57 protein-coding genes and 1 other annotated feature are annotated in these 48,178 nt (G+C 35.0%); of the genes, 47 read left to right on the top strand and 10 right to left on the bottom strand.

Annotation, left to right across the window (positions count from 1 at the left end; genetic code table 11):
- Positions 1 to 147: 147 nt before the first annotated feature.
- Positions 148 to 1,104 (bottom strand): RNA polymerase recycling motor HelD, encoded by a 957-nt coding sequence (gene helD / locus G5W_RS0117460; protein ID WP_010098659.1) that lies wholly within the window; start codon positions 1,102 to 1,104, stop codon positions 148 to 150.
- Between the two features lie 302 nt (positions 1,105 to 1,406).
- Positions 1,407 to 1,646 (bottom strand): SLAP domain-containing protein, encoded by a 240-nt coding sequence (locus G5W_RS0117455; protein ID WP_010098658.1) that lies wholly within the window; start codon positions 1,644 to 1,646, stop codon positions 1,407 to 1,409.
- 173 nt (positions 1,647 to 1,819) lie between these two features.
- Between G5W_RS0117455 and G5W_RS0117450 the strand changes: the two genes are divergently transcribed.
- The 4 genes from G5W_RS0117450 to G5W_RS0117435 are packed head-to-tail and all read left to right on the top strand — an operon-like array spanning position 1,820 to position 5,822.
- Entirely contained in the window at positions 1,820 to 3,025 is a 1,206-nt protein-coding gene (locus tag G5W_RS0117450; RefSeq protein ID WP_010098657.1) for an ABC transporter permease subunit, read from the top strand.
- A gap of 22 nt (positions 3,026 to 3,047) precedes the next feature.
- Positions 3,048 to 4,202, top strand: a complete 1,155-nt coding sequence (locus G5W_RS0117445; protein ID WP_010098654.1) for a hypothetical protein — start codon at positions 3,048 to 3,050, stop codon at positions 4,200 to 4,202.
- Between the two features lie 12 nt (positions 4,203 to 4,214).
- Positions 4,215 to 5,108 (top strand): ATP-binding cassette domain-containing protein, encoded by an 894-nt coding sequence (locus G5W_RS0117440; protein WP_010098652.1) that lies wholly within the window; start codon positions 4,215 to 4,217, stop codon positions 5,106 to 5,108.
- A gap of 30 nt (positions 5,109 to 5,138) precedes the next feature.
- Entirely contained in the window at positions 5,139 to 5,822 is a 684-nt protein-coding gene (locus tag G5W_RS0117435; RefSeq protein ID WP_010098651.1) for a hypothetical protein, read from the top strand.
- Positions 5,823 to 5,886: 64 nt separating this feature from the next.
- On the opposite strand, the gene G5W_RS0117430 is transcribed toward G5W_RS0117435, so the two are convergent.
- The gene (locus G5W_RS0117430) at positions 5,887 to 6,684 is read right to left on the bottom strand and encodes a nucleotidyltransferase domain-containing protein (protein WP_010098650.1); all 798 of its coding nucleotides are present in this window, start codon (positions 6,682 to 6,684) and stop codon (positions 5,887 to 5,889) included.
- Positions 6,685 to 6,787: 103 nt separating this feature from the next.
- Between G5W_RS0117430 and G5W_RS0117425 the strand changes: the two genes are divergently transcribed.
- On the top strand, positions 6,788 to 7,213 hold the full coding sequence (locus tag G5W_RS0117425; protein ID WP_010098648.1) for an OsmC family protein: 426 nt from the start codon (positions 6,788 to 6,790) through the stop codon (positions 7,211 to 7,213).
- Positions 7,214 to 7,227: 14 nt separating this feature from the next.
- Here the strand turns inward: G5W_RS0117425 and G5W_RS24950 are convergent, their stop codons facing one another.
- Positions 7,228 to 7,659: a CBO0543 family protein gene (locus G5W_RS24950; RefSeq protein ID WP_420178664.1), complete on the bottom strand. Its 432-nt coding sequence runs from the start codon at positions 7,657 to 7,659 to the stop codon at positions 7,228 to 7,230.
- 113 nt (positions 7,660 to 7,772) lie between these two features.
- Positions 7,773 to 8,240, bottom strand: coding sequence for a CBO0543 family protein (locus tag G5W_RS0117415; RefSeq protein ID WP_010098645.1), 468 nt, complete (start codon positions 8,238 to 8,240; stop codon positions 7,773 to 7,775).
- Between the two features lie 159 nt (positions 8,241 to 8,399).
- Between G5W_RS0117415 and G5W_RS0117410 the strand changes: the two genes are divergently transcribed.
- The 4 genes from G5W_RS0117410 to G5W_RS0117395 all read left to right on the top strand — a co-directional run bounded on the left by G5W_RS0117410 (position 8,400) and on the right by G5W_RS0117395 (position 10,978).
- Positions 8,400 to 8,978 (top strand): TetR/AcrR family transcriptional regulator, encoded by a 579-nt coding sequence (locus G5W_RS0117410; RefSeq protein WP_010098643.1) that lies wholly within the window; start codon positions 8,400 to 8,402, stop codon positions 8,976 to 8,978.
- Positions 8,979 to 9,127: 149 nt separating this feature from the next.
- Positions 9,128 to 9,469: a DMT family transporter gene (locus G5W_RS0117405; protein ID WP_010098642.1), complete on the top strand. Its 342-nt coding sequence runs from the start codon at positions 9,128 to 9,130 to the stop codon at positions 9,467 to 9,469.
- Entirely contained in the window at positions 9,469 to 9,780 is a 312-nt protein-coding gene (locus tag G5W_RS0117400; RefSeq protein ID WP_010098641.1) for a DMT family transporter, read from the top strand. The genes G5W_RS0117405 and G5W_RS0117400 overlap by 1 nt, the downstream gene beginning before the upstream one ends.
- Positions 9,781 to 10,027: 247 nt before the next feature.
- Complete coding sequence (locus G5W_RS0117395) at positions 10,028 to 10,978, top strand: RNA polymerase sigma factor (RefSeq protein ID WP_010098640.1); 951 nt, start codon at positions 10,028 to 10,030, stop codon at positions 10,976 to 10,978.
- 194 nt (positions 10,979 to 11,172) lie between these two features.
- On the opposite strand, the gene G5W_RS0117390 is transcribed toward G5W_RS0117395, so the two are convergent.
- The gene (locus tag G5W_RS0117390; RefSeq protein WP_010098639.1) at positions 11,173 to 11,763 is read right to left on the bottom strand and encodes a cell wall hydrolase; all 591 of its coding nucleotides are present in this window, start codon (positions 11,761 to 11,763) and stop codon (positions 11,173 to 11,175) included.
- Positions 11,764 to 12,385: 622 nt separating this feature from the next.
- Between G5W_RS0117390 and G5W_RS0117385 the strand changes: the two genes are divergently transcribed.
- Positions 12,386 to 12,862, top strand: a complete 477-nt coding sequence (locus G5W_RS0117385; protein ID WP_010098638.1) for a hypothetical protein — start codon at positions 12,386 to 12,388, stop codon at positions 12,860 to 12,862.
- Here G5W_RS0117385 and G5W_RS0117380 read toward each other — a convergent pair.
- Positions 12,854 to 13,054 (bottom strand): hypothetical protein, encoded by a 201-nt coding sequence (locus G5W_RS0117380; protein WP_010098636.1) that lies wholly within the window; start codon positions 13,052 to 13,054, stop codon positions 12,854 to 12,856. The two genes, G5W_RS0117385 and G5W_RS0117380, sit on opposite strands and share 9 nt — an antisense overlap.
- A gap of 151 nt (positions 13,055 to 13,205) precedes the next feature.
- Positions 13,206 to 13,429, top strand: a binding site (T-box leader).
- A gap of 48 nt (positions 13,430 to 13,477) precedes the next feature.
- On the opposite strand from G5W_RS0117380, the gene argS reads away from it, so the two are divergent.
- The 10 genes from argS to G5W_RS0117330 all read left to right on the top strand — a co-directional run bounded on the left by argS (position 13,478) and on the right by G5W_RS0117330 (position 22,837).
- Positions 13,478 to 15,160 carry an arginine--tRNA ligase gene (gene argS, locus G5W_RS0117375; protein ID WP_010098634.1) on the top strand — a complete coding sequence of 561 codons (1,683 nt, stop codon included), beginning with the start codon at positions 13,478 to 13,480 and terminating at the stop codon, positions 15,158 to 15,160.
- 96 nt (positions 15,161 to 15,256) lie between these two features.
- Entirely contained in the window at positions 15,257 to 15,895 is a 639-nt protein-coding gene (trhA, locus tag G5W_RS0117370; RefSeq protein WP_010098633.1) for a PAQR family membrane homeostasis protein TrhA, read from the top strand.
- A 165-nt stretch (positions 15,896 to 16,060) separates the two neighbouring features.
- Positions 16,061 to 17,041 (top strand): ZinT family metal-binding protein, encoded by a 981-nt coding sequence (locus tag G5W_RS0117365; RefSeq protein WP_010098632.1) that lies wholly within the window; start codon positions 16,061 to 16,063, stop codon positions 17,039 to 17,041.
- Positions 17,042 to 17,151: 110 nt separating this feature from the next.
- Positions 17,152 to 18,351, top strand: a complete 1,200-nt coding sequence (locus G5W_RS0117360) for a GTP-binding protein (protein WP_010098631.1) — start codon at positions 17,152 to 17,154, stop codon at positions 18,349 to 18,351.
- Between the two features lie 20 nt (positions 18,352 to 18,371).
- A complete protein-coding gene (rpsN, locus tag G5W_RS0117355; protein ID WP_010098630.1) occupies positions 18,372 to 18,641 on the top strand; it encodes a 30S ribosomal protein S14 in 270 nt (89 codons plus the stop codon).
- A gap of 257 nt (positions 18,642 to 18,898) precedes the next feature.
- Positions 18,899 to 19,750: a DUF72 domain-containing protein gene (locus tag G5W_RS0117350; RefSeq protein ID WP_010098629.1), complete on the top strand. Its 852-nt coding sequence runs from the start codon at positions 18,899 to 18,901 to the stop codon at positions 19,748 to 19,750.
- Between the two features lie 194 nt (positions 19,751 to 19,944).
- Positions 19,945 to 20,445: a sigma-70 family RNA polymerase sigma factor gene (locus G5W_RS0117345; RefSeq protein ID WP_010098628.1), complete on the top strand. Its 501-nt coding sequence runs from the start codon at positions 19,945 to 19,947 to the stop codon at positions 20,443 to 20,445.
- Complete coding sequence (locus tag G5W_RS0117340) at positions 20,435 to 21,580, top strand: anti-sigma factor (protein WP_010098627.1); 1,146 nt, start codon at positions 20,435 to 20,437, stop codon at positions 21,578 to 21,580. Before G5W_RS0117345 ends, G5W_RS0117340 begins: the two co-directional genes overlap by 11 nt.
- A 184-nt stretch (positions 21,581 to 21,764) precedes the next feature.
- Positions 21,765 to 22,388 carry a class I SAM-dependent methyltransferase gene (locus tag G5W_RS0117335; RefSeq protein ID WP_010098625.1) on the top strand — a complete coding sequence of 208 codons (624 nt, stop codon included), beginning with the start codon at positions 21,765 to 21,767 and terminating at the stop codon, positions 22,386 to 22,388.
- Between the two features lie 128 nt (positions 22,389 to 22,516).
- Positions 22,517 to 22,837, top strand: a complete 321-nt coding sequence (locus G5W_RS0117330; protein ID WP_010098623.1) for an MGMT family protein — start codon at positions 22,517 to 22,519, stop codon at positions 22,835 to 22,837.
- A 41-nt stretch (positions 22,838 to 22,878) separates the two neighbouring features.
- On the opposite strand, the gene G5W_RS0117325 is transcribed toward G5W_RS0117330, so the two are convergent.
- Positions 22,879 to 24,435 carry an ABC-F family ATP-binding cassette domain-containing protein gene (locus tag G5W_RS0117325; RefSeq protein ID WP_010098620.1) on the bottom strand — a complete coding sequence of 519 codons (1,557 nt, stop codon included), beginning with the start codon at positions 24,433 to 24,435 and terminating at the stop codon, positions 22,879 to 22,881.
- A gap of 183 nt (positions 24,436 to 24,618) precedes the next feature.
- Here G5W_RS0117325 and G5W_RS0117320 point away from each other — a divergent pair, with 183 nt between their 5' ends.
- A complete protein-coding gene (locus G5W_RS0117320) occupies positions 24,619 to 25,467 on the top strand; it encodes a DegV family protein (RefSeq protein ID WP_010098618.1) in 849 nt (282 codons plus the stop codon).
- A 38-nt stretch (positions 25,468 to 25,505) separates the two neighbouring features.
- Here the strand turns inward: G5W_RS0117320 and G5W_RS0117315 are convergent, their stop codons facing one another.
- On the bottom strand, positions 25,506 to 25,820 hold the full coding sequence (locus tag G5W_RS0117315; protein ID WP_010098616.1) for a hypothetical protein: 315 nt from the start codon (positions 25,818 to 25,820) through the stop codon (positions 25,506 to 25,508).
- 106 nt (positions 25,821 to 25,926) lie between these two features.
- Between G5W_RS0117315 and G5W_RS0117310 the strand changes: the two genes are divergently transcribed.
- A complete protein-coding gene (locus G5W_RS0117310; protein ID WP_010098615.1) occupies positions 25,927 to 26,400 on the top strand; it encodes a DinB family protein in 474 nt (157 codons plus the stop codon).
- A gap of 228 nt (positions 26,401 to 26,628) precedes the next feature.
- Here the strand turns inward: G5W_RS0117310 and G5W_RS23430 are convergent, their stop codons facing one another.
- Positions 26,629 to 26,751, bottom strand: a complete 123-nt coding sequence (locus tag G5W_RS23430; protein WP_010098613.1) for a YjzC family protein — start codon at positions 26,749 to 26,751, stop codon at positions 26,629 to 26,631.
- A gap of 369 nt (positions 26,752 to 27,120) precedes the next feature.
- On the opposite strand from G5W_RS23430, the gene G5W_RS0117300 reads away from it, so the two are divergent.
- The 25 genes from G5W_RS0117300 to G5W_RS21510 all read left to right on the top strand — a co-directional run.
- Complete coding sequence (locus G5W_RS0117300) at positions 27,121 to 27,930, top strand: SAF domain-containing protein (RefSeq protein ID WP_010098611.1); 810 nt, start codon at positions 27,121 to 27,123, stop codon at positions 27,928 to 27,930.
- A gap of 45 nt (positions 27,931 to 27,975) precedes the next feature.
- A complete protein-coding gene (locus G5W_RS0117295) occupies positions 27,976 to 29,112 on the top strand; it encodes a CpaE/TadZ family protein (RefSeq protein ID WP_010098609.1) in 1,137 nt (378 codons plus the stop codon).
- A gap of 35 nt (positions 29,113 to 29,147) precedes the next feature.
- Positions 29,148 to 30,515 (top strand): TadA family conjugal transfer-associated ATPase, encoded by a 1,368-nt coding sequence (locus G5W_RS0117290; RefSeq protein WP_010098607.1) that lies wholly within the window; start codon positions 29,148 to 29,150, stop codon positions 30,513 to 30,515.
- A complete protein-coding gene (locus G5W_RS23645) occupies positions 30,487 to 30,684 on the top strand; it encodes a hypothetical protein (protein WP_138919084.1) in 198 nt (65 codons plus the stop codon). The genes G5W_RS0117290 and G5W_RS23645 overlap by 29 nt, the downstream gene beginning before the upstream one ends.
- Before the next feature lie 128 nt (positions 30,685 to 30,812).
- Complete coding sequence (locus tag G5W_RS22500; protein WP_157998064.1) at positions 30,813 to 31,415, top strand: type II secretion system F family protein; 603 nt, start codon at positions 30,813 to 30,815, stop codon at positions 31,413 to 31,415.
- A 3-nt stretch (positions 31,416 to 31,418) separates the two neighbouring features.
- Complete coding sequence (locus G5W_RS0117280; protein WP_010098603.1) at positions 31,419 to 32,354, top strand: type II secretion system F family protein; 936 nt, start codon at positions 31,419 to 31,421, stop codon at positions 32,352 to 32,354.
- Between the two features lie 27 nt (positions 32,355 to 32,381).
- Positions 32,382 to 32,612, top strand: coding sequence for a hypothetical protein (locus G5W_RS0117275; RefSeq protein WP_010098601.1), 231 nt, complete (start codon positions 32,382 to 32,384; stop codon positions 32,610 to 32,612).
- A 50-nt stretch (positions 32,613 to 32,662) separates the two neighbouring features.
- On the top strand, positions 32,663 to 34,084 hold the full coding sequence (locus G5W_RS21530; RefSeq protein ID WP_010098599.1) for a VWA domain-containing protein: 1,422 nt from the start codon (positions 32,663 to 32,665) through the stop codon (positions 34,082 to 34,084).
- 21 nt (positions 34,085 to 34,105) lie between these two features.
- Positions 34,106 to 35,611, top strand: a complete 1,506-nt coding sequence (locus G5W_RS0117265) for a hypothetical protein (RefSeq protein ID WP_010098598.1) — start codon at positions 34,106 to 34,108, stop codon at positions 35,609 to 35,611.
- A gap of 206 nt (positions 35,612 to 35,817) precedes the next feature.
- A complete protein-coding gene (locus G5W_RS0117260) occupies positions 35,818 to 36,651 on the top strand; it encodes a hypothetical protein (protein ID WP_010098596.1) in 834 nt (277 codons plus the stop codon).
- 216 nt (positions 36,652 to 36,867) lie between these two features.
- Positions 36,868 to 37,479 (top strand): hypothetical protein, encoded by a 612-nt coding sequence (locus G5W_RS0117255; protein WP_138919082.1) that lies wholly within the window; start codon positions 36,868 to 36,870, stop codon positions 37,477 to 37,479.
- A complete protein-coding gene (locus G5W_RS0117250) occupies positions 37,463 to 37,858 on the top strand; it encodes a TadE/TadG family type IV pilus assembly protein (protein ID WP_010098593.1) in 396 nt (131 codons plus the stop codon). Before G5W_RS0117255 ends, G5W_RS0117250 begins: the two co-directional genes overlap by 17 nt.
- Positions 37,858 to 38,538, top strand: a complete 681-nt coding sequence (locus G5W_RS0117245; RefSeq protein ID WP_010098590.1) for a Tad domain-containing protein — start codon at positions 37,858 to 37,860, stop codon at positions 38,536 to 38,538. Before G5W_RS0117250 ends, G5W_RS0117245 begins: the two co-directional genes overlap by 1 nt.
- A gap of 119 nt (positions 38,539 to 38,657) precedes the next feature.
- Complete coding sequence (locus tag G5W_RS0117240; RefSeq protein WP_010098588.1) at positions 38,658 to 39,146, top strand: hypothetical protein; 489 nt, start codon at positions 38,658 to 38,660, stop codon at positions 39,144 to 39,146.
- 124 nt (positions 39,147 to 39,270) lie between these two features.
- A complete protein-coding gene (locus tag G5W_RS0117235; protein ID WP_010098586.1) occupies positions 39,271 to 40,638 on the top strand; it encodes a Tle-like phospholipase domain-containing protein in 1,368 nt (455 codons plus the stop codon).
- A gap of 66 nt (positions 40,639 to 40,704) precedes the next feature.
- Positions 40,705 to 41,736: a hypothetical protein gene (locus tag G5W_RS21525; protein WP_010098584.1), complete on the top strand. Its 1,032-nt coding sequence runs from the start codon at positions 40,705 to 40,707 to the stop codon at positions 41,734 to 41,736.
- Between the two features lie 63 nt (positions 41,737 to 41,799).
- Positions 41,800 to 42,285: an RDD family protein gene (locus tag G5W_RS23005; protein ID WP_010098581.1), complete on the top strand. Its 486-nt coding sequence runs from the start codon at positions 41,800 to 41,802 to the stop codon at positions 42,283 to 42,285.
- 67 nt (positions 42,286 to 42,352) lie between these two features.
- The gene (locus tag G5W_RS0117220) at positions 42,353 to 42,553 is read left to right on the top strand and encodes a hypothetical protein (protein ID WP_010098580.1); all 201 of its coding nucleotides are present in this window, start codon (positions 42,353 to 42,355) and stop codon (positions 42,551 to 42,553) included.
- A gap of 391 nt (positions 42,554 to 42,944) precedes the next feature.
- Positions 42,945 to 43,784 carry a hypothetical protein gene (locus G5W_RS0117215; RefSeq protein WP_010098579.1) on the top strand — a complete coding sequence of 280 codons (840 nt, stop codon included), beginning with the start codon at positions 42,945 to 42,947 and terminating at the stop codon, positions 43,782 to 43,784.
- Positions 43,785 to 44,115: 331 nt separating this feature from the next.
- A complete protein-coding gene (locus G5W_RS0117210) occupies positions 44,116 to 44,487 on the top strand; it encodes a hypothetical protein (RefSeq protein ID WP_010098578.1) in 372 nt (123 codons plus the stop codon).
- Between the two features lie 117 nt (positions 44,488 to 44,604).
- Positions 44,605 to 44,799 carry a hypothetical protein gene (locus G5W_RS0117205; protein ID WP_157998063.1) on the top strand — a complete coding sequence of 65 codons (195 nt, stop codon included), beginning with the start codon at positions 44,605 to 44,607 and terminating at the stop codon, positions 44,797 to 44,799.
- A gap of 33 nt (positions 44,800 to 44,832) precedes the next feature.
- Complete coding sequence (locus G5W_RS0117200) at positions 44,833 to 45,663, top strand: hypothetical protein (RefSeq protein ID WP_010098574.1); 831 nt, start codon at positions 44,833 to 44,835, stop codon at positions 45,661 to 45,663.
- A gap of 990 nt (positions 45,664 to 46,653) precedes the next feature.
- Positions 46,654 to 46,842, top strand: coding sequence for a hypothetical protein (locus tag G5W_RS23000; RefSeq protein WP_029191178.1), 189 nt, complete (start codon positions 46,654 to 46,656; stop codon positions 46,840 to 46,842).
- A gap of 72 nt (positions 46,843 to 46,914) precedes the next feature.
- On the top strand, positions 46,915 to 47,367 hold the full coding sequence (locus tag G5W_RS22995) for a vWA domain-containing protein (protein ID WP_029191177.1): 453 nt from the start codon (positions 46,915 to 46,917) through the stop codon (positions 47,365 to 47,367).
- A 273-nt stretch (positions 47,368 to 47,640) separates the two neighbouring features.
- Positions 47,641 to 48,178: hypothetical protein (locus G5W_RS21510; RefSeq protein WP_010098570.1), on the top strand; the 538-nt coding region annotated here is incomplete at its 3' end.

Genomic DNA, 48,178 nt, shown 5'->3' with positions numbered 1-48,178 from the left:
AGGTAGAATCTTAGAAAAGTAATATTCTTAAATTGAATTCCTTCAGTTAATAGGGAGGAAAGATAGTTATCCAAAATAGCCTTATATTCCAAACTTGATTTTAGTTTCATATTGATTTTGCGGATGGTTAAACTTGCCTCATCTTTACTAGTCAATATTTCTTCCATTTGTACGAAAGGAGTATTCAACTTTAATATTTTTTTCAATTCCTTCTCGTAAAAAGTCAAGGAAGGTGGTTTGGCTAATATTAGATTCTCCCAGTTCAGGTAAGACATTTGCAATATAGCTTGAGAATAAAGGGTTTGGCGAGAACAAAAGTAAGTTGTTTGAGTTCAAAGTACCACGAAAACGATACAATAAGTAGGCAATTCGCTGTAGCACGGCAGAGGTTTTGCCACTTCCTGCAACCCCTTGTACAATAAGCAAATTACTATGTTCATTTCTAATGATTTTGTTTTGTTCTTTTTGAATGGTGGTTACAATACTTTTCATTGTCGTGCTAGCATTATTTCCGAGTGCGGCCTGAAGAAGTCTATCACCAATGGTAACGCCTGTATCAAACATGCCTTTAATTTTTCCTTGTCTAATCAGAAATTGTCTCTTTCGCATGATTTCGCCAGTGATCTTGTTATCCATCGTACTATAGTAAGCTTCCCCAGGTGAGAAGTCATAATATAGACTGGATATGGGTGCTCGCCAATCATAGATTAGAAAATTTTCTTCTTCCTGATCCATCAAAGAGGCGATACCAATATATATTTCATCTGTTTCATCTTCTAAGTCTTCCTTAAAATCAATTCTTCCAAAGTAAGGGGAATCTTTTAAGCGCTGAAGCATCTTTAATTCTTTCCCAATTCCACCGTGAAATCTTTCTCGTTCAGCAAGGAGCTCTGCTTGCTGTTTCAAGCTAGCCTGAGTTTCAATCACATCGTCAGGTTCATCCAGATTTACGGTTACCTCATCCCAAAAATTTTTACGAAGATCAACAATGCTCTCCTTGAGACTACCAGACTTTTCATGTAGTTTTTCTTCTTTTTTGTTGATTTCTTGGACGACATAATCAACTCGCTTTTGTTCCATGAGTTTGTTTTCGTCGTGACTCACTCAATCAACCCCCATCTATTTTTTCTTTTTGTTGACTACCTATTTTGAAGATGTTATAATATATTTGGATAGTTATATTAACATAATTCAAAATGGCAATCGCTTTTTAAGTGTACCATATATAGATTTGTCCTGCAACGCTTTTTTGTAAAAAGCGTTCTTTTTTTATGGAATCATTTCTAAATGACCTATGACTGGTTCGTATTGACTATTGTAGCTATATACAGGGAAAATGAAAGTCCATGGCATACTTGATTTTGCAGGGACAAGTAAACTAGGTAAAGTAAATTCATGTTCTCCTATTATTTTGTCTCCATGTAAATATTTAATCTTTTTTTATGAAAGGTACATTCTTCATTTGTAATATTATGTACTAATACTAAAATAAGTAATTCATTTTTATAATTCCGGTCTATTCGAAGTGTAGTAAATTGAATAGGCTTGTCTGTTAACGTAACTTCCTCAAATGTCTTTTCTACTAGAGAGCGATCCTTATCAGAAATGGCTCTTTCCCAAGCAGCTTCATATGTTAGGTTTTGCATCAATATTCTCCTTTTTTATCCTTCATATTATTACAAAAAATATCAGAAATATTTCAAAAGTATGTCAATAATTATTTACTTCATTATACGAGTTTGATATATTGATAGAAAGTTTTTAAATTTTACTCCTATTAAGAAAAATAGAATATCGAATTTTAAAGGGGAAACGTACAATGATTCGTGCATTATTTAAACATGAATTTCGAATTCTGATAAGAAGTAAGAAAAACATACTGTTTCTAATTTTTTTAGCAATAGCATTATTAAGTTATTGCTTTATTATACTACCCAATAAACAAACTGCAGATTCTTTTGATTCTGAAAAAGTACGTTACGAGCTAGAAGAGTTAGAAATCACGCAAAAAGATCGAGATGAAAAAGGCCTAACAGGTTATCAAAGTATGTCTGGGAGGTCGGTCTATTCCGATCAAAATAATTATTTTGCGATACATAAGGCAATGTTACAGGCGTTTGAGGATCAAAACTTTGAACGGTACGCTCGTTTATACCTACAGTATTTAACGGAAAATTGGTGGGATTATGCTGGGAATCCAGAACAATATCAACAATCTGATTTTCCGGGTAAAGATAAAATGCATGATTATAATCAAACCCTTCTTCGTTATAAAGGGTACTTCGATGAAAATATCCCAATTAGCTACCCACTAATTGAACAAAAAACAGCATTGCAGTCGCTGGAGAGTTTTTTTCTTAGCTCCAGTATTTATATTTTAGTCTTTATGGCTATCTACTTCAGTAGTGATATGGTGGTAAGGGATAGACAATACCGAACATTATTACAAGGGATTCCAATGGGATGGTATCGGATCCTAAATATTAAAACGATGGTAGTCTTTTTCTACACGATGCTAGTGATTGTGTTATTTCTTGGTATTGGTATCGGTATCATTAGTATAACAAATGGTTTTGGCTATACAAACATACATGTTCCATATATGACATTTAAAGAATGGAACTTCACTTTAGTGGATTACGATATTATGTCGTTAGGAAAGTATTTACTCTATACATTAAGTTTTATCCCGATATTAATCTATTTATTTATTCGATTAAATGTCTTGTTAAGTCTACTCTTTAAGAATCAATGGCTTGTGCTACTAATTAGTACTGCATTTCTATTATCGGAAAGAGTCTACTTTTCTAGAAGAACGAGAGATTTATTCGGCATTGAGATTAGTAATTTCCCACAAACTTATTTTGATTTTGGAAGAATCATTACGAACGGAAAGAATTACTTGGTAAACCTTGATACCATTACATATTCGAAGGGAATTACCGTATTATGTTTGTCCATATTGGTCTTGGAAGTATTGTTACTTATTGTTTCACGAATCGTAACAAAACAACGCTTTTATTAAGTTTGAGAGGATAGATTCAATCATGTTTTGGAAATATACATTGTTTGAGATGAAATTAATGCTCAGAAACCGAAAAAACTGGTTTCTTGCCGTGTTTATGTTACTCTTCTTTCCATTATTCTTTACATATTATAGTCAGACCGAAATCGTACCTCTGAAACAAAAAGTGCAAGAAGAATCGAATATGACCTATTCATTGTTGGATATATATCCGGATATGTATCGTGAAACAGAAGCTGGAAAGGAAGTCTATGAGAATCTCTTAGAGCAGCAATCACTTGTAAATTATCAAGTATTCTATCTAGGAGTTGGGAAGGACCACGACGCTTTTGTAGAAGCTGGATTAAGGGTGAATGAACTTCGACTAAGAGTTCATGAATTAGATAATCTTGGAATTCCGGAGCAATTTATTTTTCCAAAAGAAGAAGTATTAAGAAATGATGCAATGCTTAGGTATATACAGAAGCATGATTTGGAATTGGAAACAGAACCAATCGTCGCAAGTTCTTATATTCTTTATGCGCTTAGTACCGTAAGTGGTTTGTTTTTTCTAATTATCATCTTGATTGGTGGTAGTGAATTACTCGCTTATGAGACGAAACATCGAACCGCTGTGAATGGATTTCCAATTGCATTCATGAAGCGGATTCTCAGTAAAATCGGTATACACTTAGTATTCTTCTCTACTGTTCTAGTACTTGGGATATTTGCGGGCATTACATATGTTTCGAGCAAGGTAGGAAGTGGTAGCTTTTCTTCACCTGTTTTGCTTTATAAAGATGGTGATTATGTACCGATATCTACCTCGAAGTTTATATTATTCATAGTGGTTGGCTTTATCATCGTAGCTTTGATGTTACTAGTTCTTTCGGTTTTATTAAATCAACTTCTGCAAAACGGTTATGCCAATGTATTAATCGGTATAGGAATCTTCCTTATCCCGCAATTACTACAAATGATTGGGATAACAGAATTCTTAAGCCCGCTAACTTATATTGATATTGTAGGTGTACTTTCAGGAGATTTAGCATCAGAGCTAGGAAATCCTAGAATAGACTTCTTCAATGCTAGTACATGGTTAATCATGATGATTATAGCTCTTATTCTATTGGTCTACGTAAAAAGTAAATTACCTTATATTCAACAAGGGTTTTCTAAAACGAAACTATCGAAATGAGGTTGGTGAATTATGCTAGAGTTAAAGGATGTCACAATTTCTTATAAAGATAAGACAGTGTTGAATAAGCTATCACTCTCTGCATCTGCAGGGGAGATTATAGGTCTAGTTGCTCCAAACGGAACCGGAAAGACCACGTTATTTAATGTAATAGCGAACTTTATTCAGCCAAATAAGGGCAGTATTACCTTCATGGAAAAATTAGCCTATAAAAATGAAAGGCAGCAAATAGCCATTCATAAACAGCTAACAACTTTTCCAGAGCAAAGTGATTTATTTGATGAACTATCTGGATTAGACCATTTAAAGCTTTACGGAAATATGTGGAAGGGCTCTACGAAGCATATTAACGGTATCATTGAATACTTAAACATGGGACATTACGTAAAGAAAAAAGTTCGCACCTATTCGCTTGGAATGCGCCAACGACTATGTTTTGCAATGTTAGTTGCGGCAGATACTCCGATTATGCTAATGGATGAGGTGATGAATGGATTAGATATTGATAATGTGGCTCTTATTTCAAAGAAATTAGCTGAAATGAAGCAAGAGAATAAATTAATATTTGTTGCATCCCATTTACTTGAAAACCTCGATTTATATGCTGATCGCGTGATGTTTTTAAAGGATGGTAAAATTATTCATGAATTGAAGCAAGATGTGGATCACCATGATGACCATATAAAAATAGAGATGGAAGTTGATCAGTATGAAAAGCTGAAAGGGTTTTTACCAAAAGGACATCAATATATAGCAAATCATCTATTATGCGTTCCGTTGGCGGACATGCAAACTACTGAAAAGATTGAATGGATTGAACGATTATTAGCGTATAAAGAAAAAGAACTTACGATAGGCCCCCTTGGGACGATAGAATATTATGAGAAATATTATGAAAAAGTATAATACCTGCTTCAATAGGCGGGAGGGAAATGTATGAAAAAAATGATAATACCATTGCTTTTCACTTGTATCCTATTATCGGGTTGTGTCAATAAACTCTCTGCAGAACAGAAAGAAATTAATGAAGCATATATAGATAATAAAGAGATTATTGGCTCTGAACGGGTCGAGATGATTAAGGAAATCAGTGCTACCATCTTTGATGTAAGTGATAGGAGTAATTCTACAGCAGAGCCTTTTAGCATCACTTTAGTGGAGCCAAACCATGAGTTTAGCGTACCGGAAGGAAGATATCTTCTAGTGGGTGATATTGCTGGAACTGTAACTATTTTAGATGAAAATGGCGATATCCTTATAAAAGAAGTCATTAGTACCATATCGGGATATAGTATAGGTGTTACCGTAGATATTCAAGAACAACATACTATCCGTGTTAATGGATTTGAGAATTTTTCTATGACGCCAGTTCCTACTGACTTAAAGGTTGAATTAGGTACTGGAATCTGGCATGTGGGGGTAGACATTGAACCAGGCAATTATAAGGTTACTGCTCCATATGGTTTTGGCTATTTGCAAGTCCTCCATCCAGATGAAGAACCACAGGTTATTGAAATTATCAGTGGGCCGTATGCCCATACAACATCCAATGTGGAGTTAAAGGAAGGTGAGGTGCTCCGGATAACGAGGGGACTTGTCCTAAATTTTAAGCATAATTAAATAGTGATGGGTGAATTGTCCATTATGATCATAACTGCTGTACTTTTAAGAGTATGGCAGTTTTTTAGTATAAGTCAGAATTTGATAACTCATTTAATGTGTTACGAAAAATGTTATCTAAATCAGCTGTAAGTGAATTAAGGTTGATATCAATACTTTTAGTATATAACTCTAATCTATTTAGTTCACTTTGGCAGTAGGCTATTAAAACTGGATAATCAACCATAGTATTTGATGAATCATTGATTTTTAGTGTGATTATTGTATCTGCAAGCTTCCTCATCTTTTTATCTGTTATGAGTGTATGAACGAGTTGTTTCATATTAAATGGTGGAAACTTTTGATATGTCTGTATCCATTTTGCTAAAAGGATAGGACGAAGAATATTGATTGAATGCTTCAAATCAATTTGAAGTCTTTTATTCACTGCTCTATTCAAGTTTCCCCGAGCCATATTGACATAGTGTCGTATACAGGTTCCCGTATTCAATACGCTAGGTAGTAAGTCTTTAATCTGTCTAATCGTAGAAAGTTCCTCGGTGTAACAGATTGGTGTATGTAGCCATTCTAAGAGGGAAGGATTCGACTTGCGTAGTAAACGGAGAGCTTTGGTTAATTCCCATCCGTTTATATCCAGGTTATCACAGATAGGAAGTTCAATAACATCACGTTTACGTTCCGTTCCAAAGGGATCGATACTTAAGTAATTCTCAACCGAATGTACATATAAAAAGCGTACGTCATAATCACTTGATGGAGAAGAAAGTCCCCACGCCCGGCTACCTACTTCACATGAATATAAGATTTTAACGTTATATTCTTTTTCGACTTGCATTAAACGCATTTGAATAGTATCAATCATTCGCTTTCCTCCTTTAGGAATAATTAAAAGTCGAATTAGTTGTATTTCAAATATATTCTAGGCAAACTATAAACGTAAGTAATTCGATTGGAGGGATCAATTGATGGATATGTCAGTGAAATGGAATGAAAAGATGTCTTTTACCGGATTTGCGCCGTCAGGTCATGAGATTATGATGGATGCTGCTGAATCTGTAGGTGGAGAGAATAGAGGAGCTAGGCCTACTGAATTATTATTAAGTGCCGTTGCAGGTTGTACTGGCATCGATATTATTTCTATCTTAACCAAGATGCGTTTACAACCTACTTCATTTGAGATTAATATGTCTGGTGATCGTGCAGACGAGCATCCTAAAAAGTTTACCAAAATTAATATCCATTATGCATTAGAAGGGGAACTTCCAGAGGATAAAGTAGTGCGAGCTATCGAACTATCCATGGATAAATACTGTTCGGTTTCTCATTCATTGAGTGCTGAAATAACAGCAAGTTATTCGATTAATGGTGTTCCTGGGGAGAAAAGCATTTAAGCTTTTCTCCTTTTTTATGGTAATAAAGATATGATTGGTATGTTAAATGTCATGATAATGATTGCTGCCCAAAATCCAGATAGGATCCAAGCTAAAATGGGTTTGTTTTGATGAATATATAATATTGTGAACATCACAATATTAAAGGCCAAAGACCAATACATGGACCATCCGTTTTCATGTCTAATTAGGTTTAAATAATGTAAATTAATAAATTCAATAATCCAGTAGATAAAAACCCATAGTATAATCCAAAGTATTTTTTTGGGAGTTCCATCCGGAAATTTTCCAAGATATATAAGAATTGTTACCGGGTAAGCAATGAGCATAATCATGATAGACACAAAAGAATGGTTTATTAAAATGTTAGTGGCAAATATTGTCTCTTGATAACGCCACAAAGGGAAATGATATGTTATGACGTTAGCAAAGAGATCACAGAGAATAAAAAATAAAATCGTAGGATAGTATTTTTTCCTATTCCTTCCAGTTGCCCCATCTCAATCCAGCTAATAAAAATAAAAAATTAGTAAATAAAATGCATAGCATTCTCTCCAACTTATTTATTGGTGTTGCGATAATGCGAGAGTAGTTTTTTTGTCAATAGAAAGTTTAGTGTAATGATTAAATAAACAAACGGATAAATTATAGCAGAGTACCAAAGCTTCCAATTTTCATAGTAAAAGAAACCATATCGGACACTTAAATATTCATATCCTATGGAAAAAGCACACCAGAGAATGATATAGAGTAACTTCTTCCAATGGCTGTTTTCTAATGGGAAATAATTCAAGTAGATTATGTTTAATGGTGGATAGATTAGAAATATGACGATGAATGTTAGGTAGTCCACACCATATTCAAAGTATCCATAATAGTTGTACTTAAACTCTAAAATCATATCGACAATCAATTGAAATACAATGGAAAACAATGAAGTTGTGTACATTTCTACATAGGTAATACGTTTACGGATTAGGTAAGCAATAGCTGTAAATAGAAAAGCAGAAATCAATGCGAATACCATATTTAATCAGCACCCTAAAAGAAGTTAGAGTTATTTTCTTACCTTTTAGGAAATTTATACCTATAGATAAGAAAGTGCCTAAAAACAAGTGTCTGTATTGACTTTTTTGAAAATTACTGTATAATGAATGACAATCAGTCATTTAGTTGGAGGAAGTTAATGGACAATAAAAAAGAGCGAATAATCCACGCAGCAATGGATGTTTTTACGGAAAAAGGACTAGAAAAAACGAAAGTATCAGATATCGTAAAGAAGGCAGGAATTGCTCAAGGTACGTTTTATATTTACTTTTCTTCCAAGTTATCTGTTGTTCCTTCGATTGCTGAGGTAATGGTTGAAAAAACATTGAATGAAATTATTAAAAAGGTTAATAAAAAAGATCCTTTTTCTGAACAGATGAAAGATGTAATCGATGTAGCATTTTCCGTTACAAAGGAATACCGTCAAATCTTCGCCTTAGTTTATGCGGGGCTTGCATCCACGGATTACCTTCAGGAATGGGAAGCTTTATATTCTCAGTATTATTCTTGGATGAGTAGATTTTTAAGTGAAGCGAAAGAAGCAGGGATACTACGAGAAAATCTCGATCCAGATCAAACGGCTGTACTCTTAATTGATTTAATAGAGTCTGCAGCAGAACAGACCTTCCTATACTCCCATGGGGATAAGGATATGGAAGCTATTAAGAAAAAGGAAGTCTGGGAGTTTTCCATGTATGGTTTAGGGGTAAAAATATAGAAAAATAATAGTGCTCATGATAACACTAGTAAGATGCCGTGGTAATTGGGTCAAGGTTTAATAGATCATTTCCTTTAAAAGTTTGAAGGGAATTTTCTTTTAAGAACAAAATGACTGAATGTCAGTCACGGAAAATGGAGAGTGTTAGTATGAATAAAGCATGGATTTATGTTGTGTTAACAAGTTTATCGGAGTTAGTTTGGATATATGGATTTAACACGGCATCGACCTGGTGGCATTGGGCATTTATCATATCATTTATATTACTAGATTTACACTTCTTAGCAAAAGCATGTGAAGGATTACCAACTGGTACGGTTTACGCTATTTTTGCTGGTTTTGGTACAGTAGGAACTTTCCTAATGGATATTTTCATCTTCCATGAAGATATCAAGTTGGTAAGTGTATTCTTTATCATGCTAATTATTCTTGGTGTTGTAGGCTTGAAATTGTCTGATGACCAAAAAGATGCGAAAGGAGTTATAGAATAATGGGCTGGTTTTATATTATCTTAGCCGCAGTCAATGAACTCATTGGTGTGTGGGGATTAACCCGATTTAGTAAAAAGCGTAATATCACGAATGCAATAATGTATGTTGGTGGACTTGGGTTATCGTTTGCATTTATCTATGCATCATTTGATTACTTACCAACCAGTATTGCCTATGCCACTTGGACTGGTGTTGGTACAGGTGGAGTAGTGTTAATGAATATGTTATTCTTTGGTGAGTCGAAGAGCTTTATTAGAGTGCTTAGCTTAGTAGCGATCATTGTCGGTGTAACAGGACTTAAAGTAATCTAACGAAAGGATGCCTGTCATGTATCAAGTTCTTTATAGAATTTGGTATGTGACAGGCATTCTTTTTTATAGATGGGAAAGTAAAGAAATCTTTCTGATCCCAATTCGACAATTTTTGCAGGATTTTAATTATCCTTGTGGAAATAGTTATAGTAGACGAAAATAATAAATAGTTTAGAAAATGGATTTTACCTAGTATAAATTTACATTACTTATTCGTTATATAAGTGAGAAGAAATGGAGGGATGAAATGGGTTCAATAGAAGATAGGGCATTTCTTTTTACAGAAAGGTCAAGAGAGTTACGCGAAGAGTTTAGTGATTTAATATTGGAGTTTCGAGAAGAACTTTGGAAGTATTGTCGGTATTTAACAGGTTCTCCTTGGGACGGTGAAGACCTATTTCAAGAAACATTACTTAAAGCATTTGGTGGTTTCTATCAGGTTTGGCAACCGGAAAATCCAAAAGCTTACTTATACCGTATTGCAACGAATACATGGTTGGATCACTGTCGCCGGGAGAAGAGAAACATTGGAACTTTAGAAGAAGTAGCTGAGCCTAGAGTAGAATTTAACGATAGTTTAGAAACGGAAGCGGTATTAATCAAACTAGATCAATTGTTTACACCAAGACAGGTCGCAGTATTTTTGCTTGTGAAGGTATTTAAGTTTAAAGCAGAAGAAGTAGCAAGTATTGTGAAAACGACGCAAGGGGCTATTTATTCAACAATTAGAAGGATGGAAAATAGATTAAACAAAGAAAATCTAACGAATCCGATAGACGTTAAGCCAATAGTACAAGATAAAGAGCAGAACCAGGTCATACAAACCTATATAAAAGCTTTGAACGATGGAAATCTAGATGCGTTATTTGAATTGGTTAGTGATCACTTGCATCACGAAGCTTCACTTGGTTTTCAAGAATTTTCAAAGAAATCGATGCGAAATGGGTCTATGGTACATGGACTACCTCCATATCGGGCTGAAGAACATTGGCTATGGGGTAAACACGTTATTGTTAAAGTTGTCGATAGTAGCGATGGTCCACTGCTTCACGATATTCAGTATCAAGAAGTAGAGAATGGAAAAATCGTATTTAGTCGTAGTTATTACTTTAGGAAAGAATTGATCTTGGCAGCATCAAAAGAATTAGGAATGGCACCACATCTAGATAAAGGTCCTGAAGGCTGGGATAAAAAGTAATATTATGTAAGGAAAAAGCAGGCACCTAATGTTATAAAGTTAGGTGCCAGTTTTTTAGTTTTACCCAAAGCGCTGATATCACCACTCGATCCGCTGATAAAGACAGAAAAGCGCTGATATATGCACTTAATCCGCTGATAAAACGGAAAAACGCTGAAATCTACTCGATGACCGACTGTAAGTAATAACCCACATTACTTTGCAAAGCGGTGATTACCAATCGTTACTGTCACTTCACGGGTCGTAATCCAGTCGCTATCTGCGGTTTTAGGATTATAGAAATAGATAGAGCCACTGCCTTGTCCACGGAAAGCGATCGCTTCGTTAACAGCTTTCATATCTTCTGCTGTATATCCACCATTAATTTGTCCATTTTGTACTGGTGTAAATGCGTAATATCCACCTGGTGAACGCTCATAGATAACTTCCTTAATAGCATTTGGAAATTCTTTGTGATCCACGCGATTCAGGATAACCGTTGCAACGGCAACTTTACCTGCATATGGTTCTCCTTTTGCTTCTGCATGAACTAGTTTAGCCATTAATTCTTTATCTGCTTTTGATACATAGTCTGGAACCTTAATTGATTCTCCAGTTACTAGGTAACTACCAGAACGTTTATTAGCAATTTGAAGATTAGCTATGGTAGTTCCATATTGTTGGGCGATAGACCAGAATGTATCCCCTTGTTTCACTGTATAGGATGCTGCTTCACCAGCAGTAGGCATAGCTAATATAGAAAGCGATAATGTCGCTGTTAAAATGAATTTTTTGAATTTATTCATGTTGTAAACCTCCTAGTTGTAATCGAACCGGTGTGATAAAATGCTGTGAACCAGCCCTAACTAAGAGATTACTAGATGTAACATAGTTTATCAGTGGTAAAGTCTGGTAATGAGTTTAGTAGTTTTATAAGCCTAGTAGACTACTGGGTTAAGAGGAGGAATGGGATTATTTTCCTTAGAAGTGACATTTTCCATAGTTTGGTATACTTGCCAGTCAGTTGGTTGCTACTTTACAGATATTTCAGCTATGTTACTAATAGTTTCCTTTTGACATATTTAATAATGTTCGTTTGTTAGCATGGATGAATAGGAGGATACTTCTGAAAACTTGAAATAGTACTAGTGAGCATTGGGGAGCATGAAAACTTAGACAAGAGCAGCATTCAATACGCTTCAACGATAATGGTAGTTTACAATATGATAATAAACCTTTATACGAATCAGCTATGCTAATGTAGAATAACGGAACCAATAGTATGTTAAAGTTAATGGAGAATATCCGGCTGCCTATAGAGAAATAAGAACCAATTAGTTTGAGAGATAATGAATGATATTAAATGCAAAACAGCAGTTTTGTTTGATTGAGTATTGGTATTTATAGTATTGGAAAAAGGAGAAAATCATGAGTAAATGGTTTTTATTAAATTTCTTATTGCTGATTACTGTAATATGGAAAGTAACGGAACATTATTCGTTCCCTAATTTAAAGGTACATATTCTATTAGGTTTATTAGGGGTATTATTATTTCTATATAACTGGACAAGAAACGCAGTATTTGAGACAATCCGGAATATCCCGGATCGGAAAGTTAAGATTCGCTTAGCGAAGTTGTCGAAAAGGGTAGTTATGGTTCATCGGTGGACAGGGAATATTGTGATGGCAGTTATATTACTACACGGTCTGATGATTATATCGCAATATGGTTTCACGATTAGAAGTCCAAAAATGGTTGTAGGACTAATGGCTCTAGTTCTTATGGCAATTCAGGTTATTACTGGGTGGGTGCGGTTATTCAAGCCAACGATTAGAGTTAGGTATATTCATTTGTACAATGGCATGGTCATATTCTTTTTTGTTACCCTACATATTTTACTGTAAATAAAAAGAACCATTATCCCACTGTTTTGGAAGATGGTTCTTATGTTTCATACGATAAAGATGGTCCTTTTTTGTTTTGGCTCTTCTCGTTCTTAAATCTAAATTAGCAAAAGGGCTTCGGTTCATTTCAGGATTTAGTCTTCCCTCACGAACAAGCTTTTGTCGCTGTTTTTGTGCTTTCGATTTACTCATGTGATATCACTCCTAAAAGGTTATTGTCGTTATTATACAAGATAGTGAAGGACTGTGCTACATGGAATTATAGAAAAATAATAAATATTTACTTTTAAGAGGTGACAGTAGATACAAACTTTGCTAAAATAGGAGAAATTACTTAACGAAATGAAAATTGATGATGAAGAGAGTAATTGTTTGTTCTGCTTAGCGAGCTAGGGATTGGTGGGAGCCTAGTGCATGGGCTTACAATGAAGCGGACTTCGGAGATGCTTTCTTGAAATAGTAGTATGGAAAGTCGGGGTAGACCTCGTTAACAACATCAAGTGGTTTATAATATTATTATGAACAATTAGAGTGGTACCGCGGGATTAATATGCTCTCGCCTCTTTTTAGAAGAGGCGGGAGTTTTTTATTTATAGAAATATTGGAGGGAATCATATGGATTTTAAAAAAGAATTTATAAGCGAGTTAGAAAAAACAATAGATGGAGTAATTTCTTATGACAACCTAGTAAAGATGATTGAGAAGCCAAAGCACGATAATTTAGGTGACCTAGCCTTCCCGTGTTTTGAACTAGCAAAGCATTACCGAAAATCCCCCATTATCATTGCCGAGGAAATAGTACAGGAAATGGACGTTTCCACATTTGAAAGAGTCGAATCAGTTGGTGGCTATGTCAATGTGTTTTTGAATAAAGAGAAGGTCTCTCAAGAGGTTTTGACCAATATATTAAACGAAAAGAATCAATATGGATATTCCGGTATCGCTGAGGGGAAAACCATGACTATTGATTACTCGTCACCCAATATTGCCAAGCCGTTTTCAATGGGACATTTACGCTCGACAGTGATTGGTAATTCGTTAGCACTCATCGCTGAGAAACAAGGCTATCGAGTTATACGTATTAATCATTTAGGAGATTGGGGGACACAATTTGGTAAACTCATTGTTGCTTATCAAAAGTGGGGGAATGAAAAGAAGGTGAAGGAAAGCCCAATTTCCGAATTACTTGCTTTATATATTAAATTTCATGAGGAAGCAGAAAAAGATTCTACTTTGAATGACCAAGGACGTGAGGCATTTAAACGACTAGAAAACGGAGAGAGAGAAGCAATTCAATTATGGAGATGGTTCCGAGATGAATCCTTAAAGGAATTTAATAAAATCTATGAACTGTTAGGGATTCGTTTTGATTCGTATCATGGAGAAGCTTTTTATAATGATAAGATGGATCGAGTTGTGGATATTCTAGCTGAGAAAAACTTACTAATAGAGTCTGAAGGTGCAACAGTTGTTAAATTAGAAGGGTATCCACCTTGCTTAATTAAAAAGCGTGATGGAACAACATTGTATGCCACTAGAGATTTAGCTGCGGCAATATACCGTCAGGAAAACTATCATTTTGATCAATCGCTTTATGTCGTTGGCCATGAACAGTCATTGCATTTCAAGCAATTGTTTGCCGTACTGAAGAAAATGGATTGTGATTGGCAAGAAGGAATGGCACATATTCCCTTTGGGATGATTTTAAAAGACGGGAAGAAAATGTCTACTCGTAAAGGGAAAATTGTTCTGCTTGAGGAAGTGATTCAAGAAGCGGTGCAGCTGGCAGTTAAGAATATCGAGGGAAAAAATCCAAACTTACTCGAAAAAGAAGAGATTGCTAAACAAGTAGGAATTGGCGCAATTATCTTCCATGATTTAAAAAACTATCGTCTAAACGACATTGAATTTTCTTTAGAAGATATGCTAACGTTTGAAGGTGAAACTGGACCATATGTTCAATATACACATGCACGTGCGACATCGTTACTTCGAAAAGGGGAGTTCCAGCCAGATTCGAGTACGGTAGTAAAGCTAAAGGATGAAGAAGCATGGCCAGTCATTAAGTTATTGAACCAATTTCCTGATAGCATCGCAAAAGCATTAGCGGAATATGATCCTTCTCAAATTGCTAAGCTGCTATTAGAATTGTCAAAGGCATTTAATAAATATTATGCAACAGTTAAAATACTAACAGATGATCAAAAACAACAGCGTTTAACGTTAGTATATACCGTCAAGATTGTATTAAAAGAAGGGTTACGATTACTTGGAATGAAAGCACCTACAGAAATGTAACGGAAATAACATTATCTATCTGTTTTCGTTTCTGTTATAGTTAGTTATGCTATTGGAAATAAATGACGATAAACTAGATTTTTAGGGGTGATTGGATTGGCAGAAACACATACTTTTTCAAAGGGTGAAGAGATTGCTAATGCCATAACGCATGGAATTGGTGTAATACTAAGTATTGCCGGCCTAGTGTTGTTAATTGTATTCTCTGCATTAAATGGTTCAGCATTACATGTTGTAAGCTTTACGATATTCGGTGCCACAATGGTAATCCTTTACACATCATCAACGCTAGTACACGCACTCCCACCTGGGAAAGCGAAAGACTTATTTGAGATATTTGACCATTCCTCTATATACTTATTTATCGCTGGAACGTATACACCTTTTACCTTACTAGTTATAAAAGGTGGCCTAGGCTGGACGATGTTCGGCGTAATCTGGGGATTAGCGCTAGCGGGAATTGTATTTAAAGCATACTTTGTGAAAAAGTTCTTATTTACATCAACCTTGTTGTATCTATTAATGGGTTGGCTAGTTGTTCTTGGTTGGAATAGAATCGTGGAGAATATAGCGTATGAAGGTGTCGTATTACTAGTTGCTGGTGGTCTTTGCTACACAATAGGAACGATTTTCTACATGTGGAGAGCATTTAAATATCACCATATGGTTTGGCACCTCTTTGTTCTAGCAGGTACGATTTGCCATTTCTTTTGTGTGCTGTTGTTTCTAGTATAGATTCATATATCTTTTAAGAATGAGTTAGGATTATTCCTAGCTCATTTTTCTATCTTGAACGAATCAATATTGAAAGTTTCACAAAACCACTTGACGACTAGCTGGAATATAGGTAATATGTAAAACGTAATCATTACGATTTGTGGATGGGAGGAATAATTGATAATGAAAATTCAAAAAGGAAATTGGTTTGGCCTTCTAGTTTTAGCATTGATTCTAGTGGGGTGCCAAGATTCTGTTACGTCTGAAAGTGATGCAAAAAGTTCGAACGAACAGGCAAACTCTGAGTCAAACGAGGAGGATACAGAGATTAAAGTAACAATTGAAGGCTTAGCTGATCACTACCATACAGGAAGTGCTGTGCAATTAACAGCCACTACCAGTGAACCGGTAAATCATCCGCATTGGCACTGGTTTACTTTAGATCCTGATGCACAAGATTGGGAAATCGTAGAAGGTCAATCTACTGAAAACTATGTAGCAGAAGCATCTATGGATGGGTTACAGATAAAAGTGGTTTTATATGATGATAAACATGAAGTTCTGGCAGAATCTACACCTATTACTATTACAATAGATGATCATGGGCATGGACATAATGAAGCATCACAAAAAATTTATGAAGGCTATTTTGAAGATAGTCAGATAAAAGATCGTGCACTATCTGATTGGGAAGGTGATTGGCAATCGGTATATCCGTACTTACAAGATGGTACTTTAGATGAAGTATTTGCTCATAAAGCTGAAGAGGATAATAGCAAATCAGCTGAAGAATACAAAGCGTATTATGACATAGGATATCAAACAGATGTTGAGCGTATCGTCATTGACGGAGATAATGTGTCATTCTATAGAAATGGTAAGGAATACACTGGAAAGTTCAAGTATGATGGCTATGAAATTCTAGAGTATGAGGCAGGAAACAGAGGAGTCCGTTATATCTTTAAGCACGAAGAAGGTGTGGAAGGAGTCCCTACGTATATTCAATTCAGTGACCATAGTATTTATCCTACCGACTCTTATCATTTCCATCTTTATTGGGGAGATGATCGACAAGCACTATTAGAAGAAATGGAGAACTGGCCTACATATTATCCGTCTGATCTAGATGGAGAAGGCATTGTAAGTGAAATGCTTGCACATTAAAAGATAGTAAATTTGTATGGATAATATTTTTAACCTTCATCATGAAGGAATTTTTTTGGGGCACAAATCGTAATGATTACGTTTTGATAAGACGGTTAAGGAGAGTGCACATGAACAAAAAAGTGCCAGTCACGGTATTAAGTGGATATTTAGGATCGGGAAAGACAACCTTATTGAACCATATTTTGCATAATAAAGAAGGGATGAAGGTTGCTGTTATTGTAAATGACATGAGTGAAATTAATATTGATATTGGACTTGTTGAGAATGAGGGTACTTTATCTCGAGTAGATGAGCAGCTTATAGAGATGTCTAATGGTTGTATTTGCTGTACATTACGTGAGGATTTATTAATTGAGGTGGAAAAGTTATCAAGGGACGGAAAATTTGACTATATCCTGATTGAATCTACTGGTATTAGTGAGCCAATACCGGTTGCACAGACATTCTCTTATATGGATGATCAACTAGGAATAGACCTTAATAACCATTGCAAGTTAGACACGATGGTAACGGTAGTTGATGCAAGTCGTTTTTGGCATGATTTTGGTTCTGGTGAAAGCTTGTTAGATCGGAAGGAATCTGTTTCTGAAGAGGATGAACGAGAGATTTCTGATTTATTAATTGATCAGATTGAATTTTGTGATGTTCTTGTTCTGAATAAGTGTGACTTAGTTGAAGAAAATGATTTGATGAAACTAGTAGCTGTTTTGAGAAAGTTACAACCAGATGCGAAACTCATTAAAACATCCTTTGGCAACATTAATCCAAAAGAAATCCTCAATACTGGCTTGTTTGATTTTGAAAAATCAAGTCAATCAGCAGGCTGGTTAAAGGAGCTTGAAATTGGGCCAGAAGAACATAATCCTGAGACAGTAGAATATGGTATTAGTTCGTTTGTGTATGAAAGCAGGCTCCCGTTCCATTCTGAACGATTATTAAGATTCATTGAAACGATGCCAGAAAACATAGTACGATCGAAGGGAATTATGTGGTGTGCAACGCGTAATGAATACTCATTACTACTTTCACAAGCTGGCTTTTCTGCAAATATAGAGCCTCTTTCCTATTGGGTAGCTGCTCTTCCGAAAGATAGAAGAGAAGCTATATTAAAAGCTAACCCAGAGGCCATGCAATCATGGGATAGGGAATATGGCGATCGTAAAACACAGTTAGTATTTATCGGACTAGATTTAAATAAAGAAGAAATAATTAGTGAGCTGGATAGGTGCTTATTAACTCCAGAAGAGATGGAGCTTGACTGGCGAACCTTGCCAGATCCTTTCAATTGGACTATTCAAAGTGTATAGCATAAGCGAGGTGGAAAAAAGTGGCGAAAAAATCAAAAATAGTAAAATCGTTAAAACAACAAGCTCTGGTTCAAAAGTATGCAGCAATAAGAAGAGAATTAAAAGAAAAAGGTGACTATGAATCACTTCGTAAGCTTCCTCTTGATTCTTCCCCTACTAGATTAAAAAATCGTTGTGCAATCACAGGGCGTCCGAGAGGATACATGCGGAAGTTTGATATGTCACGAATTACTTTTCGTGAGTATGCTCATAAAGGGCAGGTGCCGGGTGTGAAGAAATCAAGCTGGTAATGGTTAACTTAGCAATTTAGTGGAGATACAACTGGACGATATAATGCATATATAAGGAAAAAATATGTAACCTGTAGAAGATGGGGGATAATGTGGTCCTCTATTACTCTACAGGTTTTTTTATTTCACTTACAAAGACCGTTAATTAGCTAATACCTTTCTTCGTCGGTATTAGAATATGATATGATGAAGAGACGTAATTTTATCTTAAATAATACCAAAAGCTTTTGTAGATATATTATGAAGGGAGAATTAAAGTGATTTACATAGGTTTAACAGGTTGGGGAGATCATGATTCACTTTATACGGATGATGTCAAAGCGAGAGATAAATTATCCGAATACAGCAGTCACTTTCCGGTTGTAGAAGTTGATGCGACCTTTTATGCCATCCAACCGATTCGCAATGCAAAGAAATGGGTGAAGGATACCCCTGATACCTTTCGATTTGTGGTGAAGGCATTTCAGGGAATGACGAAACACCAACGATCTGATGAGTTTTTTGAGGGCTATGAAGAAATGTTTGAAGCTTTTCTTGCATCCATAAAACCATATCAGGATGCAAATAAACTAACGATGGTATTGTTTCAATTTCCACCATGGTTTGACTGTACCAGGGAGAATGTTCAATATTTGCGATTCTGTAAAAAGATGATGGGAGATATTCCTATTGCCCTAGAGTTTCGTAATCAGACCTGGTTTCATGATAAATATCGTGAAAGCACCATTTCTTTTATGAAAGAATATGGATGGATTCATGGAATTGCAGATGAACCACAAGCAGGGAATGGCTCTATTCCAATTGTTCCTGTTGTAACACATCCTAACCTAACTTTAGTTCGAATGCACGGTCGCAATGTTCATGGGTGGACAAAGCCCAAAAATAAAGAAACCAATTGGCGTGATGTTCGCTACCTATACAACTATAACCAAGGGGAACTACTCGAGTGGAAAGAACGGGTTTTAGAATTAGCAAAAGATTCAAAGGAAATCATCGTATTGTTTAATAATAATTCAGGCGGCGATGCTGCTAATAATGCAAAGCAATTTCAAGAAATGCTTGGAATTGAATATGAGGGGTTGGCACCAAGGCAGCTTGGCTTATTTTAATCTTCATTGATGGTAGATTTAACTATATGTAGATACTCATGCTAAAAAGATAACCTTACTTTGGTAGGGTTATCTTTTTAGCATGAGTAAAATTCTCTTCCTCTTATCTAGTGTTCAAAAATTATTTCCAAATACTTCAAAAAAACTGTTACCAAATCAAAATGAATCCGTTATATAAAAGAAAGGAGGAACAAATGAAAAATCATATTGATTCAATTTATCAAACATATTTTCTAGATATATACCGGTTCCTCCTTTCCTTAAGCCTGAATCACCACACTGCTGAGGATCTTGTGCAAGAAACGTTTTTGAGGGCACATATATATTTGGAGAGTTACAGGGGTGAAAATGTAAAGACATGGTTATTTACGATTGCCCACCATGTCTTTATTGACTACTATCGAAAGCATAAAAAGATGATGATTAAAGACAATGCCTTCTTTTCTAGTTATTTAGATAATACGAACCAAACTGAGGGAGAAGTTTTATTAAAAGAAGAAGTGTTAGAGATTAGTAATTTAGTAGACAAATTACCGGAAAAACAGCGATATGCCGTTCTGTTACATGATTTTCATGGTTTCACACAAATAGAAGCCTCTAAAGTGATGGGCATCAAACAGTCCTATTTCAAAGTTTTGTTATTCCGTGGGAGACAATTTATAAGAAATAGAAGGGAGAATCAGAATGACGGATGATTTTAAAAGAAAACTAGAAGCCTATGAAAAAGGTGAGTTGTCTGAAAGTGAAATGGAAGAAATGGAAATAGAGTTAGCGAAACTCGAAACGTATTATGAGTTTATAGACCATCAGGAATCCAATCAAAGTAGCGATATGATGAATGAAAAAAAACAAATAAAAATATTAAAACGAGGTAAATGGAAGGCAAGATTCCAGACGTCTTTTACCGTATTTTGTATTTTTATTTTAATAACTATTGCTTCTATGTTTCTAACGGCGATTTATTACTCCTGGGGAAAGCCTGACCGCGTAGATGTCTATCGAAATATTATTGACTATACATTAACGGTTACAGATCCTTATGGGTATCTAGGGTCTACAAGTACTAATGCAAAACCGTTCTTTATTTTAGAAGCAACACGAGATTTGAAAAAGAGAATTGGAGATGAAGTTATTGGAGTTGGGGAAATGGAGGTAAATTACTTTTTTTCCTTAATGGGGTATCCAATAGAAGAGTATTACGGAAGAACATCTCAGGAACAACCAAGTTTTATTTTTCCAGGTGAAGGAGAAGATAGAATTGGGGATTGGAATCAACTGGACAAATTACCGGAAGGGACAGTTGTTTCTGCCTATGTATCTTTTTCAGAATTACTAAGTTCTGAGGAAGTATTTAAATTATTTAAGATGAAGAATATGGATATCATATGGTTTGCTGTTCATACAGGAAGTGAAGATGATAGTATTTATGAGATTGGATTTCCGAATACTCCGATATGGCATGACGATGATATGATCTTGGAATCTAGAGAAGAAGAAAAGGGGATATTTGGTAGTAGTGTTATCTCTGAACTGCACTCCTCACCAAGTTATGAAGAAGGAGATTATGAAATGCTCCACACTCAGTTATTGAAAACATTAACTTTTCTCTCGGAGTACGAGAAAAAAGTAGATAAACTATTCTTTGATAAATTAGAACTAAACGATAGATTAAATTATTTAAAAGAAAATGGAATCGAAAATTATGGAGTGGTCATTACTGGTCCAACAAAAGAAGTCTTAAAGCTTCAGGATGAGGAATGGATTAGCAATTTGGAAGTGGATGAGGTAGCGTATTGGAATTGGGAATGGGATAGAAGTGAAGAGGAATAACAACTAATTTTGGGAGTTTAGGATTTTAATGATAACTCCCTGGGTATTATTTGAATTATTTTAAGACTATTGTAATTTTTATGTACTACTATCTGGGTAATTGTCCTATGATATTATTAAGAAACTTAGATAGACAACTTTAAGAGAGAACATCTACCCATAATGAACTTTAAGGAGTCTATTTATGAAACAGGATAAATTAATTAAAAAGTATGATAAACAAGTACCGATGTATGTAAGCAATCAAGAAAATCCTACAATGTCAGAGTGGCGAAGGAAACTGATCAGGGAAGCGGAAGGTAAAGTCTTAGAGGTAGGTGTTGGAGTAGGAGCAAATTTTCCATACTATGACACGGAAAAGGTTACAGCGATATGTGGGGTGGACTTTAGTTCGGAAATGCTTCATCAAGCACGTAGAAATGCAAGGAACCTAAATATGAACACTAGTTTTATACAGAAGGATATAGAAAAATTAGAAATAGAAGCGGAGTCATTTGACTGTATTGTCTCTACACTTACCTTGTGTAGTTATCCTGATCCACTGAAGACACTAAATAAGTTTAATAATTGGTGTGCAAAAGATGGGAAAGTACTGTTATTAGAACATGGACTCAGTAATAATCCGTTGTTGTCTTTTACGCAAAAGGCTATTAACCCTATATTTCTACAGGTATCTGGTTGTCATTGTAAACGAAATGTTTTGGCACTGTTAGAAGAATCAAATCTAGTAGTGGAAAAGGTTGAAAGATATTGGTCAGGGATTATTAATTTAATATGGGCAAAACCAGGCCCAACTATCGAGAGTTAATCAAGGATAAACTTGGAGAAGTAAGTCTTTTTGGAGATTAATCAGGTTTTAAATTTAGAATAACTTTATCCATTAGGAAAATCGCTGATATGACATCAGACAAGACAAAATAAATCTCGGAGAAAAATATGACATCATTTACGCAAACTATAATAGAAATCATTAAACAAATACCTGCTGGGAAAGTCATGACATACGGCCAAATTGCAAAGCTTGCTGGTAGTCCAAGAGGAGCTCGTCAAGTAGTACGGATTCTTCATTCTATGAGTAAAAAGTATCAATTACCATGGCATCGTGTAGTGAATGCAAAAGGACAAATCGCTATAAAAGATGAGGCAACCCATCAGGAACAGGTGCTGAATCTGGAGGCAGAGGGAATTGAAATCGGCATGCATGATACCATTGATTTGAAGGCATATCAATGGAATCCTGAAATGAAGAAGCAATGAAAATAAAAAGAATGGCGCAATTCGATAGCGCCATTCTTCTACTAAAATACTTTCAGAGTCCAATCTTCACAATTCCAAATATCGGTCACAACACCATCATAAAATTCTGGTTCGTGGGAAATCAATAGCACACTGCCTTTATATGCTTGAAGTGCACGCTTCAACTCCACTTTTGCATCATGATCCAGGTGGTTTGTAGGTTCATCGAGAACGAGTAGATTTGTTTCGTTGTTCATTAATTTACATAAGCGAACCTTAGCTTTCTCGCCACCACTCAATACTTGAACCTTACTCTCGATATGCTTCGTTGTTAAACCACATTTCGCAAGTGCTGCACGAACCTCATACTGTGTGAAATGCGGGAATTCATCCCATACTTCCTCAATACAAGTATTATTCGTCTCTGTTTTTATTTCTTGTTCAAAATAACCAATATGCAAATGCTCACCCAGCTGTACTGATCCAGAAACAGGGGGGATTTCACCTAAAATACTACGTAGTAATGTTGTTTTCCCAATTCCATTTGCACCATATAATGCAATTTTTTGTCCGCGCTCCATAGAAAGATTTAATGGACGTGATAGGGGTTCGTCATATCCAATAACAAGATCCTTTGTTTCGAATAAATATTTCCCAGGAGTACGCGCTTCTTTAAAATCAAACTCCGGTTTTGGCTTCTCAGCATCCAGTTCAATGACATCCATTTTATCAAGTTTTTTCTGACGAGATTGTGCCATCCTTGCGGTAGCTGCATTTGCTTTATTACGAGCAACAAAGTCCTTTAGATTAGCAATTTCTTTTTGTTGCTTCTTATAAGCGGCAACCTGTTGTTGTTTCTTCAATTCATGTAAGCGAAGGAATTCATCGTAGTCACCTGGATATCGATTTAATTCTTGATTCTCCATATGATAAATTAAATTAACAACACTATTTAAGAAAGGAATATCATGTGATACTAGAATAAAAGCATGATCATAGTTTTGCAAATATGTCTTTAACCATTCAATATGCTCCACATCTAAATAGTTGGTAGGCTCATCTAGTAAGAGAATCTCTGGTTTTTCTAAAAGTAATTTCGCGAGTAAAACTTTCGTACGTTGCCCACCACTTAAATCATGTACATCACGGTCCAAACCAAAGTCATTTAATCCAAGACCATTTGCAACTTCCTCAACTTTTGCATCAATCGTGTAGAAATCATTATTTGTAAGAGAGTCCTGCATACGTCCAGTATCCTCTAATAGCTTTTCTAATTCCTCGGGTGTAGCTTCACCCATTTTAGCAAAAAGTTGATTCATTTCTTCTTCCATATCATATAAATATTGGAAAGCAGTTCGAAGTACATCACGAATGGACATACCTTGCTTTAATACTGCGTGCTGATCTAAATACCCAACACGAATATGCTTAGCCCAAGTTACATTTCCTGCATCTGGCTCAAGCTTCCCGGTAATAATATTCATAAAAGTGGACTTACCTTCACCGTTTGCCCCGATCAACCCAATATGTTCTCCCTGTAATAAACGGAACGATACATTATCAAATATAGCCCGATCACCAAATCCGTGACTTAGATTTTTAACTGTTAATAAACTCATAATCATTACACCTTTTCTTTCTATATACATTCTCTACTATTATACTTTTCAAATTAGAAAAGGGATAGTGGTTATTTTTATGAAATAATTAGCATTAGAATATAATATCAAGTTTTATTACTTGGTAATAAGTTGAATAAAATGTATAATGATATAAAAGTATGAAATGGAGTGGGACGTACAATGATAAAGAAGAAACTTGCATTTGTGACAGATAGTACAGCTTACTTAACAGAGGAACTGAAAGGTCACCCCGATATTTATGTTGTCCCAATTGTTGTCATTTCGGAAGGTGAAGAATTTGAAGATGGAATTGATTTAACATCAGAACAATTATATGAAATGATTCGTACGAATAAAGAGGTTCCGAAAACCTCACAGCCAAATGTCGGTAGATTCATAGAATTATACGAGAAATTAAGGGGAGAGTATGAGCACGTAATTGCGATACATGTCTCCTCCAAATTAAGTGGCACCATATCTAGTTCCAAAACCGCCATGGAGCAAGCTAATATAGATGTAGAGATTATCGACTCCTATTCGCTATCCTTTGCGATTACGTTTTTATTAGAAAAAGGACTGCATTTAAATGAACAGGGATTAGATGCTAGGGAAATAGCAGAAACTTTACGTGCGGAAGCAATAAGGCATAAGAATTTAATCCTTCTGGATACGTTAGAGCAATTATTTAAGGGTGGTAGATTATCTGGAGCGCAGTTTGTGATTGGGAATCTATTAAGTATAAAGCCTATTCTATCTATTGGAACAGATGGAGAACTAGGCGTCCTTGAACGTGTTCGTTCGGAGAAAAAAGCGACTCGTAAATTAGTTGAACTAATCAAAACATCGTGTGAAGAGAATTCAGTGAAAAGAATAGGAATTGCCAATGCGAATGCACCGGGCAAAGCAAAGGCATTAAAGGAAGAAATAGTATCGCAAGTCCCTGGTTTAGAAATAATAATTGGAGAAATAAGTTCATCTCTTGCTGTTCATGCAGGCGAGGGAGCGATGGCGGTGTTTTGGACTGCCTAATAAAGACGACATAGGTGATTGCCTATGTCGTTTCTGCTCTATTCCTTTTGGTACTTTAAATACTGATAGTTGTCAGTTGGAATTCGAACAATATCATTTCCTTCTTTATCTTGATGGACCTCATATTCACGATAGGATTCCACAATATAGCCATCCACTTCATTCATCCCATCCAATACATATTCATAGGTGCTAGTTTCTGAACGTTTGTTATTCTGAATAGTAGCATCAACAGTTTCATCTTCAGAGATATGGAAGTAATTGGACTCCTCACTCGTTATTGGTGGTGTATCTAAAAAGGATGCTACAACTAAAACAAATAATCCACCTAATAATGCCATTCTAGATTTCATAAGTATACCCCTTTCATGCTTACTAATTTATATATATGCATGTCCAATGCAATTATTGGTTAAATTGGTTAAAATAATAATTAATAGTAAGGAAAGGGGTATGTATATGTATCGTGTAGTACAGGATTTTATTAACGATTGGGATCACGCAAGTTCCGGAACACTTCAAGTAATTGAAGCCATAACAGATGAAAAATTAGATCAGGCTATAGTGGAAGGTCATAACACCTTAGGCTGGTTAGGCTGGCATCTAGCGAATGCACCAGCATTTTTTGGAGGAGAGGTTGGTCTATCCATAACACCTGCAGGCGGTCCACAAGATGTACCTTCAAGCATTGATGAGATTGTTGCGGCATATAAGAACACTTCTGAACAAGTAAAACAAGAAGTAATGAAGTTAACAGATGAAGACTTGGTCGAAACAGTTGAAAGTTTTGGAACACAAATCCCTAGAGGGGCATTGCTTTTGAAGATGATAGACCATCAAACCCATCATCGTGGTCAGATGACGGTGTTACTTAGACAAGCTGGATTAAAGGTTCCAGGTGTGATGGGACCTACCAAAGAGCAGCAAGCATAATATATAGAGATGCAAAACCTTGTTTTAATAGGGTTTTGCATTTTTTTATCTTCTATTAAGAAGGATGCAAGAGGATGTGTTAGTAGTGAAAACTTACAAGGACTTTATTTACAGGTCTTTGGAAGCGTTTTTATATTATATTACTTGCTACAATCCTTCCGGTGTGCCCTTACTTCTGTGGCGTTTGTTCTTCCACACTCGTTCTCCATTTGTTGTGTCAGTAAATGTCTACCCTGTGTTCAGTTCCACCTGCTGAGGCCCCCTCACAACTACTTCCCGTTTCGCCTTTTCAATATAGACACCATTGTTTGGCGCTTTATTTCCTGGACGATATTGCGATATCTCACCCATTAATTATCACTCCTTTTTGTAATCTAATTGTAGTATGAGTAATTCACTATATTTAGTGAATGTAAAGAATTTGTTAAGGCGTGATGAAATTGTAGTAAAAAAGTAAAAATGATGAGTTAGTCCTAATCACGACAAAACACGACACTGATTTTGACAATATTTTCTAGTTATGTGGGACTAGATACCTTTTTCGTATTTTTTAGCAACTTGGGAAAATCGAATATAGGTAAAAAGTACACTGATATATTAGTCCTATATACGTTATGGAATGGTAAATTATGGAATTGACATTTGAAATCATTGTGTAATTATTTATGTATATATTACCAATAACAAAAATTCATACAATTAGGAAATGAGGTTTAGAGGTTGTTAGAGTCTAAGCGTAGAGCCATTATATTTTTTATTATTGCGATTTTATTGGCGGCAACAGCGGGTTTTTTAGTTTTCAAGAAAGTGCAGTCATTAAATGCCGAATTGGGTACTATGGTTAGAATTTATGTGGCTGCTAAAGATGTAACCTCAAGGGTAATCATTACTCAGGATGATGTTGCAACAGAAGAAATACCAATGAAGTATCTGAAAGATGACCATATTACTGATGTAGAATTTCTGATGAATAAGGTATCTGTAGTACCTCTTTCACCAGGCGATATTATTACAAAGAGTATGTTGAAAGAAGCAACGGCTGTAACAGAAGAAGATAACCGTCTGGTAGCACTTATGAAATCTGACAAAGTCTTTTTTGATGAGGATTTATCAGCTTTAGATCGTGTGGATTTGTTTGTATCTCATGATTTAGATGGGGAAATCGTTACGGAAATGTTTATGGAAGATGTGAAGGTTGCACGTGTTTCGAAGAATAGTGACGGTGGGTTAACAGGTGTTCAAATTGAGATTCCAATTGAAGTTGTCTCGGAAGTGATACATATGCAGAATTATGCTCATAATATCCGAGTTATACGGGCGAATGTTGGTATAAATTCTGAGAATATCAATAGTCCTATTGAACCAACTAATGATGAGGATATCGAACAGAAAGAAGATACACAAGTAGAAAATGAACAGGTAATACAAGAAAAACAACAAGAGAAAACAGAGAAAGAAGAGCAAACAGAACAAAAGGATAAAGCAGATTCAACAGAAGAAAAATCCGAATCAACTGATGATAAAGAATAGGCTCAGTGAAGTGAGAAGAAGGATGATTTTTACTGGAGGAAACAAATGAATATAAATATTGATATTCCTGTGATTGGTAACAATGAGGAATTACTAACAACAGTTCTAGAATCTATTGGTGAAGCGTATCAAGTGAAAAATGTTTCAGTTGAAGATTTAAAAAAGGAAACACACCAAATTATAATAATTCTCAAAAATGATAAAGAGTCACCTCTAGACTTAGCTCAGTCCATTTTAAATGAGCATTCAAATACACCTATTATTTTTATAAGTGATATGCCTGATTTTGAACTTCTTCGAGAGTTAACTCGTATGGGAATAACAGATTACTTTGTCTTACCTGATGAAGAATGGCAATTTTTAGAACGAATTAATAAACTCATATTGACAATGAAAGAAATTAAGACAGAAACGTCATCTTCTGAAGGCTTTATTCGGGGAGGAGGTAAAGTATTTACCTTCTTTAGTGGAAAAGGTGGATCTGGTAAGTCTTTGATAAGTTCCTTGTTTGCACAGACGCTCAAGCTTGATTCAACCGCAAAAGTACTTTTCATTGACTTAAATTTACAATATGGTGGTGCTGAAACATATTTAGGTATCAATAGTACCCGTTCCATGATTGATTTGATACCAGTTATTCACGAAATAAGTGAACATCATATACGTAATGTGTCCGAAATAATGGAGCCCTCAAAGCTTGAAGTGTTAGTCAGTCCTCGAGATACAGAGCTAGCCGAGAGAATTAATGAGGATTTTGTTATGAGATTAATTCGGGCTAGTAAGCGTAGCTACGATTTTATTATCATCGATACACCATCATATATGGATATAAAAACGTTCACAGCATTGAATGAATCGGATCGCATTTATTACGTTATGAATCAAGACACCGTTTCCATTCGTGTTTTGAAATACGTGGATACAGTTTTAAAACAGCTAGGACTTGTAACGGATGAACGTATGGAATTAGTAATGAATTTTACTGGTAAGGACAATGAATTAAGTAACAAAGATATCCAACGCTTTGTGAGTTATCCTATTTCAGCAAATATAAAAAGGGATTTTAAGGGTGTACATGCCTCTATGAATAAAGGAGAGCCATTACGAAAAGAACCGAAAGATAAAAAGCTTTCTCCAGTTGCGAAGGATTTAAAGAAATGGGTCCGCTCCATGCTTAAATAAATTAATCCAAAAAGCATACACAGGTGGTGGGGAAATTGGCGCTGTTTCAACGAAAGAATTCAGATATTAAAGAATCGTATTCATCCGGGCTTCGGATAGAAAACACATATATTGATAACTTAGTAGAACACTATAAAACTAGGCTATTAACAGAGGTTAATCTCGATCAGATTACTAGTTTACCGACAGAAGAAAGAAGATTAAAGATTGAGCGCTTTATCAATCAATTTATGGCAGAAGAGAAAGTCGTCATCCCAAGGCAAGATAAAGATACTTTATTATCTATGCTAATAAATGAGAGTGTAGGTTTTGGACCACTTGAAGTACTACTCCAAGATGAAGATATTACTGAGATTTTAGTGAATGGACCGAAAGAAATATTTATAGAGAAACAAGGTAGATTAGAACGAGCAAATGTTTCTTTTAAAGATGAAGAACATGTGAGACATATTGTAGATAGAGTTGTTGCTCCATTAGGGAGAAGGATTGATGAAAGTTCGCCAATGGTAGATGCAAGACTCCCAGATGGTAGTCGTGTGAATGCCGTTATTTCACCAATTAGCTTGGGGGGAACGATAGTTTCAATACGTAAGTTTCGTAAAACCCCCTATGAAATGGAAGATTTAATGAGATTTAATGCATTTACGGAAAAAATGTCTGTATTCATGCAGGCGCTAGTTAAGACAAAATTAAATGTGTTAATTTCAGGTGGAACTGGTAGTGGTAAAACTACATTATTAAATGCTTTGGCACAAGCTATTCCGTCAACAGAACGTATCATCACGATCGAGGATTCCGCAGAACTTAAAATAGAGCGTTCAAACGTTGTTGGCCTGGAGGCAAGACCACCAAACGTTGAAGGACAAGGGGAAATTACAATACGTCAACTAGTTAAAAACTCGTTACGTATGCGCCCGGATAGAATCATCGTCGGTGAGGTACGCGGAGCCGAAGCATTTGATATGTTACAAGCGATGAATACTGGGCATGAAGGGTCACTTACCACTGTCCACTCGAATACACCAAGTGATGCAATAAATCGTGTTGAGGGGATGGTTGTCATGGCGGGCATGGACCTACCGACACATATTATTCGAGAATACATCGTTGGAGCGCTTGACTATATTGTTCAGGTTCAACGTTTAACTGATGGAACAAGGAAAGTAACGAATATTTCGGAAGTAGCAATTAATAAGGAAAATAAAATAGAAGTCCGTGATATATTTCGATTTCAACGAACTGGTATGGACGATAATGGTAATATTCTGGGTTTTTATACACCGACTGGTATTGTACCTAAATGTTTAGAGCACTTAGAAGTATTTGGAATCCGATTTGATAAGGAAATATTTGAGCCAGAAGGAGATGTTTTAAGTGGATCTCACCGTGTCTATACTCTATAGCTTGTTTGTATTTTTCCTGCTGACAACTATGTACTTCTTCTTAGGTTACCGTAGTTCAAGAAAAGAATGGTCACAGCAAATTAAACAGTGGTATCCAGAGGAAAAAGGAAAAGTTTTATTAGTAAGTGGGGTGACCGATTTGATCAACGAGAATCGTCCAATAAATTAAGAACAAAACTCCAAAGTGCCAATTTAGGTTTATTACCATCAGAATATGTCGGAATTATCTTTTTAGGAATATTAACTCTCTTTATAAGTCTTTATTTCGTATTTAGCATGCCTATGAGAGTGAGTTTTTTGATAGCTATTGGAATTATGATAGTAGCCCATTTTATGTTGTTTTATCTAAGAAAGAATGCCTATGAGAAGCGTTTCAATGAACAGCTATCAGAAGTTTGTAGAATTCTTGGAAATGCTGCCAAATCTGGTTTAACTATAAACCAAGGGATAGATATTGTAGGCAGAGAATTAAGTGCTCCCGCAGGGGAAGAGTTCAAAAGATTATCTAACGAATTGAAACTAGGTGTATCACTCGAACTGGCTCTTCGATCTGTTCAAAAGAGAAATAAATCAAGGGATTTTAATTTGTTTATAGCTACATTACTGATCCAAAAGAAAACTGGGGGTAATCTAGCTAAAACATTAGAAACAATGGCTAATACATTTGAAGCTCGAAAGGTACTAGCACAAACTATTAAAACGATGACTTCGGAACAAAGATATATATCGTTTATAGTTCCGGCGATGCCAATAATATTACTGTTATTAATGAATAACGTTATTGACGGGTTTATCGAGCCACTATGGTCTGGCTTTGGTCTTATAATTCTAATAATATTTTTAAGTGCAATAACTATTGCATTTTTATTAATTAGAAAAATAACAGATATAAAGGTGTAACCTATGGATGCATTAATTATTCTTTCAATAATTGCTTTTTGGTTTTGTATCATTTTATTTCTTAAACACTATTGGTCTTATCTACGTTCCAAAAAAGCTGTACTAGATCATGTTTCGGAAGTTACTGAAATTGATCCTTTTGAGAAAAAAGAAAGAAAAAGAAATCGTAGAGCGGATCTATTTCAGAAGTTTACTAAGTACGCAGATGATTTTTCTGACTTAGGTCAGCGCATAAACTTCTTTAGTGAAAATCACAGCGTAACGGAATGGCTTCGGAAATCAGGAAATCCATTGAATCTCTCAGTTGAAAGATTTCAAGGTCTTAAGATTTTATTATTTCTTGTAGGGTTATTTGGAGGGATATTATCCCTAATTATTGGATTTCCATTTTCACAATATATTTTAACTCTAGCACCTATTCTGGGATACTTTTTACCGATTATTCTGATTAGAAGGGAGGCCAAGAAACGTCAAGAACAACTTAGAATTGATTTACCGGATTTTTTAGATACGGTGGGAACGAGTGTTCAGGCTGGTGTTAGTTTAGATCATGCTTTAAAGGAGGTGATTCGTCACTTCGATGGTCCTATACGGGAAGAGTTTTCTCGTTTTAATCAAGAAATTGAATTGGGGGTACCTCGAGAGAAGGCATATCGTGAATTATTGAAGAGAAACGATAATCAAGAGTTTCAATCTTTAATCAAAGCATTAATTCAAGGATTGAACCTAGGTGTTCCAGTTGCAAAGACGTTTCAAATTCAGTCTGAAGATATGCGCCAAATACAACAGGAAAAAGTAAAAGAATTGGCTTCGAAGGCTTCTCCTAAGGTAACTTTAGTTACCACTTTCTTAATTGCTCCAGTATCTATTTTAATCATTGCAGGATTAATGATTATGAATATGATTATGGGGGACAATGGTTTGTCAAATTTATTTTAGGATTTAATTATTGAGGAGGAATTTGTAATGAAATTATTAAATGGTTTATATGCCAAAGTATTGAGTAAAGCAGTAGCGTTAAAAAATGAAGAAAGAGGTTCTCAGACATTGGAGTGGGTTGGGATTGCAGCTGTTATTATCATTGTTGTCGGACTAGTATCAACTGCATTTGATGATGCAGAATTTGGTCAGGATATATACAAAAAGTTCACAACGTTCTTAGGTAAAATTGGCGAAGGTGATGGCGGTGGAGATTGATAATTTAATGAATATGAAATTACGTCATAACTATCTCAGGAGTCTTACTTATGCAGAATACCAGGTTAATAATTTTCATGATAATTTTAACTATCATATTGTTTGGTTGTAAGAAGGAAAACGAGAATAACGACAATACTCAAAATGACTCGGACTCAGTAGTGTTAGAAGAAGATACAAAGGGGTCACGGGTGGAGAAAGATGCAGATATAAAGGAAACAGATGTATTGGAAGAAGAGGTTTTAAAACTTTTGGAAGAACTTCCAGAAGTCCCTACTGATGTTGGTGGCATCATTAATCAATTGGAAGGCCCCTTTACTACTAACAAACCTGATTGGGACGACCAAGAAATAGAGGCAATTCGAGAAGAATTAAATAAATTGCCACCTCTTCCAAAAGACGCCAGTGAAGAATTGGTAGACCAGTATTTTCAGTATTTCTACTGGTTAGTTGCCGAAGATTTTCCAGACCCTCAGGACACTATCAAAAAATGGGAATTTAGTTCTTTTGGTAATCCTGATTTGCCGGATTCTCGCTTCCATTTCAAGGAAAACTATAATGTCGAAGTATTACTTGACGGTAGTGGTAGTATGGGTGCTTATATTGGCGATAAAACCATGATGCAAATTGCGAAAGAATCTATTAAGGATTTCTTAGAACAAGTACCGGAGGAAGCTAATGTATCATTAAGAGTATACGGGCATAAAGGTACTGGTTCCAATAGTGATAAGAAATTATCTTGTTCCGCTATTGAACAAGTATATGGTTACCAAACTTATGATGAAGGTACATTCCAACAGCAGTTAGATAAAATCGAGCCTGCAGGTTGGACACCGCTAGCTGATGCTTTGTTACAAGCAAAAGATTCGCTAAAGGAATTTGATGCAGAACACCATACTAATCTCATTTATGTTGTAAGTGATGGCATTGAAACATGTGATGGAGATCCTGTCCAAGTTGCCAAATCACTTTCAGATTCGAACGCGAAACCAATCATTAACATTATCGGATTTAATGTTGACTCGGATGCACAAAAACAATTAAAGGAAATGGCAAAAGTATCGGGAGGTATTTTTTCAACTGTAAATGACCAAGAGGAATTAGAGGAAGAGTTTAAAAGGGCAGAAAAAGTGTTAGAAGAATGGGAAGAATGGAAAGAGGATGCAATAAATGACGCTGATTACCAAAAGGTAAGGAATAGTTTTGATATATTGGAAGTTACAAATGAATGGAATAGAAGAGATGATAGTCAATATGTAAGTATATATAGATTAGTTTATATTGCGGAGGAAGAAGGTATTCTTACAATTAATCAAATGGACAAATTTCATTCAAAGAATAATGAAATGCAAGATTTGATTAAAAGGGCCAAAAGAGAAATTGAAGAAGACCTTAATCAAATTAGTGCTGAAAAAATAGGCGAAATGAAAGAAACTATTCAAGATAAATACGATAACAGCATAAACGAGTAATTTAAATTAATGTGATAGGAGGTGAATCCTATACGTACTTTTACTAAGAGTCTATTCATCTCATTTGTTGTAATCCTACTAACTTTCCATCCTTTTCTAGTCCCGGTATTGTATGCTGCTGGTTCTTGGTCAGGAGATTCATGGGAAGGCGAATCCTGGGAAGGTGACTCTTGGGATGGTAGTGACTTAAGTTGGGAAGGTGAATCCTGGTCTCTCGACTCGTGGAAAGGTAACGGAGTTGAAGGGGTCCAACCATGGTCATTAGATGGTTGGAATGAATCTAGTTTTGAAGGTAGTACTATTGATAGTATTCCTGCTTGGGCATCTGATGGATTTATAGGTAATGCAACCACTCAATATCCAGGGTGGTCAGGTGCAGCATTTAAAGGAACTGACTGGAATCAAGCGGGCTTTCAGGGTGATTCTTCTAGTCAGGGAAACGGCTGGTTAGGTTCAGGTACCCAAGGTAATGGTAATTCCTCTCTAAACTCATGGGACCAATCAGGTTACACTGGTAATGGTAATTCCTCTCTAAACTCATGGGACCAATCAGGTTACACTGGTAATGGTATTGCTGTACTAAATCCATGGGAGCAAAATGGTTACATTGGTAATGGGAGTGTAGGAAGTAATCCATGGAATCAAGCAGGTTTTCAAGGAAGTTTGAATGGAACAACTTCACCTTATTCAGGCTTACCTTGGGCAAGTACAGGGCATATAGGTTCCGGGATCTCGGGTGTATCGCCTATTTCTGGTAAAGCTACTACCTCTACACCTTTCTATGAAACCAAAGAATATGAGTTTTCAACATTTGTGGTAAAAGACATAATTGGTAGCACTGCAACCGCTTCATCTACTGCCTTAAGTTATGATAGACATAATGATGTTGGAATAAAAACAGACTTTGGCTTCGGCCCTAAGATGTATAGTGATATTTTTGTTAACGGGTTCAAGCTTGCTGGCGTTGACAATCTAGCGATTGACGGCTATGACACGTTCTCGCATGTGTATGATAGTGTCGATGGATATAAGCAATTTAAGGATAGTAGAGGAGTTAAAGACTTATCATCTGATTATAGTGTCAATAATAAAAAGCCAATTATAAATGATAAATTACCAAAACCACCTATGGCTGTTGAAAAAGCTTTATCTAAACTTAGTGTTCCTGGTGCAATACTCAGTTCCGTATCATCAGGGGGCAAAACAATAAGTAGTATTGTTGAAGTTTCGAAAAACTGGGACGAGTCTTCTGGTTCGGAAAGAGTAGCTGGAATTGCTGGGGCGGGAGAAAACCTTGGTGACTTCTTACTAGATTCTGGTGCTGTTGTTTCTGCGGTACCGGCTTTTCAAGTGGCTGGTGGAATCATGATGGGAGTTGGTGGAGCGTTATGGGTTGTTTCAAGAGGAACAAGAGCTATAGCGGAAAATTGGGATAAGATTAAAGATACTGGTAAGAAAATGGTTGATGGTGCTAAAAATCTAGCTAAAAAAGGATGGAAGGCTATTACTGGTTTATTTGGTAAATAGAAACGGATTCCAATCCGTTTCTATTTAACCTATTAGAAAGATGTAAATAATACTCTCAATCTGTTTCATGGTTTACCTCTATAACTGTAAATTAAAACCAAAAGGGTTCGTATTTCACTAGTCGGGCTATAAAACTATCCTAGTATTGATTAGTAGATAATAATTATAGAAAATCATTCATAGTCAATTTATATAGGAGGATTCATATGGATTTCTATCCAACTAAGATACATGAACTTGCCAAAAAACATAAAAAACTATTTGAAAAATACTTTATAAATCCAGGTGGTAGTCTGATTAACGAACATGAATTTTATTGGGTAAGCTATCTTAGATTTGGAAAATTAGTTGGTTCTGCAGTTATTTCTCCGAGCAATATAACGGATAAACAGGAATATGAGCAAGCATTTTATCATCTTTCGAAAAGTTCCCAATTAAGATCCAAATTAACAAAAGATGGCGGATTTAGAGCTAACATTAATATGGGTACTTTTACGGTAATGGAAAAATTCTTAGCTGCAATTCAGAAAGAAGTGATATTAAAGAATGACAAACAAATCGTAGTAGATTGTCATGAAACCATGTTAAGTATTCTAAGCTTACAAGATAGTCTTGTTGATATATTTAAAAGTTACCAGCAAGAAGAAATAAAATTCCATGAGGGTAGGGAAAAATTCGACTCAATTGAGTACATAGAATTTGTGATAGATTGCATTTGTGAGATTGACTATATTCAATTTACTCAATTGACTTTGCAATACGAAGCAATATCAAAATTTAATTCACTTAAAAGAATAGTTAATAAAAATAAAAATTTAAAAACCCATATGACTTATGAAATAAAGGTCTACTTAGAAGAATTTATTAAAAGTAAAACAGATTTGCTAAAGAGTATAAAAAAATTAATGTACACTTCAGAAATAAATATGCAAACTTCAAAACTAAGACACATGGAAATTACAAGAGAAGTTTTACTTGAAACAGTCCGTGAAGTAACAGAAGAATTATTACAGGATTTACGTTTTCCTATACTTAATTAATAAATTTTGATAATGCTTAGAATTAGAAAATCATATGCTCATCACTATTACTAGTAATAGTGTGAAATACTATTAGATGATTTAAGGAGACTATCATGGATAAACCATTAAGATATACATGGGATATTTATACAAGTCAATTTGAGAAGTATTTTAGTACTAATGTTATTTACCACATTGCCATTACTTCTAGTACATTCATTGGTCACTAACTATATGTATGCAATTACGCCTACATCTTCCCAACTATATACATATGCAGATATCTATTATGCTATGATAACGCTACTATTCTACCTTTATGCCCAAGTCCCTTATATTCGCTATATCTATAATGAGCATATCGGAATAGAAAATAATCTTAGAAATACTATTTATCAGTTTTTAGTTAATGGTTTTACTGTATTTTTATTTTCGTGCATTATATCGATTATTGCGACTATTGGCTTTGCGCTATTTCTATTACCTGGACTAATACTTTTTACAATTGTATTTCCAATACCATATATTAGTGTCTTTGATGAAAAGTCAGTATGGAAATCTTATAGAGAAGGAATAAGAATTGGAAAAAAGTATTTCTTTAAAATAATCTTAGTTATTATTGGTATCGGGAGTATTGAACTGCTATTTGGAATACTAGTTACATTTCAATTATTTAATATAACATCTTCTTTTGCAGCACAAATTGTTACTCAAATGGTATTAAATTTACTCGTTTTTCCTTTTATTGTTATGTTAATGTCTTCCAATATTCTTAAATGGAGAGAGGAACAGGAAGTGTTAAACTTTGGGAATGAGGAGGAGGCTAAGGATGAAATGGCTGGATAAGTTTAAGAGTGAGCGTGGAAGTGCAACCCTGGAGTTCATAGGGATTGTTCCGTTGGCGTTTTTGCTACTTGCAATTATCATACAATTTGTAGTAATTGTTAACGCGGCTTTAATTACACAATCAGCAGCAAATGAGGCTGCAAGTGTATATTCGGTGACAAAAAGTGAAAGTGAAGCTACAAATGCAGCTAATAAGATTCTGAATGCCACAGGAGACTACCTGAGTGGATCTGCAAGTATAGCAGCAACAGGGGAAAAGGATTTTGATGCAACAGTAAATGTGCAAATAGATCTTTTTTTACTTCCTGAAAGTATCGGAGGTTATATAATCCCTCTACTACCTTATTCCGCTACTGCCTCAGGTAGGGTGATTGAATGATGAAACTTATAAAAAACTATGAAAATGAAAATGGAAACACAGCTTTATTTGTCATTGCAGCTTTAAGTATGTTAATGGTACTTTTTGTATTTGTGTTTAACATGGGTTCAGCTTTATTTACAAAGGAACAGTCGTTCACAGTTGCTAAGCAAGCTAGTTTAGCGGCGAGCAGTTCCTTATATGATCAAGTTAGAAGTTCCTTAACAGGATTAATCATTACATATGGAGAAGATCCTGAGAATCAACAGACATGGAGCTTTGATGAGGAGTGGGATGGCCGTATTGGTAGATGTACTGGGAATGATTCATATAATGAATGTCAAGTAGAAGTACTAGAAGAAATCGTTAATGCTGCATTAGGAGTTCCGCTTTTAGGTGATATATTAAAGGGGCGCCTTTCTACTAGTGTGAATGAAAGTCATATTATAAGTGCCGCTAAACAAGCAATTACAAGTAACGGTGGGACAACAGATGGAGCGGAACTAATGATAAGAGATAATCGTTTTAAGGTTAGAGCAGCTGCGGTATTTAATTCTATTTCTTATGATGATGATTACTTGGAAAATAAAGGTGAGAAATATCTAGATGGGATTAGTAAGAACATATATCGTGACTCGCAGGGACCAAAGATTGCTTTTTTGGAGGAAATTATTAATACAGGTTCATACAGTCTGGAATAACTATGTGATCTTAATTTGTTTAAGGTAAAAAAGTGATTTAGAATTTATCTAGTATTTATAATTCTGATTTATGTAATTTGTATACCCGTTTCGGTTTTAGAAATGAAGGTGGTGTTCTAATGAAGAAATTTATATTATCAGTTTGTTTTCTACTTACTATCATCCTCGTCGCGTGTAGTTCTCCTGAATCAGAAGAATTAGCAGAATATCATAATAGTTATATAGAGAATATAAACACAAAAGCGATGCTTGTCGATGAGGAATTACAAAAGTCATTAAGGGCTGAAACTCCTGCGATGGCATTAGAATTACAACAAAAAAATGTGATACCGCTTGTCGATGAGATAAAGGAATTTATTCATTCGCGTGATCCGGAGACAGAAGTTGTGAAAGAAATACATAATATGAGAATTAAGCAGTTGGACACTTGGGCAGAAGCTGTTCGTTTACGTTACCAAGCATTAGAAAAAACTGTGGAGCAAGCAACAAAGGAAGAAGTCCAAAAACTTCTTTCAGAATCGGATGAGAAATTATTAGATGCTCAAAAAAAAGGAGAGAAGGCTGATGAGAGATTTCTAGAGTTAGCCGATAAGTACAATATTGAATAAATAATGGGTAACTATAACTTAATGCAATGCACCAATTATTAGTGGTGCTTTTTTAACGCAAAATGCTATAAATCTAGCTTCAATCTTAATAGATTAAATACAACCATTTAGGGGGTGGTGACTCATGAAAGGATATAAAAGGCGAATATTAGTTTGTTTTTCTATCCTATTATTTCTAACACAAGTTTTTAATGTATTGGAAGTTCAAGCAGTAGAATCATGGAGTGGTGATTCCTGGAAAGGAAATTCATGGAAAGGTACACCATGGGATGCAAGTGACTTCCAATGGGAAGGAGAGGCATGGGAAGGTGATTCATGGAAAGGAAAGGCATGGGATAGTAACTCAACTGACATTGAACCATGGGGTAGAAATGATGCGGTATGGGGTAATGGACCACGGCCTGAACATGCAACAGGAAGTGACCCTTGGTATGAAAATCCGGAAGCGGATAATCATGAAGAAGACTTAGAGAAACTGTGTTTGCCAGGGTTAGAAACAGGTGATGGTAGTTGTGAAGGAAATGGTAGTAGTAAAAATCCAGATATGACTACCGAAGAAAAGATAGATAATATAGTAGAGCAGTTCGAAAAAGACTATGCTAATATTCTTCCACCGGATTTTTTTCCTTTTAAGAAAAAAAGAAAAGAGATATTGGACAAAATAAGACAAGAGGCTACTAACTATACAGAAAGACCACATGGAACTGCACAAGATGTAGATATTCCAGAAAATGTAATGGCAACACTTGCTGAGATTGGTTATAGTGATGAGCATTTAGCGAATTCCAAGGAGAAAAAGGATAAGTTTTTAGCAGAGTATGGATGGGAAGAAAGTGATAGTGTAGATAATCAGGATACGGGATTTAATGCTCGTACCTATAATAATTTAACAGAAGATAAGATTACAATTTCCTTCGGGGGAACAGAATATGCCTCAAATTTAAAGGATCTTGGAACTGATGGCAAGCTTGCAATTGGGAAAAATAATGATCAATTTAATGAAGCTGTAGAGTATGTCGAAAAGATGATGAAATTATATCCAGATAAGGAAATAGTTTTAACAGGACATTCACTAGGTGGAGCTATAGCCCAATATGTGGCTTTAAAGACGAAAATTCCAGCAGTTACATACAATGCTCCGGGCATTGCAACACGGGATTATGGTTTATTCGAAGACCCATTGCTCGCAATTATTTCAGAGGATGAAAACGTGTCGATGGGTGAGAAGTATTTTAATTACCATGGACTATTCGGAGATTTAACTGTTAACCATGTGATGGAGAAAGATGAAATTGGTACGTATCAAATTCATGTAGGAACTACTTATACATACACTGAAGATGGAACGGTAATATGTCTAGATCAGTACAGCGATGAGGCACGTAAAAAAGATAAATCAATTGGAAAAATAATAGATACTGGTAAGGATATATATAATAAAACTCCATATCATGGTGTTAAGAACTTTAAAGATATTATGGTTGAATGTTAGTATTTGTGTTTAAATACTATTCAGTTGATTTCAACTTAGGAGATAAACCGTAAAGGGGTTATACGTATGATACGAATACTATTAGCTGGGATATTCTCATTAATATATCCTGGAATCGGCCAGCTATATAACCGACAATGGCTCAAAGGAATTGCATTTGTATTAGTAGAACTATGTTTAGTTTACTTTGCACCACCAGAATTGTGGTTAGGAATGATTTATCGAATCATCTGGCTGCTAAGTATAATTGATGCAGCTGTTGTTGCTTACTTAGTCCATAAAGGGAGAAAAGAATTAATAGTATACAGAGGACGACAAGCTGTTTTAGTGGTAGGGTTGGCCATCTTAATTGTTCGTCCAATCGCATTACTACCATCTCTTATCCCTCATATTTCATTTAATCAAGCCGTAAAACAATTGGAAGAGGTAGAGGAAGGGTCAGAGGAACAACTTGAAGAAGAAAAGAAGATCTATATGCAGTACTTAGAGGAGACGTATGGAGAGCAGTTTGAGTTCGGAGAAGCATCTTACAATTCGAATTATGGTCATTATCTAGTCGAAGCTTATCCAGTTTCCAATCCTGAAATAGTTTTTGGTGTTTATCAGGTAGATGATGATACAATTCAAGATTCATATATCGACCTCCTATGGGAGGATGAAGCAAAAAAAGGTTTATCACCAATAGTTGAGGGATTGTATGAAGAAATTTGGAGCTTTGATCTAAACGTGACAATTAAAGCTGGGGTACAAGATATCATCTTGAGTGAAAATGATCAGCTAATTGGATTTAATGAAGGAAAAGATAAATATCAAGAGGATTATTTTTATTCGGTTGATTTAATTGTATTCCAGGACTACGATAATCCCGAACGTGAATTGGAAAAGTTATATGATATCATTACTTACTTCAAAGAAGAGAATATCCAAGTTTATGGTTTAGAGGTTGAGTATTATGATATAGGGTTATTGAAAGGAAAAGAAATTGACCCTGATGGTAACTATGATGATTACACTTCTCATTTTATTTCGCTTGACCGGGATGAAATTATACAAATCAAGTCAGCAAGTGACATAGAAAAACACTTGATTGAGCTATAAGGTTGTAAGCAGTTTAAGTATTATTAGAATGAATTCTTAGGGTATAAACAGAGGGGGGATTATATGCTTTCAGGAGATAACATTCACTTCATAGACGATGAAGAAGGAAGTGTATATGCTAGTTTTTGGCAAAGACTAGCAGCTTGGTTGATCGATACAGCACTTGTTTTATTATCTCTTTTCTTTATTGGGTTTATTCCAGATGGAGCAATGGCTATTAACTCCCTTTTATTTGATAGTCGCCCAATTGATGAATATGTTACTAATTATTGGGTCATTCAAATAGCAATAGTTATATTTTCATTTAGTTTGTATTATGCATTAATGGAGAGTTTCGGAACCCAAGGTACTGTTGGAAAGATGATATTAAAAATTAAAGTAGTTAACGAAGATGGAGAAAAAATATCATTTTCCCATGCGTTAGGAAGGTTTTTTCTGCAACTTGCATCGTTATGTTTACTAGGTATTGGACACTTGTTTGCTGTATTTACGGAAAATAGACAGACAGTGCATGATATGATCTCTAAGTCTGAGGTTGTCAGAAGATAATCACATTATAATGTTGGGGAGTTCCTTAAATTAAGGATTATTTTGAAATATAATAGGAGGGGTTTCATTGTCAAAATCAGAGATAAAATGGCGTAAATTCTACCTTTATTTAATGATCTTTATTTATGCTGTTTATACCCCAATAACAGTATTTGAATGGATAATAGGAGAAGATGGTTTTCCATTTACAGCAGTAGTAATTGGATTCTCATTACCTTTAATGCGAGCAAATCATATTCATACAATCAGAGAAAAACAACATAGATAGTTTATAGGACTAGGTAATTGTTCGTATGATGTAATGGTAAGAAATAATAATTCACAGAACGTATTGGAATACCTCCCAATGCGTTTTTTCTTTTGAAATAGGAAATATTAGTGGTTTAGAGAGAAGATATTAGTAGTAATTTAAAGAAAAGGGAAATAAATTGTAAGGCTATAGTTCTTACTACCTATTTTCGGAAAATATGAAACTATTTTTGGATGGAAATTGTATTAATGATAGGAAGCTGAAATTGAATAGGATTTGTCTAGATAAGAATAACGATACAACAACGGGTAACAGGTGCTATTTAAATGAGAAAGGTAATCCATCCATATTAGTTCTGTCTGAGTTGAACTTGATTGAAATAATAATGTTAAAACAGGGGAGATAAAGCATGACTATAGAAAACCCTCAAGAATTACTCAAACTAGGTGTCAAGCACCAAAAGATGTTTGAAAGCACTACAGTAAACTTACATGCCTATAAATTACATAATAAAATATTTTACCTAACACAATTTAAAAACAAATTTACTGCAAAATTAAAGGCAACTGGTTTAATATGCACTCAGGAAGCTGATAAGCAGGAATATATGCAGGCTTTTAAACAACTAATCTATTATTCAGTTACATATAACAATATACGAGATGGTATTGAAGAACGGGCTAAATTGAACGTGCAAGTTTTTGAAGAGATTAAAAGTTATCTGAGAGGTCTCTTGGATTCGAATTTATTAGTCAACGATGACGAAGTAGCTATCTATAAACGACAACTAGAGGTAATGGAAAAATCTTTAGCACTCCAGGAAGAGATGGTAGAGATATGGAATGAAATAAATATTATGGATAAAGAAATAGTAGAACGAGGATATTTTACCGACGAAGAGTTAGAGAAACAGATAGGATATATTCCTATAAGCGGATGGATTCAATATGCTCAGATGAAGATACAGTACGATTATAAAGAGGATTTTGACTTGATTTATGAAAATAGTATAAATCCTAACTTTAAAAAATATGAAAACTTCACGAAGCCTGATACATTGAAAAACATGACAAGTAACATAGCTGGACCTCAACTTAAGAAATCAATGGACAGAATGACTGATGGAATTGACATGTCTCATATGACTAGAGAAGAATACATCAGTTATTGGTTAAAAACATATAAAGATAGATTAGAAGAACGTTTTTTAGTGGAATGGGACAAAATTCGTTTCCCAAGGTTTAAATAATGCTTTAATTTATCCTGTGGGAATATTCCATTTTAACTGACTATGCGGTAGTAGTCGTAAAGAGTACAGTGCTGTATAGTGACATAAAAGGAGAGATACCTATGATGCGTATTATGTTGGTTGAATTTTTCTCTAGTCTATCCAGGAATTGGCCAACTATATAACCGGCAATGGCTAAAGGAATTGCATTTGTAATCGTAGAACTAGGTTTACTTTATTTCGCACCACCAGAACTATGGTTAGGAATGATTTACAGAATAATATGATTGTTAAGTATTGTAGATGCATCTGTTATAGCATACTTAGTCAATAAAGGGAAAAAGATTTAAACGTGTTTAAAGGATGGCGTGCACTTTTAGTTATTGGTTTAGCTATTGTGATTATTCGTCCAATAGCATTATTGCCATCTCTTCTTCCTCATATTTCATTCTATATGGCTGTTAAACAATTATCAGAGGTAGAAGAGGGATCAGAACACCAATTGAATGAAGAGAAACAGTTGTATGAGAAATATTTAGAGGAAAATTATGGAGACTCCTTCATTCTTGGAGAGACAGAGTTTGATTCCACGGACAATCATTATTATTTTGAAGCAATTCCGGAGTCCGATAAGTGTGAACACAGCAATACTGCCTGGAACAAAGGAAGTTGTTTGAGTGAGAATAATCAGTTAATTGGTTTTAAGGAAAGTATTAAGAAATAACCAGGGGGATATAAATTTGCTTTTGAATTGTTTGTTTTTCAAGATTATAACAATCCTGATCGTGAAATGGAAAAGTTATATGAATTAATATCTTATTTTCAGGATTTACAAATCGAAGTGCAGCGTCTTGCGGTAAATTATTATGAGGAAGGACTCCTAGAAAAAGAAGGAATTAATATTGAACCGGGTTACAGTTATAAAGATTATCTAACTCATTTTATTGATATGAACCAAGAAGATATGAATCAGATAAATTCAGTGTATGATATTTCAAAATATATAAGTGTTAACGAATCGTCATCTGAGTATTAATAAATAGAATACCTTGAAAAAGTGGAGGAACGTATGGACTTTCATCCAACAGATCTACATATACTTGCCAAAAAATATAAAAGGTTATTTGAAAAATACAGTATTAATGCTGCTGGCTACCAAGTAAATGACAAAGAATTCTACTGGGTTAACTACTATAGGTTTGGAAAAATGGTTGGCCATGCCGTTATATCCCCGAATGTTGCTAAGGATCAGGATTATAAGGAGGCATTTAATTACTTATCCAAAAGCGCTCAGCTTAGGTCAAACCTATCTAGTGATGGTGGATTTAGAGCGAATATAAATATGAGATCTTTTGAGGTAATGGAGAAATTTTTTAAACAGGTATTAGAAGAAGTAGATTTAGACAATGACAGGGAAGTGATAGAAGGATGTCGTAATACGATGCAGCGTATTCTAAAGCTACAAGAACGGCTTGTTGAACTATATAAAAGTTATTATCAACAAGAAATAAAAATTCAAGAGGGTACTGAGAAGTTTCATACGAACGAATACTTAGAATTTGTTTTAGATTGTACTTGTGAAATAGATTATATCCAGTATACTCAATTGAATCTACAATATGAGATGATACCGAGTTTAAAGTACATTAGAAAGTTGATAAATAAAGTTAAACACTTAAAAGAACTTATGAATCCCGAAATAAAAGTTTATTTAGGAGAATTCATAAATAGTGAGACAGATTTGCGAAAAAGTATAAGAAATGTCACTTATACTTCAGAGTTAAATAAGCAACTTTCACTAGAAAAACACATGGAGATTATAAGAAAAGTTCTACTTCAAAGTGTTCAGGATGTAACAGAGGAAATAGTTAAAGAATTGCGTTTTCCTGAGCTAAAATAGTATTAATATCTATATATCTATCTTTTGGAAAATCATAACATATTAACCCTTGATTATTGCTGAGCTTCTACCATCCTATTAAACAACTAAAATAAATTAGATTAAAGGATGTATAGGGACTATTCCGATACGTTTTTTTACATTCCATACTTAGGGCAGTGCAAATCTAGTGAATTTGTCCCGAATTAATAACAATCCACATAACAATGGTTGTTTAGTCTTAGTGCCAAGTATCCAATTTAGATAATTGTGTAAACTTTTCCAATATGAAAGTTGTATTATGGAAGTAGTGTTTATCCTAATACATATCATATGTAAATGTAATTTGAAACTTTTAATAGTAGTTTCAAAAAGCAATATATCTAATATAAGAATCTGCAAAGCTGACTCCACAGTAAAACTATCATATTTTATTTGGTTTTCAGTGGATAGTGAAGCACAGCAGCAATTAAGGAGGGTAACGATGAAGTACACAAAATTAATACTCATATTAATCTTAGGTACCCTGTTATTAGGTTGCTAGAAAGATGAAGAAGAGAAGTTAGTAGAGACCAAACAGGAGACGAAAGATAAATCCAACAATGAAGTAGATGAAGGTGAGAGTGGCGAAGTTGATCAGAAAGAAAAAATAGATAGTGAGACGATTGCCATATTAAATGAACTTCCAGAGGTCCCAACTGATGCTGGTGGAATAAATGAACAGTTGGAAGGCCCCTTTGCAACTAATAATCCTAGTTGGGAGGATCGGGAAATTGAGGAGATAAGAGAAAGGTTAAATAAATTGCCTCCTCTTCCAAAAGACGCTAATGAAGATTTGGTAGACCAATATTTTTAGTATTTCTATGGTTAGTAGCTGATGATTTTCCTGATCCTCAAGATACAATAAAAAAATGGGAATTTGGATCATTTGGTAATCCGGATTTACCAGATTCCCGTTTCAATTTCAAGGAAAACTATAATGTTGAAGTTTTATTGGACGGTAGTGGTAGTATGGGGGCCTATATTGGCGATAAAACCATGATGCAAATAGCTAAAGAATCCATAAAGGACTTTTTAGAACAAGTACCTGAGGAAGCAAATGTATCATTACGAGTTTACGATCATAAGGGGTCTAGTTCTAATAGTGATAAGGAATTATCTTGTTCTACTATTGAACAATTGTATGGTTACGAAACATAAGAGGAGGATACATTCCAACAGCAGTTAGACAAAATCGAGCCTACAGGCTGGACACCGCTCGCGGACGCTTTGTTGCAGGCAAAAGACTCTTTAAAGGAATTTGATGCAGAACATCATACTAATCTGATTTATGTTGTTAGTGATGGCATAGAAACATGTGATGGAGATCCCGTTGCAGTAGCAAAATCATTAGCAGACTCTAACGCACAGCCTATCATTAATACTATTGGTTTCAATGTAGACAGTGAAGCTCAAGCTCAATTAAAGGAGATGGCAAAGATATCTGGAGGAATCTTCTCGACTGTAAATGATCAAAGTGACTTAGAACCCGAATTTGAGCGCGCACAAGCAGTATTAGATGCTTGGGAGGAATGGAAAAATGATGTTTTATTTGACCTAGAGAATATAGGCATTAATAGTAGTTTTGATGTTATGAGTGATTCCAATGAGTGGAGCTATAAAATTAGAAATCAATATTTGAAATTGTCAAATCTGTTTTTCATGGCAAAGAAGAAGATATTGTAACACAAAAGCAAAGAGATTTTCTAGATTCAAAGAATGATGATGTTCGAACTCTAATAGAACAAACAAGTGAACAAATAATAGAGGAACTAAATACTATTAGCCGATAAGATAGAGGAAATGAAGACAGAAATAAACAAAAAATACAACGAACAAACTCAGAATTAACATCTATCATATCATGAGGATTTGATGATTTGGAAAACTAGACTGACTTAACGAAGAATTAGGACTTACTTAATTTTACTTAATAGAAATCAAATTAGGATGATATTTATGGAACGTATAAGTAAAGAACAAATACTTAAAATGGGAAAAAAACATAAAAAGTGGAATGAGGACGTTATTGTAGAAATCTTCCCTTACTTAGTTAATAATAATCGCTATTATTTAGCATATTATATGAAAAAGTTCACAATGGATGTTAAGAAAATTGCATTGGTCTCGCCAGATTCTCCAAGTAAGGATGAAGCCTTAACAGCCTTAAAACCTCTAATTAATTTTACTGTTGTCTTTGGTAATATAGAGAATTTCTCTAAAACTAGGGCCGAACTAAAATTTGATGTTATTAACGAAATACGAGATTATTTAGAAGTTATATTATCATCCGGTCTACTAAGCGGAAATTTAATGATTTATTATGAACGATCGTTTCAAATTATTACAGAAATCATCAAGTTACAGGATGAGATGATAAAGATTAGAAAGAAAGTAAATTCAATGGCACAGAGGATATTGGGTAGAGGATATTTTATGGATGAGGAAATAGATGAAAGTTTAGAGTTGTTTTCAGAGATAGGTTGGATACAATATA

This window comes from Ornithinibacillus scapharcae TW25, assembly GCF_000190475.1.
Taxonomy (GTDB): Bacteria; Bacillota; Bacilli; order Bacillales; family Amphibacillaceae; genus Ornithinibacillus; species Ornithinibacillus scapharcae.
This window is presented reverse-complemented; position numbering and strand designations above follow the sequence as displayed.

Coding starts and splice junctions, on each gene's coding strand:
- G5W_RS0117455 (WP_010098658.1), bottom strand. CDS start 1,646: ATGCAAAACCTAACATATGAAGCTGCTTGGGAAAGAGCCATTTCTGAT.
- G5W_RS0117450 (WP_010098657.1), top strand. CDS start 1,820: ATGATTCGTGCATTATTTAAACATGAATTTCGAATTCTGATAAGAAGT.
- G5W_RS0117445 (WP_010098654.1), top strand. CDS start 3,048: ATGTTTTGGAAATATACATTGTTTGAGATGAAATTAATGCTCAGAAAC.
- G5W_RS0117440 (WP_010098652.1), top strand. CDS start 4,215: ATGCTAGAGTTAAAGGATGTCACAATTTCTTATAAAGATAAGACAGTG.
- G5W_RS0117435 (WP_010098651.1), top strand. CDS start 5,139: ATGAAAAAAATGATAATACCATTGCTTTTCACTTGTATCCTATTATCG.
- G5W_RS0117430 (WP_010098650.1), bottom strand. CDS start 6,684: ATGATTGATACTATTCAAATGCGTTTAATGCAAGTCGAAAAAGAATAT.
- G5W_RS0117425 (WP_010098648.1), top strand. CDS start 6,788: ATGGATATGTCAGTGAAATGGAATGAAAAGATGTCTTTTACCGGATTT.
- G5W_RS0117415 (WP_010098645.1), bottom strand. CDS start 8,240: ATGGTATTCGCATTGATTTCTGCTTTTCTATTTACAGCTATTGCTTAC.
- G5W_RS0117410 (WP_010098643.1), top strand. CDS start 8,400: ATGGACAATAAAAAAGAGCGAATAATCCACGCAGCAATGGATGTTTTT.
- G5W_RS0117405 (WP_010098642.1), top strand. CDS start 9,128: ATGAATAAAGCATGGATTTATGTTGTGTTAACAAGTTTATCGGAGTTA.
- G5W_RS0117400 (WP_010098641.1), top strand. CDS start 9,469: ATGGGCTGGTTTTATATTATCTTAGCCGCAGTCAATGAACTCATTGGT.
- G5W_RS0117395 (WP_010098640.1), top strand. CDS start 10,028: ATGGGTTCAATAGAAGATAGGGCATTTCTTTTTACAGAAAGGTCAAGA.
- G5W_RS0117390 (WP_010098639.1), bottom strand. CDS start 11,763: ATGAATAAATTCAAAAAATTCATTTTAACAGCGACATTATCGCTTTCT.
- G5W_RS0117385 (WP_010098638.1), top strand. CDS start 12,386: ATGAGTAAATGGTTTTTATTAAATTTCTTATTGCTGATTACTGTAATA.
- G5W_RS0117380 (WP_010098636.1), bottom strand. CDS start 13,054: ATGAGTAAATCGAAAGCACAAAAACAGCGACAAAAGCTTGTTCGTGAG.
- argS (WP_010098634.1), top strand. CDS start 13,478: ATGGATTTTAAAAAAGAATTTATAAGCGAGTTAGAAAAAACAATAGAT.
- G5W_RS0117365 (WP_010098632.1), top strand. CDS start 16,061: ATGAAAATTCAAAAAGGAAATTGGTTTGGCCTTCTAGTTTTAGCATTG.
- G5W_RS0117360 (WP_010098631.1), top strand. CDS start 17,152: ATGAACAAAAAAGTGCCAGTCACGGTATTAAGTGGATATTTAGGATCG.
- G5W_RS0117345 (WP_010098628.1), top strand. CDS start 19,945: ATGAAAAATCATATTGATTCAATTTATCAAACATATTTTCTAGATATA.
- G5W_RS0117340 (WP_010098627.1), top strand. CDS start 20,435: ATGACGGATGATTTTAAAAGAAAACTAGAAGCCTATGAAAAAGGTGAG.
- G5W_RS0117335 (WP_010098625.1), top strand. CDS start 21,765: ATGAAACAGGATAAATTAATTAAAAAGTATGATAAACAAGTACCGATG.
- G5W_RS0117330 (WP_010098623.1), top strand. CDS start 22,517: ATGACATCATTTACGCAAACTATAATAGAAATCATTAAACAAATACCT.
- G5W_RS0117325 (WP_010098620.1), bottom strand. CDS start 24,435: ATGAGTTTATTAACAGTTAAAAATCTAAGTCACGGATTTGGTGATCGG.
- G5W_RS0117320 (WP_010098618.1), top strand. CDS start 24,619: ATGATAAAGAAGAAACTTGCATTTGTGACAGATAGTACAGCTTACTTA.
- G5W_RS0117315 (WP_010098616.1), bottom strand. CDS start 25,820: ATGAAATCTAGAATGGCATTATTAGGTGGATTATTTGTTTTAGTTGTA.
- G5W_RS0117310 (WP_010098615.1), top strand. CDS start 25,927: ATGTATCGTGTAGTACAGGATTTTATTAACGATTGGGATCACGCAAGT.
- G5W_RS23430 (WP_010098613.1), bottom strand. CDS start 26,751: ATGGGTGAGATATCGCAATATCGTCCAGGAAATAAAGCGCCAAACAAT.
- G5W_RS0117295 (WP_010098609.1), top strand. CDS start 27,976: ATGAATATAAATATTGATATTCCTGTGATTGGTAACAATGAGGAATTA.
- G5W_RS0117280 (WP_010098603.1), top strand. CDS start 31,419: ATGGATGCATTAATTATTCTTTCAATAATTGCTTTTTGGTTTTGTATC.
- G5W_RS0117275 (WP_010098601.1), top strand. CDS start 32,382: ATGAAATTATTAAATGGTTTATATGCCAAAGTATTGAGTAAAGCAGTA.
- G5W_RS21530 (WP_010098599.1), top strand. CDS start 32,663: ATGCAGAATACCAGGTTAATAATTTTCATGATAATTTTAACTATCATA.
- G5W_RS0117260 (WP_010098596.1), top strand. CDS start 35,818: ATGGATTTCTATCCAACTAAGATACATGAACTTGCCAAAAAACATAAA.
- G5W_RS0117255 (WP_138919082.1), top strand. CDS start 36,868: ATGTATGCAATTACGCCTACATCTTCCCAACTATATACATATGCAGAT.
- G5W_RS0117250 (WP_010098593.1), top strand. CDS start 37,463: ATGAAATGGCTGGATAAGTTTAAGAGTGAGCGTGGAAGTGCAACCCTG.
- G5W_RS0117245 (WP_010098590.1), top strand. CDS start 37,858: ATGAAACTTATAAAAAACTATGAAAATGAAAATGGAAACACAGCTTTA.
- G5W_RS0117240 (WP_010098588.1), top strand. CDS start 38,658: ATGAAGAAATTTATATTATCAGTTTGTTTTCTACTTACTATCATCCTC.
- G5W_RS0117235 (WP_010098586.1), top strand. CDS start 39,271: ATGAAAGGATATAAAAGGCGAATATTAGTTTGTTTTTCTATCCTATTA.
- G5W_RS21525 (WP_010098584.1), top strand. CDS start 40,705: ATGATACGAATACTATTAGCTGGGATATTCTCATTAATATATCCTGGA.
- G5W_RS23005 (WP_010098581.1), top strand. CDS start 41,800: ATGCTTTCAGGAGATAACATTCACTTCATAGACGATGAAGAAGGAAGT.
- G5W_RS0117215 (WP_010098579.1), top strand. CDS start 42,945: ATGACTATAGAAAACCCTCAAGAATTACTCAAACTAGGTGTCAAGCAC.
- G5W_RS0117200 (WP_010098574.1), top strand. CDS start 44,833: ATGGACTTTCATCCAACAGATCTACATATACTTGCCAAAAAATATAAA.
- G5W_RS23000 (WP_029191178.1), top strand. CDS start 46,654: ATGGGGGCCTATATTGGCGATAAAACCATGATGCAAATAGCTAAAGAA.